The organism is Actinomadura keratinilytica (assembly GCF_039539665.1).
In the GTDB taxonomy this organism is placed as follows: Bacteria; Actinomycetota; Actinomycetes; order Streptosporangiales; family Streptosporangiaceae; genus Spirillospora; species Spirillospora keratinilytica.
In genome coordinates, this window is sequence record NZ_BAABDO010000027.1 from 1 (window position 1) to 56,483 (window position 56,483).

At 74.1% G+C, this 56,483-nt stretch carries 49 protein-coding genes; 22 read left to right on the plus strand and 27 right to left on the minus strand.

Annotation, left to right across the window (positions count from 1 at the left end; genetic code table 11):
* Together ABD879_RS11920 and ABD879_RS11925 are read right to left on the minus strand one after the other, a co-directional pair.
* On the minus strand, nt 1-1,966 hold a 1,966-nt coding region (locus ABD879_RS11920; RefSeq protein WP_345020525.1), incomplete at its 3' end, for an ABC transporter permease.
* A 32-nt stretch (nt 1,967-1,998) separates the two neighbouring features.
* Nucleotides 1,999-3,279, minus strand: coding sequence for an ABC transporter substrate-binding protein (locus ABD879_RS11925; RefSeq protein ID WP_345020526.1), 1,281 nt, complete (start codon nt 3,277-3,279; stop codon nt 1,999-2,001).
* A 259-nt stretch (nt 3,280-3,538) separates the two neighbouring features.
* On the opposite strand from ABD879_RS11925, the gene ABD879_RS11930 reads away from it, so the two are divergent.
* Entirely contained in the window at nt 3,539-4,636 is a 1,098-nt protein-coding gene (locus ABD879_RS11930) for an alcohol dehydrogenase catalytic domain-containing protein (RefSeq protein WP_345020653.1), read from the plus strand.
* Nucleotides 4,637-4,710: 74 nt separating this feature from the next.
* A complete protein-coding gene (locus ABD879_RS11935) occupies nt 4,711-5,265 on the plus strand; it encodes a DUF4870 domain-containing protein (RefSeq protein ID WP_345020528.1) in 555 nt (184 codons plus the stop codon).
* Between the two features lie 13 nt (nt 5,266-5,278).
* Here the strand turns inward: ABD879_RS11935 and ABD879_RS11940 are convergent, their stop codons facing one another.
* Nucleotides 5,279-6,109: an LLM class F420-dependent oxidoreductase gene (locus ABD879_RS11940; protein WP_345020530.1), complete on the minus strand. Its 831-nt coding sequence runs from the start codon at nt 6,107-6,109 to the stop codon at nt 5,279-5,281.
* A gap of 157 nt (nt 6,110-6,266) precedes the next feature.
* Here ABD879_RS11940 and ABD879_RS11945 point away from each other — a divergent pair, with 157 nt between their 5' ends.
* From ABD879_RS11945 to ABD879_RS11955, 3 genes are all read left to right on the plus strand, one after another.
* On the plus strand, nt 6,267-7,106 hold the full coding sequence (locus ABD879_RS11945; RefSeq protein WP_345020532.1) for an alpha/beta fold hydrolase: 840 nt from the start codon (nt 6,267-6,269) through the stop codon (nt 7,104-7,106).
* Nucleotides 7,103-8,353: an LLM class flavin-dependent oxidoreductase gene (locus ABD879_RS11950; RefSeq protein WP_345020534.1), complete on the plus strand. Its 1,251-nt coding sequence runs from the start codon at nt 7,103-7,105 to the stop codon at nt 8,351-8,353. Before ABD879_RS11945 ends, ABD879_RS11950 begins: the two co-directional genes overlap by 4 nt.
* A gap of 68 nt (nt 8,354-8,421) precedes the next feature.
* Nucleotides 8,422-9,303, plus strand: a complete 882-nt coding sequence (locus ABD879_RS11955) for a TIGR03619 family F420-dependent LLM class oxidoreductase (protein WP_345020537.1) — start codon at nt 8,422-8,424, stop codon at nt 9,301-9,303.
* Between the two features lie 14 nt (nt 9,304-9,317).
* On the opposite strand, the gene ABD879_RS11960 is transcribed toward ABD879_RS11955, so the two are convergent.
* Nucleotides 9,318-9,977 (minus strand): cyclase family protein, encoded by a 660-nt coding sequence (locus ABD879_RS11960; protein ID WP_345020539.1) that lies wholly within the window; start codon nt 9,975-9,977, stop codon nt 9,318-9,320.
* 60 nt (nt 9,978-10,037) lie between these two features.
* Here ABD879_RS11960 and ABD879_RS11965 point away from each other — a divergent pair, with 60 nt between their 5' ends.
* Together ABD879_RS11965 and ABD879_RS11970 are read left to right on the plus strand one after the other, a co-directional pair.
* Nucleotides 10,038-10,871 carry a HipA family kinase gene (locus tag ABD879_RS11965; RefSeq protein WP_345020541.1) on the plus strand — a complete coding sequence of 278 codons (834 nt, stop codon included), beginning with the start codon at nt 10,038-10,040 and terminating at the stop codon, nt 10,869-10,871.
* Nucleotides 10,868-11,245, plus strand: a complete 378-nt coding sequence (locus ABD879_RS11970) for a DUF3037 domain-containing protein (protein WP_345020543.1) — start codon at nt 10,868-10,870, stop codon at nt 11,243-11,245. Before ABD879_RS11965 ends, ABD879_RS11970 begins: the two co-directional genes overlap by 4 nt.
* Before the next feature lie 51 nt (nt 11,246-11,296).
* Here ABD879_RS11970 and ABD879_RS11975 read toward each other — a convergent pair whose 3' ends face one another.
* The 8 genes from ABD879_RS11975 to dxr all read right to left on the minus strand — a co-directional run bounded on the left by ABD879_RS11975 (nt 11,297) and on the right by dxr (nt 22,202).
* Entirely contained in the window at nt 11,297-12,220 is a 924-nt protein-coding gene (locus ABD879_RS11975) for a hypothetical protein (RefSeq protein ID WP_345020545.1), read from the minus strand.
* Nucleotides 12,221-12,463: 243 nt separating this feature from the next.
* The gene (locus tag ABD879_RS11980) at nt 12,464-13,624 is read right to left on the minus strand and encodes a S8 family peptidase (RefSeq protein WP_345020548.1); all 1,161 of its coding nucleotides are present in this window, start codon (nt 13,622-13,624) and stop codon (nt 12,464-12,466) included.
* 207 nt (nt 13,625-13,831) lie between these two features.
* Nucleotides 13,832-14,740, minus strand: a complete 909-nt coding sequence (locus ABD879_RS11985) for a hypothetical protein (protein WP_345020550.1) — start codon at nt 14,738-14,740, stop codon at nt 13,832-13,834.
* A 29-nt stretch (nt 14,741-14,769) separates the two neighbouring features.
* Nucleotides 14,770-15,612: a GNAT family N-acetyltransferase gene (locus ABD879_RS11990; RefSeq protein WP_345020552.1), complete on the minus strand. Its 843-nt coding sequence runs from the start codon at nt 15,610-15,612 to the stop codon at nt 14,770-14,772.
* A gap of 85 nt (nt 15,613-15,697) precedes the next feature.
* Nucleotides 15,698-17,329, minus strand: coding sequence for an alpha/beta hydrolase (locus tag ABD879_RS11995; protein ID WP_345020555.1), 1,632 nt, complete (start codon nt 17,327-17,329; stop codon nt 15,698-15,700).
* A gap of 148 nt (nt 17,330-17,477) precedes the next feature.
* The gene (locus ABD879_RS12000; protein ID WP_345020559.1) at nt 17,478-19,073 is read right to left on the minus strand and encodes an alpha/beta hydrolase; all 1,596 of its coding nucleotides are present in this window, start codon (nt 19,071-19,073) and stop codon (nt 17,478-17,480) included.
* A 488-nt stretch (nt 19,074-19,561) separates the two neighbouring features.
* Entirely contained in the window at nt 19,562-20,734 is a 1,173-nt protein-coding gene (gene ispG, locus ABD879_RS12005) for a flavodoxin-dependent (E)-4-hydroxy-3-methylbut-2-enyl-diphosphate synthase (protein WP_345020562.1), read from the minus strand.
* Nucleotides 20,735-20,924: 190 nt separating this feature from the next.
* The gene (gene dxr / locus ABD879_RS12010; RefSeq protein WP_378272127.1) at nt 20,925-22,202 is read right to left on the minus strand and encodes a 1-deoxy-D-xylulose-5-phosphate reductoisomerase; all 1,278 of its coding nucleotides are present in this window, start codon (nt 22,200-22,202) and stop codon (nt 20,925-20,927) included.
* 198 nt (nt 22,203-22,400) lie between these two features.
* Between dxr and ABD879_RS12015 the strand changes: the two genes are divergently transcribed.
* Nucleotides 22,401-23,384, plus strand: a complete 984-nt coding sequence (locus ABD879_RS12015) for a trypsin-like serine peptidase (protein ID WP_345020569.1) — start codon at nt 22,401-22,403, stop codon at nt 23,382-23,384.
* Between the two features lie 112 nt (nt 23,385-23,496).
* Here ABD879_RS12015 and ABD879_RS12020 read toward each other — a convergent pair whose 3' ends face one another.
* Nucleotides 23,497-24,963, minus strand: a complete 1,467-nt coding sequence (locus ABD879_RS12020; RefSeq protein ID WP_345020572.1) for a sensor histidine kinase — start codon at nt 24,961-24,963, stop codon at nt 23,497-23,499.
* Between the two features lie 327 nt (nt 24,964-25,290).
* Here ABD879_RS12020 and ABD879_RS12025 point away from each other — a divergent pair, with 327 nt between their 5' ends.
* Nucleotides 25,291-25,554 (plus strand): hypothetical protein, encoded by a 264-nt coding sequence (locus ABD879_RS12025; RefSeq protein WP_378272126.1) that lies wholly within the window; start codon nt 25,291-25,293, stop codon nt 25,552-25,554.
* Nucleotides 25,555-25,678: 124 nt separating this feature from the next.
* On the opposite strand, the gene ABD879_RS12030 is transcribed toward ABD879_RS12025, so the two are convergent.
* Together ABD879_RS12030 and ABD879_RS12035 are read right to left on the minus strand one after the other, a co-directional pair.
* A complete protein-coding gene (locus tag ABD879_RS12030; protein ID WP_345020577.1) occupies nt 25,679-26,893 on the minus strand; it encodes an ABC transporter substrate-binding protein in 1,215 nt (404 codons plus the stop codon).
* Nucleotides 26,894-27,401: 508 nt separating this feature from the next.
* Nucleotides 27,402-27,794: a hypothetical protein gene (locus ABD879_RS12035; protein ID WP_345020580.1), complete on the minus strand. Its 393-nt coding sequence runs from the start codon at nt 27,792-27,794 to the stop codon at nt 27,402-27,404.
* 632 nt (nt 27,795-28,426) lie between these two features.
* Between ABD879_RS12035 and ABD879_RS12040 the strand changes: the two genes are divergently transcribed.
* Nucleotides 28,427-29,278: a phospholipid carrier-dependent glycosyltransferase gene (locus ABD879_RS12040; RefSeq protein WP_345020584.1), complete on the plus strand. Its 852-nt coding sequence runs from the start codon at nt 28,427-28,429 to the stop codon at nt 29,276-29,278.
* Nucleotides 29,275-29,643 carry a hypothetical protein gene (locus ABD879_RS12045; RefSeq protein ID WP_345020586.1) on the plus strand — a complete coding sequence of 123 codons (369 nt, stop codon included), beginning with the start codon at nt 29,275-29,277 and terminating at the stop codon, nt 29,641-29,643. Before ABD879_RS12040 ends, ABD879_RS12045 begins: the two co-directional genes overlap by 4 nt.
* Here the strand turns inward: ABD879_RS12045 and ABD879_RS12050 are convergent.
* Complete coding sequence (locus ABD879_RS12050; protein WP_345020588.1) at nt 29,579-31,114, minus strand: CoA-acylating methylmalonate-semialdehyde dehydrogenase; 1,536 nt, start codon at nt 31,112-31,114, stop codon at nt 29,579-29,581. The two genes, ABD879_RS12045 and ABD879_RS12050, sit on opposite strands and share 65 nt — an antisense overlap.
* Nucleotides 31,111-32,418, minus strand: a complete 1,308-nt coding sequence (locus ABD879_RS12055; RefSeq protein WP_345020590.1) for an aspartate aminotransferase family protein — start codon at nt 32,416-32,418, stop codon at nt 31,111-31,113. The genes ABD879_RS12050 and ABD879_RS12055 overlap by 4 nt, the downstream gene beginning before the upstream one ends.
* Nucleotides 32,419-32,573: 155 nt before the next feature.
* On the opposite strand from ABD879_RS12055, the gene ABD879_RS12060 reads away from it, so the two are divergent.
* On the plus strand, nt 32,574-34,181 hold the full coding sequence (locus ABD879_RS12060; RefSeq protein WP_345020592.1) for a PucR family transcriptional regulator: 1,608 nt from the start codon (nt 32,574-32,576) through the stop codon (nt 34,179-34,181).
* A gap of 95 nt (nt 34,182-34,276) precedes the next feature.
* Nucleotides 34,277-35,431 (plus strand): glutamate--cysteine ligase, encoded by a 1,155-nt coding sequence (locus ABD879_RS12065; RefSeq protein ID WP_345020594.1) that lies wholly within the window; start codon nt 34,277-34,279, stop codon nt 35,429-35,431.
* Between the two features lie 66 nt (nt 35,432-35,497).
* On the opposite strand, the gene ABD879_RS12070 is transcribed toward ABD879_RS12065, so the two are convergent.
* A complete protein-coding gene (locus ABD879_RS12070; RefSeq protein ID WP_345020595.1) occupies nt 35,498-36,037 on the minus strand; it encodes a helix-turn-helix transcriptional regulator in 540 nt (179 codons plus the stop codon).
* A 121-nt stretch (nt 36,038-36,158) separates the two neighbouring features.
* On the opposite strand from ABD879_RS12070, the gene ABD879_RS12075 reads away from it, so the two are divergent.
* From ABD879_RS12075 to ABD879_RS12110, 8 genes are all read left to right on the plus strand, one after another.
* Entirely contained in the window at nt 36,159-37,388 is a 1,230-nt protein-coding gene (locus tag ABD879_RS12075; RefSeq protein ID WP_345020598.1) for a hypothetical protein, read from the plus strand.
* Nucleotides 37,385-39,835, plus strand: coding sequence for a serine/threonine-protein kinase (locus ABD879_RS12080; protein ID WP_345020600.1), 2,451 nt, complete (start codon nt 37,385-37,387; stop codon nt 39,833-39,835). Before ABD879_RS12075 ends, ABD879_RS12080 begins: the two co-directional genes overlap by 4 nt.
* On the plus strand, nt 39,832-40,902 hold the full coding sequence (locus tag ABD879_RS12085; RefSeq protein WP_345020603.1) for a PP2C family protein-serine/threonine phosphatase: 1,071 nt from the start codon (nt 39,832-39,834) through the stop codon (nt 40,900-40,902). The genes ABD879_RS12080 and ABD879_RS12085 overlap by 4 nt, the downstream gene beginning before the upstream one ends.
* Entirely contained in the window at nt 40,899-42,206 is a 1,308-nt protein-coding gene (locus ABD879_RS12090; protein ID WP_345020605.1) for a vWA domain-containing protein, read from the plus strand. The genes ABD879_RS12085 and ABD879_RS12090 overlap by 4 nt, the downstream gene beginning before the upstream one ends.
* Nucleotides 42,207-42,595: 389 nt before the next feature.
* On the plus strand, nt 42,596-43,000 hold the full coding sequence (locus tag ABD879_RS12095) for an FHA domain-containing protein (protein WP_345020607.1): 405 nt from the start codon (nt 42,596-42,598) through the stop codon (nt 42,998-43,000).
* 116 nt (nt 43,001-43,116) lie between these two features.
* Entirely contained in the window at nt 43,117-44,490 is a 1,374-nt protein-coding gene (locus tag ABD879_RS12100) for a hypothetical protein (protein WP_345020609.1), read from the plus strand.
* Nucleotides 44,491-44,501: 11 nt separating this feature from the next.
* A complete protein-coding gene (locus ABD879_RS12105) occupies nt 44,502-45,383 on the plus strand; it encodes a glutamate ABC transporter substrate-binding protein (RefSeq protein ID WP_345020611.1) in 882 nt (293 codons plus the stop codon).
* Between the two features lie 174 nt (nt 45,384-45,557).
* Nucleotides 45,558-46,763 (plus strand): hypothetical protein, encoded by a 1,206-nt coding sequence (locus ABD879_RS12110; RefSeq protein WP_345020657.1) that lies wholly within the window; start codon nt 45,558-45,560, stop codon nt 46,761-46,763.
* Here ABD879_RS12110 and ABD879_RS12115 read toward each other — a convergent pair.
* Nucleotides 46,738-47,370, minus strand: coding sequence for a hypothetical protein (locus ABD879_RS12115; RefSeq protein ID WP_345020612.1), 633 nt, complete (start codon nt 47,368-47,370; stop codon nt 46,738-46,740). The two genes, ABD879_RS12110 and ABD879_RS12115, sit on opposite strands and share 26 nt — an antisense overlap.
* Nucleotides 47,371-47,413: 43 nt before the next feature.
* Nucleotides 47,414-49,204, minus strand: a complete 1,791-nt coding sequence (locus tag ABD879_RS12120) for a thiamine pyrophosphate-requiring protein (protein WP_345020614.1) — start codon at nt 49,202-49,204, stop codon at nt 47,414-47,416.
* A gap of 229 nt (nt 49,205-49,433) precedes the next feature.
* Between ABD879_RS12120 and ABD879_RS12125 the strand changes: the two genes are divergently transcribed.
* The gene (locus ABD879_RS12125; protein WP_345020616.1) at nt 49,434-49,955 is read left to right on the plus strand and encodes a PH domain-containing protein; all 522 of its coding nucleotides are present in this window, start codon (nt 49,434-49,436) and stop codon (nt 49,953-49,955) included.
* A gap of 43 nt (nt 49,956-49,998) precedes the next feature.
* Here the strand turns inward: ABD879_RS12125 and ABD879_RS12130 are convergent, their stop codons facing one another.
* The 7 genes from ABD879_RS12130 to ABD879_RS12160 form a co-directional block, all read right to left on the minus strand.
* Nucleotides 49,999-50,805 carry an ABC transporter permease gene (locus ABD879_RS12130; RefSeq protein WP_345020620.1) on the minus strand — a complete coding sequence of 269 codons (807 nt, stop codon included), beginning with the start codon at nt 50,803-50,805 and terminating at the stop codon, nt 49,999-50,001.
* The gene (locus tag ABD879_RS12135) at nt 50,802-51,668 is read right to left on the minus strand and encodes an ABC transporter permease (RefSeq protein ID WP_345020622.1); all 867 of its coding nucleotides are present in this window, start codon (nt 51,666-51,668) and stop codon (nt 50,802-50,804) included. Before ABD879_RS12135 ends, ABD879_RS12130 begins: the two co-directional genes overlap by 4 nt.
* Nucleotides 51,668-52,900, minus strand: a complete 1,233-nt coding sequence (locus tag ABD879_RS12140) for a polyamine ABC transporter substrate-binding protein (RefSeq protein ID WP_345020625.1) — start codon at nt 52,898-52,900, stop codon at nt 51,668-51,670. The genes ABD879_RS12135 and ABD879_RS12140 overlap by 1 nt, the downstream gene beginning before the upstream one ends.
* Nucleotides 52,897-54,048 (minus strand): ABC transporter ATP-binding protein, encoded by a 1,152-nt coding sequence (locus ABD879_RS12145; RefSeq protein ID WP_345020626.1) that lies wholly within the window; start codon nt 54,046-54,048, stop codon nt 52,897-52,899. The genes ABD879_RS12140 and ABD879_RS12145 overlap by 4 nt, the downstream gene beginning before the upstream one ends.
* Nucleotides 54,049-54,558: 510 nt before the next feature.
* Nucleotides 54,559-54,987 carry an HIT family protein gene (locus ABD879_RS12150; protein WP_345020627.1) on the minus strand — a complete coding sequence of 143 codons (429 nt, stop codon included), beginning with the start codon at nt 54,985-54,987 and terminating at the stop codon, nt 54,559-54,561.
* A gap of 111 nt (nt 54,988-55,098) precedes the next feature.
* Nucleotides 55,099-55,902 carry a DUF1963 domain-containing protein gene (locus tag ABD879_RS12155; protein WP_345020629.1) on the minus strand — a complete coding sequence of 268 codons (804 nt, stop codon included), beginning with the start codon at nt 55,900-55,902 and terminating at the stop codon, nt 55,099-55,101.
* Nucleotides 55,903-55,965: 63 nt separating this feature from the next.
* Nucleotides 55,966-56,472 (minus strand): DivIVA domain-containing protein, encoded by a 507-nt coding sequence (locus ABD879_RS12160; RefSeq protein WP_345020631.1) that lies wholly within the window; start codon nt 56,470-56,472, stop codon nt 55,966-55,968.
* Nucleotides 56,473-56,483: the final 11 nt, after the last annotated feature.

Genomic DNA, 56,483 nt, shown 5'->3' on the forward strand with positions numbered 1-56,483 from the left:
CGGGCGGCGGCGCGGCGGGCACGGCCGCGGGCGGCGCGCCGGCGGGCGGCGGCGTGCGTTCGCGGCGGCGGTGGCGGAGTTCGGCGAACTGGGACAGGACGCCGTCGGGGTGCCAGGCCAGGACCACCCCGCCGAGCCCGAACAGGATCATCCCGACGTGCTGGGAGTCGGTGACGTCGTCCAGCACCTCGGGGAACAGGGCCATGACCAGCCCGCCGAGCACGGCGCCGCCGACGCGCCGCACGCCCTGCAGCACCACGACGGCCAGCCACACGAACCCGGTCAGCGCGGGCAGGTCGGTGGCGGTGATCTGGCCGTTGAACGTGGCGTACAGCACGCCGCCCAGCCCCGCGACGGCGGACGCCAGCGCGAACAGCGTGATCTTGGCGCGGGTGGCGGAGATGCCGACGGACAGCGCGGCGGCCGGCGCCGACCGCACCGCCAGGATGGCCCGGCCGGACGCCGAGCGCTCCAGGTTGCGCACCAGCAGCGCGACCGCGCCGATGAGCAGGAGCGGCACGACGACGCGGGTGCGGGGGTCGTTGGTGTCGGTGATCCCGAAGGAGACGGCGGGCAGCCTCCAGCCGACGGTGCCGTTGCTGAACGCGTCGATCTGGAACAGCACCTGGTCGGCGAGCAGCGCCAGCGCGAGGGTGGCCAGGGCGAGGACGCGGCCGCCCAGGCGCAGGGCGGGCAGGGCGACGAGCACGCCCGCGGCGACGGCGGCCAGCACGCCGAGCAGCACGGCCGCGGGGAACGGCAGCCCCTTGCCGAAGGCCAGTCCCGCCGTCAGGGCGGCCAGCGCCGCGAACGACGCCTGCGCCAGGTTGACCATGCCGCCGAGGCCGGTGACCACGACGAACGAGCAGAAGATCAACGCCAGCACCAGGCCCTGCGCGACGAGCCCCACCCAGTAGTCGCCGCCGATCGTGAACGTCCACAGCAGCAGCGCCGCGACCGCCGCGCCCCACGGCAGGACGCGCCGCCAGCGCGGCAGGCCGGCCAGGTGGTCGGGCGGCGGGGCGTCCTCGGCGATGGAGCCGGCCAGGCGCTCCCGGGAACGCCCCAGCACCAGCAGCCCGGCGAACAGCAGGATCGCGGGGACGGCCGTGCGGAAGCCGGTGACCTTCTCGGCGAAGTCGGCGTATCCGGCGACGAGGTTCTGCACCACGCCCAGCCCGAGCCCCGCGGCGAACGTGACGGGGATGGACTGCAGCCGTCCGAACACCGCGGCGGTGGCCGAGGCGAACAGCAGCACCGTGAAGGCGTTGGAGTCCAGGCCGAGCGCGGGCACCGCGAGCACCCCGGCGAGCCCGGCCAGCGCCGAGCCGAGCATCCACGCCTGGGCGGAGGCGGCGCCCGCGTCCACGCCGCGCAGCTCGGCCAGGCGGCGCCGGTCGACGGTGGCGCGCATCCGCAGGCCGAGCGGGGTGTGCCGCATGACCGCCCACAGCGCGGCGGCGGCCAGCGCCGACAGCGCGAACGTGGTGAGCTGGTCGGAGTCGACGGTCAGCCCGCCGAACGGGTGCCAGGTGCGCACCGGGCGCGGGCCGAGGCCGCGCGCGGCGGCGCCCTCGGTGACCCGGGGCAGGTCGGCGCCGAACGTGCCGACCAGCACGTCCACCGTCCACAGGCCCAGGGCGGGCAGCGCGATCGCCAGGCCGATGGTGGCGACGATCTGCGCGGTCTCCCCGGCCGACGCCAGGCCGCGGAACATCAGCCGGTGCAGCGCGTACCCGAGCAGGGGCGCCGCGACCAGCACGGTCGCCGGCCCGGCCGCCCACACCGGCCAGCCGAGCCCGGCGGTCAGCTCGAAGAACAGCAGCGCGGCCAGGAACCCGACGGCCCCGTGCGCGAAGTTGAACACGCCGGTGGCCGAGTAGGACAGGGTCAGCCCGGACGCCATGAGCGCGAACACCGCGCCGGTCACCAGGCCGCTGAGGACGTAGCCGACGAGTTCGCTCACCCGTCACCTCCGGGGTGCGCGGCGGGGAGTGGTCACAGGGCGGTGTTGGCGAAGCAGCGCAGGTGCTGGGCGACGGTGAACCTGCCGTCCCGCAGCCGGACCAGGGCGCCGCAGCCGTTGGGCTCGGTCTTGCCGGACGGGAACCGCACCCGGCCGAAGCCCCCGTTGTCGTAGGAGAAGTTCTCGGCGGCCTTGAAGAACGACTCGCGGGTGAGGTCGCGGCCCGCCTTCTCCAGCATCTTCAGGAACACCTCGGCGCTCCAGTAGCCGGTGGCGACGTGCTGGTCGAGCACCGCGTCCGCGCCGCCGGCCCGCCGCACGTCCTCCTTCAGCCGGGCGACTTCGGACGCGGTCGACTCGTAGGGCTCGAACTGCGGCGCCGCGTACACGCCGTCCAGGGCGCGGGCGGTCTGCGGGTCGCGCAGCACGTGCGGGTCGTAGGACGTGGCGTCGGTGATCAGGCCCCGGTAGCCGGCCTTCTTCAGCGCCGCGTACAGCCCGGAGTTGAACTTGCCGCCGGCCATCACCGACACCACCACGTCGGGCGCCTTCCCGCCGGCGCTCTTCATGATCTTGTTGACGTAGGGGGACCAGTCCTGCGGCGGGGACTGGGCGGGCAGCGCGGCCGACGTTCCGGCCAGCGTGAACCCGGCGGCGGTGAACGACTTGGAGATGGTCTGCACGCCGTACTTGCTGGCGGAGGAGTCGGTGGCCTGCACCCACACCGATCTGCCCCGGGCGCCGCCGAGCTGCGCGGCGACCTGGTTGCCCCACCAGGTCTGGGTGCCGTGGCCGGGGCCGGGCGCCAGGCAGCCGTTGAAGCCGAACGCGGTGCGCCTGCCGCACCAGAACGGCCCGGTGGCCCAGCCGAGCCACGGCACGCCCTGCTGCTCCAGGAACTCGGCGCCGCCGAACTGCGGGGCGCTGACCGGGACCAGCGCGAACACCTTCTCCTTCTGGACGAGCCTGCGGGCGGCCGCGGCGCCCTTGTCGGGGGTCATGCCGTCGTCCTCGACGCCGATGAACTCGATCTTGCGGCCGTGCACGCCGCCCTCGGCGTTGGCGCGGGCGAAGCGGGCCTTGGCGCCCAGCTCGGCGCCGCCGGTGGAGTAGCCGGTGGCGCTGGTGACGGTGAGCACGCCGCCGACCTTCACCGTGTCGCCGGTGACGCCGGGCGCGCCGCCGGACCCGGCCGAGGACGCCTCGTTGCTCGTCGCGCAGCCGGTCAGGCAGGTCAGCAGGGTGAGCGCGGCGGCGGGCAGGACGGCGGGCGGGGCCGCGGACGGGGAGCGGAGCGTGGGGCTGGTCTTCATCGCGCCTCCGGGCACGGGTCGGCGTGGACGAGCCGCGGCCGCCGCGCCCCCGCCGCCGGGACGCGGTCCCGGCGCGGCCCCCGACACCGCGAAACGACCTAGCGCTCGCTTGGGCGTGAGCGTAAGTTGGCCGGTCGGAACGTGTCAACGGCGGCTTCGCGCCGCCCGCCGCCGGACCGGGCGCGCCCGGGGCACTCGACCAAGCAAATGCTTGGTGCTAGCGTGCTGCGCGGAGGTGAGCGACGTGGCGAGCACGGTGATGCGCGCGGCGCTGCTGCGGGAGTTCGGCGCCCCGCTGCAGGTCGCCGAGGTCGAGGTGCAGGCCCCCGCGGCGGGCGAGGTGCGGGTCGCGGTGGCCGCGTCCGGCGTCTGCGGCTCCGACCTGAAGGCCCTGGACGGCACGAGCCCGGTGGTGTCGCACCTGCCGTGCGTGCTCGGCCACGAGAGCGCGGGCGTGGTGGAGGAGGTCGGCCCCGGCGTCACCGCGGTCCGGCCCGGCGACCATGTGATCGTCGCGATGAACGGGCCGTGCGGGCGCTGCCGCGAGTGCGCCCGCGGCCGCGCGCACCTGTGCTCGGGGCCCGCCCGGCTGGCCGCGATCACGGGCACGATGCCGGACGGGAGCACCCGCCTGTCGGTGGACGGCCGGCCCGTGCGGCCCTATATCGGCATCGGCGCGTTCGCCGAAAAGGTCGTGGTGGCCGAGGCGATGTGCGTCAAGGTCGCCGAGGACGCGCCGCTCGACCTGCTCGCGCTGACCGCCTGCGGCGTGGTCACCGGCGTGGGCGCGGTGCTCAACACCGCGCGGGTCGAGCCCGGCGCCAGCGTGCTGGTGGCGGGCTGCGGCGGCGTCGGCCTGAACGTGGTGCAGGGCGCCGTGCTGGCCGGGGCCACCACGATCATCGCCGCGGACGTGGTGGACGCCAAGCTCAAGCTGGCCGAGGAGTTCGGCGCCACGCACACGCTGCCCGCCGGGGACCTGCCGCGCCGGGTCGGCGGGATCGTCCGCGGCGGCGTCGACTACGCCTTCGACGTCACCGGCGCGCCGCAGGTGCTGACCGAGGCGTTCGCCGCCACCCGGCCCGGCGGCACCACCGTCATGGTCGGCAGCCCCGCCGCGGACGCCGAGCTGCGCCTGCCCGCCGGGCGGCTGTTCGCGTCCCGGCGGCTGATGGGCACCCAGGGCGGCGACGCCGTGCCCGCCCGCGACCTGCCCCTGCTGGTCGACCTCTACCGGCGCGGCCGCCTGAACCTGGCGGGCCTGGTCAGCGAGCGCGTCCCGCTGGAGGAGATCAACGAGGCGGTCGCGCACGTCCGGTCGGGCGCCGTGGCCCGCTCCGTCGTCGTCTTCGAGTGACTCGAGCGACTCGCCTGCGGTGTCGGCGGGCTCGTATAGATTCCTGCTGACCTCCCGCCGGCGAGAGGAACGACGTGAACGACCAGCCGCCTCCGTACCACTCCCCCTATGGGCAGGCGCCCGGAGCGCCGCCGCCTCCCGGATACACGCCTCCCCCGGGCTACGGCTCGGGTCCCGGGGGCGGATACCCCTACGGCGGGGGGCCGCAGCCGCCGTGGGGGTACGGGTACGGGCCGCCCGGGGTCCCCCCGAACCCGCAGGGCCCGGTCAGGCCGGACGACACCACCTGGGCGCTGATGTGCTACGTGCTCACGATCGCGGTGGGCTTCCTCGCGCCGCTGGTGCTGTATTTCGTCAAGAAGAACGAGTCGCCGTTCGTGCGGCACCACGCCGCGCAGTCGCTCAACGTGCAGCTCACCTACCTGCTGCACATCATCATCGCCCTGGCGGTCGGCGGGGTTTTGGCGGTGGTCTTCCAGCATCCGGCGCCGCTGGTCATCTGCCTCGTGCCGGTGCTGCTGTTCCACATGGTCGCGCAGTGGGTGCTGCTGATCCTGGGCGCCGTGCGCGCCCACCAGGGGGTCGCCAACCGCTTCCCGACGTGGCTGTGCTTCCGGATGGTGCGCTAGCCCGAGCCGGGCGCTAGCGGTCCAGGTAGGCCGCGGCGTAGTCGTCCAGGACGGCCAGCGCGGCGTCGCGGCCCCCGGCGGGGACGCGCAGCACCACCTCGTCGATCCCGAGCGAGGCGTAGTAGTCGAGCTTCTCCGGGGTCGGCAGCGTCCCGAACGGCACGACCCGCGCCATCGCGCGCCCGGCGGCCTCGCACGCGGCGCGCAGGGCGGGCAGCGCCTCGCGCACGCCCGCCCCGCCGATCGGCATCCATCCGTCGCCGTACTCGGCGACGTGCGCGAACAGCGTGGGGCCGGGCGCCCCGCCCAGCAGCACCGGCACGCGGCCGGCGGGCTTGGGCCACGACCAGCAGGGCTCGAACGACACGAACTCGCCGGCGAAGGACGCCTCGTCGCGCGTCCACAGCTCGCGCATGGCCAGCACGTGCTCGCGCACGACGGCCCGGCGGCGCGTCCAGGGCACGCCGTGGTCGGCGGCCTCCTCGGCGTTCCAGCCGTAGCCGACGCCGAGCACGACCCGTCCGCCCGAGATCCGGTCCAGCGTGGCGACGGCCTTGGCGGTGACGATCGGGTCGCGCTGGGCGGGCAGGCACACCCCGGTGCCGAGGGCGATCCGCTCGGTGACGGCAGCGGCGGCGGCCAGCGCGACGAACGGGTCGGGCGTGCGGGCGTACTCCTCGGGCAGCACCTCGTCCCCGGTCGGCGGGGGCGTGCGCCGCGACACCGGGATGTGGGTGTGCTCGGGCAGGTAGAGCGAGGCGAAGCCGCGCTCCTCGGCGGCGCGGGCCAGCTCGTGCGGCGGCACCGTCAGGTCGGTGGCGAACATCGTGATCCCCAGCCGCATCCGCGCGCTCCCCTCCGCATCCCGGTCCCGTCCGCTTCTCCCGGGACCGCGCCACCATCCTAACCAAGCGATTGCTCGGGTAACCGCGATTGATGTAGCGTGCGCTTGTTCGGGAATGTCGGCGACCGCGGTCCGGACGGACCGTTTCGGAGGGGCCATGCCTTTCGCGGAGCTCGGCGAGGTCCGCCTGTTCTACACCGACGACGGGCCGCCCGCCGCCGCAGGCGTCCCGCTGCTGCTGGTGCACGGCCTCGGCGCCGACTCCCACGACTGGGTGCCGCACCTGCCGCGGCTGACCGCCGGGCACCGCGTCATCGCCCCCGACCTGCGCGGCCACGGCTACTCCTCGGCGCCGGAGGCCGGGTACCGGCCGCGCGAGCTGGCCGCCGACCTGGTGCGCCTGCTGGACCGCCTGGAGGTGCCGCGCGTCACCGCGTTCGGGCACTCCCTGGGCGCCCTGGTGGTCAGCGCGCTCGCCGTCGAGCACCCCGGCCGGGTGCGCGCCCTGGTCTGCGTCGACCCCGGCTACGGGCAGCCGCCGGACGTCGCCGCCGCGTTCCCCGCGATGATCGAGGGGCTGCGCGCCGACCCGTACGGCACCGCGCTGGCCAACGACGCCTGGTGCTACACCGCCGCCTCGCCGCCGTGGCTGCGCGAGTGGCACCGCCGCAAGATCCTCGGGACGGCGCCGCACGCCCTGGCCGAGGGGTTCGCCGGGATGTTCTCCGGCGACGACCAGTTCGGCGTGCGCCCCGCCGCCGACGCCTACCTGGCCCGCCGCGCCTGCCCGGTGCTGTCGTGCTGGTCGCACGCCCGGGCCGAGTCCGCCGACTGGGAGCGCGGCCTGTTCAAGCACCCCGCCTCCCGCGCCCTGGTCTGGCCGGGCGGCGGGCACCGGCTGCACGCCGAGCGCCCGGCGGAGTTCCTGCACGTCGCCACCGCCTGGCTGGCCGAACTCGACCGGCTCGACACGCTCGACAAGGAGATGCCCGCGTGAAGTTTGCGATCATGATGAACCCCCAGATCCCCGGATCCGGGTACGCCGCCGAGGAGAACGCCAAGGCCCGGCGGCCAATCGGCCGCGACGTCGAGTCCTACCAGAAGCTGCTGGACGAGGTGCGCGACATCGCCGTGCACGCCGACCAGATCGGGTTCGACGCGCTGATGATGACCGAGCACCACTTCCACTCCGAGGGGTTCGAGTTCTCGGTCAACCCGCTGATGTTCCTGACCGACCTGGCCGCCCGCACCGAGCGGATCCTGCTGGCCCCGCTCGGGCTGGTGCTGCCCGCCTGGGACCCGATCCGCGCCGCCGAGGACGTGGCGCTGCTGGACCACTTCTCCAAGGGCCGGCTGCGCCTGGGCGTGGCGCGCGGCTACCAGAACCGGTGGATGAACGTGCTCGGCCAGCGCTGGCACACCGCCGCGGCCCGCTCCGACGGCTCGGCGTCCGACAACCGCAACTTCGACGTCTTCGGCGAGATCCTGAAGATCATGAAGCTGGCGTGGACGCAGGACTCGCTGCGCTACAAGAGCGACGTGCTGGACTACGAGATCCCGGCGCCCTACAGCGGCATCGAGGGCTGGCCCGCCGCCGAGTGGACCCGCACGTTCGGCGCCCCCGGCGAGATCGACGACGACGGCGTGATCCGGTCGGTGTCGGTGTGCCCGCGCCCCTACCAGAACCCCCACCCGGAGCTGTGGCAGCCGTTCACCATCTCCGACCGGTCGGTCATCCGCTGCGCGCAGGAGGACATCCTGCCGTGGATGTTCACCCCCAACCCCGACGAGCACGCCAAGAAGGCCAGGCTCTACCAGGAGGAGTGCGCCAAGGCCGGACGCGACTACAAGCTCGGCGAGCACACCGGCATCCTCAAGGTCGTCGGCATGGCCGACACCAAGGAGGAGGCCATCGAGATCTACGGCAAGGGCATGCAGAAGGACTTCGCCGCGTTCTTCGGCCCCTTCGGCTACCTGGAGGTGCTGCGCAAGAAGGAGGACGACCGGCACCGGCCCATCTCGCCGGAGAAGGGCGACTTCAAGCGCATGAGCGAGGTGGAGCTGGCGCTGCTGGGCACCCCGGACGACGTCAAGCGCGGCATCCAGCGCATGCTCGACCGCATGCCCGACCTGGAGTGGTTCGGCCTGTTCATGCAGGGCCAGCAGGGCGTGCTGCCGACCGACACGGTCAAGCGCAACCTGGAGATGTTCGCGACCAAGGTCATCCCCGAGTTCCAGGACTGACCTCCCCCCTGCCCGGGCCCCGGCCTCCCGGGGCCCGGGCGGGGAGGCCGCCGTGGAAGGAGACGCGCATGGAGTTCTGGCTCGGCGCCGCGTTCGTCGACGCCCGCGAGTACGTCCCGCTGGCGCAGGCGGCCGACCGGCTCGGGTACGCCGCGGTCGCGGTGTCGGACCACATCTTCTACGCCGACTACCGGTCCCCCTACCCCTACAGCGACACCGGCGCGCCCCCGTACGGGCCCGGCACGCACTGGCCGGACGTGTGGGTGACGATCGGCGCGATGGCCGCCGTCACCGAACGGGTCCGCTTCGCCACCAACGTCTACATCGCCCCCGCCCGCGACCTGTTCACCGTCGCCAAGGCGGTGTCCACGGCCGCGGTCCTGTCGGGCGACCGCGCGATCCTCGGGGTGGGCGTCGGCTGGTGCAAGGACGAGTTCCTGCAGACCGGGCAGGACTTCCACACGCGCGGCAGGCGCCTGGACGAGATGATCCCCGCCCTGCGCACGCTCTGGCGGGGCGGGACGGTCGAGCACCACGGCGCCCACTACGACTTCGGGCCGCTGAGCATCGCGCCCGTCCCCGGCCGCCCCGTCCCGGTCTACATCGGCGGCGACAGCGACGCCGCCCTGCGCCGCGCCGCCCGCCTCGGGGACGGCTGGATCGGCAACCGCGTCTACACCGAGGACCAGCTCGCCGACGTGCTCGCCCGCCTCGCCCGGCACCTGTCCGACCACGGCCGCGCGCTCGACGACCTGGAGGTGATCGCGCCGATCGGCGCCCCGCCGAGCGCCGACCTCTACCGCAGGTGGGCCGACCGCGGCGTCACCGGCACCATGGCCGCGCCATGGTGGCCGGCCACCCCGGAGGAGAAGGCCCGCCACGGCCGCGGCCTCGCGCTCAAGCTCGCCGCCATGGAGCGCTTCGCCGAGGAGGTCATCGCCAAGATGTGATCGCCGAGACGTGCTCAGTCCAGCCGGGCGACCGCGCGGACCGGCGCGCCGTCCCCGTCCAGCCGGATGGGGAACAGCGACACCTCGACGCGCCGCCCCGCCGCCTGCGCCTCCAGCAGCGCGTCGAGGCCGGTGAGGTTCTCGGCGATCACGGCCCCGGCGCCGCACAGCACCCGGTGCACGGCGAGCGAGAACGACTCCTCGCCCGGCGGCGGGGTGCGGTCGACGCTCAGCGCGTCGATGCCGACCGTGCGCACCCCCGCCGCCGCGATCGCCTCGGCCGTCTCCACCGCCGGGTACGGGTGCGCCAGGTACTCCTCGCTCCCCCACCGCGCCGACCACCCGGTCGCGACGAGCAGCACCACGCCCGGCGCCAGGCCGTCCGGCAGCGCCTCGGGCCCGATCGCGGTGCGGGGCGGCAGCCCGCGCGCGTCCATGACCACCGCCGGGCCGGTGAACCGGTCGAGCGGCAGCTCGTCCAGGCGCGGCCAGGCGTCGTCGACGTGGTACGGCGCGTCCACGTGCGTGCCGGACTGCGAGCCCAGGTGCACCCGCTGCACGTTCACCCCGTCCCGCGCCGCCGTCAGCGCCGGGCCGATCTCCACCCGGGGGTCGCCCGGGTACACCGGCATCCCGGTCACGAGGGGCACCGACAGGTCCACCAGCGTCGCCATGCGCCCATCCTCCCAGCGGCCCGGCCCCCGGACGGCGCCCGCACCGGATAGCGTGATCGCGTGTTGCCGCTCGTTACCGCCATCCGATACGTGACGCCCCTGCGCGAGGGCGGATCGCTGCCCGGCGTCGTGGAGGCCGACGACCTCGGGACCTACGTGATGAAGTTCACCGGTGCCGGGCAGGGCCGCAAGGCCCTGGTCGCCGAGGTGATCGCCGGGGAGCTGGGCCGCCGCCTGGGCCTGCGCGTGCCCGACCAGGTGATCATCGATCTGGATCCGGCGATCGGCCGGCACGAACCCGACCCCGACGTGCAGGACCTGCTCAAGGCGTCCACCGGCTGGAACCTCGGCGTCGACTTCCTGCCCGGCTCGCTCGGCTTCGACCCGCTCGGCTGGACGCCCGACGCCGGGTTCGCCTCCCGGGTGCTGTGGTTCGACGCGTTCATCGGCAACGTGGACCGCAGCTGGCGCAACCCCAACATGCTGGTCTGGCACGGCGACGTGTGGCTGATCGACCACGGCGCCAGCCTGTACTTCCACCACGCCTGGGCCAACGCCTCCCGCGTGTTCTCCGGCCCGTACGACGTGGACGACCACGTCCTCACCCCCTACGCGACCGCGCTGGCCGACGCCGAGGCCGAGCTGGCGCCCCGCATCACCGAAGCCCTCCTGCGGGAGGTCCTCGGCCTGGTGCCCGACCGCTGGCTGGACGGCGACCCCCACTTCGACGGCGCGGACGCGGCCCGCGACGCCTACGTCGAGCTGCTGCTCGCCCGCGCCGCCGAGCCCCGCGACTGGCTGCCGGAGCTGGACGTCGCGCACCGCCGGCCCGACACCGGCACGCGCCGCGGCGAGAAGCGCCCGAGCTGGCTGGGCGGGGGTGGCTCCCGGTGAGCACCGTCTTCGAGTACGCCACGCTGCGCGTCGTCCCCCGGGTGGAACGCGGCGAGGCCATGAACGTGGGCGTCGTCGTCTACTGCCGCGCCAAGGACTTCCTGGGCTGCCGCACGCACCTGGACGAACGCCGCCTGCTCGCCCTCGACCCGTCCCTGGACCTGGACGGGGTCCGCAAGGCCCTGCACGCCGTGGACGCCCTGTGCTGCGGCGGCGAACGCGCCGGACAGGCCGCCGGGGAGCCCCCGGGCGGCCGCTTCCGCTGGCTCACCGCCCCGCGCAGCACCATCGTCCAGCCGGGGCCCGTCCACGCCGGCCTCACCGACGACCCGGCCGCCGAGCTGACCCGCCTCCTCGACCTGCTCGTCAGATAGCTCCAGGTCCGGCGCCGGGTCCGCACGCCGCGTCCGGCGCGGGGTCCGCGGCTAGGTCCACTCCCAGCGGATGCCGTGGTAGCCGGCGGCCATGCCGAACTCGATGAAGTGGACGCTGTGGTAGGCGGACAGGCGCAGGTCGGCCGAGTCCTTCAGCGCCGTGCGGGCGTCGGGGCGCCAGGTGCGGTAGCAGCGGGCGGGCAGGGCGGCCGGGTGGAAGCGCACCTCGATGAGGTACTCGTGCTGCGGGGTGCGGAAGCCGCGGCCCTCCTCGGTGACGGGCGGGCCGCCGGCCCCCTCGAAGCCGAACCCGTACTCCAGCAGGTAGGTCTCGCCGCGGCCGAGGGCCCGGTCGAACAGCAGCTCGGCGGCGATCAGGCCGCTGGCGCCGTCCATGCGGACCCGGCCGAAGCGGCAGCCGTGCGCGGTGCGGGAGGTCGGCAGCACGCCGTGCGGGTGGTGGTAGACGGCGATCCACCGGTCGGCGCCGCGCTGCTGGGCCTGGAACACCGCGCGGGTGCGCACCTCGCGCAGCTCCCGGTCGGGGCCGAGGACGTACTGGTCGTGCAAACTGAGCCCGGTGAGCAGGCGTTCGCCGCGCTCGCCGATCTCGTCCACCAGGTCGCGCACGCCCGGCTCGGGGCACAGCGCCTCCACCGGCAGCCAGGGGCCGGCCGACCGTTCGGCGGTCGGCTTCAGCAGGGTGAGCAGGGAGTGGCGGGGCAGGCCGAGGATGACCTCCAGCGCCCGCACCGCGCGCAGCGAGTCGGCGCGTTCGGGGCGGGTGCGGCCGCGCTGCCAGTAGCTGAGGGTGGACAGGCTGACCGCGATGCCCTGCTCCTCCAGCCGCCGCCGCAGGGCCTCCAGGCTGAGCCCGCGGGCCTGGATCGCCGCGTGCAGGGCCACGTTGAACGGGCCGTACCGCAGTACCTGGGCGAGGTCGTCCTCCGTCGTGACGCTCTGCACCGTCATCATCGGCCTCCGGTAGACAGGGCAACGGCCGCGCCCCCTGTGATCGGCCTTGACAACAGCAGTGAAATCCCGCGGGGTAACTGTAAGGCGGGGGCCGGGCTTTTCCAACGGGCAACTTTCCACAAAACAGGGGCCCCGCGAGCCGCCGGAGCGGCTTCGCGGGGCCCGTGTCGGGGTCGGCGCGGCGGGGGCCCGCCGCACGGTGTCCTGCGCCGGACGCGCGGACGCCCGGCGCCGGTGCGCCCCTTACAGGGAGCGCTTGTTCAGCAGCAGGTTCGGGGTGCCCGACACGTTGCCGGTGATGACGCCGGAGGTGGCGTTGCTGACCAGCCAGCTGCGGATGGTGCTGAACGAGGCGTCGCCGTAGGTCGCCTTGTAGAGGGCGGCGGTCCCGGCCACGTGCGGCGTGGCCATCGACGTGCCGCTGATGGTGTTGGTGCCGCCGTTCAGCCAGGCGGAGGTGATGGACGAGCCGGGCGCGTACAGGTGGACGCACGAGCCGTAGTTGCTGTAGGAGGCCCGGGCGTCGGTGCTGGTGCTCGCGGCGACCGTGGTGGCGTTGGCGGCGCTGGCCGGCGAGCGGTTGCAGGCGTTGGTGGTCTCGTTGCCCGCGGCGACGGCCAGGAACACGCCGGAGCTGGCCAGGTTGTTGGCGGCCGTGTTCAGGGAGGAGGAGTAGCCGCCGCCCAGCGACATGTTCGCCACGGCGGGCTTGACGTGGTTGCTGGCCACCCAGTTCATGCCGGCGATGACACCGGAGGTGGTGCCGCTGCCGCTGCAGTTGAGCACGCGCACGCCGCGCAGGTTGACCGCCTTGGCCACGCCGTAGGCGGCGCCGCCGACGGTGCCCGCGACGTGGGTGCCGTGGCCGTTGCAGTCCTGGCCGTTGCCGCCGAGGGCGTCGTAGACGTTGGTGGCGCGGCCGCCGAAGTCGGAGTGCGCGGTGTAGATGCCGGTGTCGATGATGTAGGCGTTCACGCCCGCGCCGGTGGAATTGTAGGTGTAGCTGCGCGACAGCGGCAGGTTCGTCTGGTCGATGCGGTCCAGGCCCCACGACGGCGGGTTGTTCTGCGTGGCGTCCACCGTGATGACGGCGTCCTGCTCGATGGACGCGACACCGGGCGTGGTGCGCAGCTTGGACAGTTGGTCATCGGTGAGCTTGGCGGAGAAGCCGTTCAGCACCTTGCCGAAACGGTGCTGGGTGCGGATTCCGCGCTTGGCGACGGTCGAGTCGACCGAGACGCCCTTCTTCAGCGTCACGATGTACTGTCCGGCGACGCCCTGTCCGGCGGCCGCCATGGCGACCGGGACGGCGGGGGCGGCGGGGGCGGCTCCGGCGGGCAGGGCGCCCGCCACGGCCAGGGGAACGGCGGCGAGGACGGCGATGGGCAGGGTACGTCGTCTCATCGTTTCTCCGTGGGCGGAAGGACAGGGGGACCGATGCGATCCTCGGTTCGCGGCGGGACGTCCGTCAATGTCTTCAACGGCACCCCGAATTTCACATCGGGGCCACTGGATAACGATTGCATCGCGTTCCCGTCAGCGGCGTTTGCCGGGATCTGCGTTTTCGGACGGCACCTTTCGGGTGCGGCGCCGTTTCACGGACCGGTTCGGTCAGTCCCATTCCCATTCGACGCCGAGGACGCCGCGCCGCACCGCCCCCGCGGCGATATGCGCGCTGCCGGACGCGCCGATCCACAGCTCACCGAGCCGTTCCCGGGGCGCGTCGCGGCTCTCCTGAAAGAAACCGTAGCAGCGCGCGGGGATCATTTCCTGGTGAAATTGGACCACCGAAAGATAATCACGCACCGGGCGGGCGAAACGGCGCCGGTAGTCCGCCGCGGGCGGCCCGTCGGCGGGCAGGACGAGCTCGTATTCCACGACGGCGGTGTCCCCCGCCGAAAGGACGCGGTCCAGCACGAGCTCGAACGCCATCAGCCCGCCCTCGGCGCGGATCCGCCCGGCGCGGCAGTAGCGCAGCCCGGTCAGGGTTGCGCGCGGCGCCCCGTCCGCGTCCGCCGCGGGGGCGACGGCGTGCACGCACACGACGCGGTCGGCGTCGTCGCCTCCCGCGCGCAGCACCTCGCGCACCGACAGCGAGCGGGGGCGGCGCGCCGCGTCCAGCCGGTACACGTCGTGGGCGCTGAGGCGTTCGAGCCGGTGGTCGGCCGACCGGTCGAGCTGCCCGACGACGCGCGCGTACAGCTCGGGGTCGGGCCACAGGTCGGCGGCGGCACGCGCGCGGTCCGCGCGGTCGCCCCAGCCCGCCGCACCGCGCCCGGCGGCCGAGCCCGGGCCCGGCGGGTCGTCCAGCAGGCCGGTGAGCGTCCCGGCCGGCACCTGCAGGATCTCCTCCAGCGCCGCCACGACGGGACGGGACCGGGGTCGGCTGCGCCCGCGCTGCCAGTAGCTCAGCGTCGCCACGCTGACCGACACCCCGCGGCAGGCGAGGCGGTGGCGGATGCGCTCCAGGGTCAGGCCGCTGCCCCGGATGGCCTGCCGCAACGCGCCGGCGAACTCCACGGCCGGATGCTAGCGGCCGGTGCGTCCGGTCAGAAAAGAATCGACATGAACGTGTCGACCTCCACAAAACCGACACGCCGGTACGCGGCGCGCGCCCGCGCATTGTAGTCGTTGACGTACAGCGACACGGTCGGCGCGACGGTGCGCAGGCACTCCTCCACCAGCGCCGCCATGCCGCCCACCGACAGGCCGCGCCCGCGCAGGTCGGGCGGCACCCACACGCCCTGCACCTGGCACACGTGCGGGGTGACGGCGCCCACCTCGGCCTTGAACATGACCCGGCCGTCCTCGATGCGGGCGAACGCGCGGCCCGCCCGGATCAGCTCGGCGACCCGCGCGCGGTAGAGCACCCCGCCGTCCCCGGCGTGCGGGGAGACGCCCACCTCCTCGGTGAACATCGCCACGCAGGCGGGGTAGACGATGTCGAAGTCCTCCATGCGCACCCGCCGCACGTGCGGGTCGGCGGGCACGGGCGGCATCGTGGAGGTGGACATCACCGGCTGGACGGAGCGGATCGCCCGGGGCGGCCCCCAGTACGGTTCGAGGATCTCCCACATCTCGCCGACCGCGTCGATCGGGCCGACGATGGACGAGCAGCGGCGGCCCTGGGCGCGGGCGCGTTCGGCGAACGCCCGCACCGCGGCGGAGTCGGCGTTGACGGGGATGAGGTTGGCGCCCGAGTAGCACAGCGCGGTCGGGCGTCCGTCCCTCAGGTAGCCCCACATCTGCGCGCCGAGCCGGGCGGGGTCGAGCCCGGAGGCGTGCACGCGGGAACTGACGAAGACGTTGGCGACCGGGTCGGCGTCGAGAATGGCCAGCACCTCGTCGCGGTGGCGGTCGTCGAGGACCCGCACCGGCAGCGACCCCAGCATGCGCATGGCGTTACCGGCCCCCTGAGGGCAGTGGCCACCACGGATGGGCCACGTTCGTCAGCACCACGTGACAAGCCTATGACGTTCACCGCGCCGCCGCCGCAACAGGCTCCCCCTCCGCGGCCTCCGCCGCGGGGCCGGTGCGGCGGTCCCGCCGCCCGGTGCCGGCCTTGGGCGGCGGCGGAGCCGAGCACGCCAGGTCCGTGCCCTTGCGCTGCGGCGGCAGGGCGCCGGTGGCGAGGTAGGCGGCCACGGCCCGGTCCACGCAGCGGTCCCCGCCGAAGGTGACGCCGTGGTTCCCTCCGCGGACCTGCGTGATCAGCCGGGAGCGCGGGAACAGCCGGTGCGTCTCCACCGCGCCGGGGTACGGGGTGGCGGCGTCCCGGGTGCCGGCGACCAGCAGGATCGGGGGCAGACCGCGCCGGTTTCGGACGGCGGGTTTCGGTCCCCCCGGCACCCGCCAGAAGGCGCACGGAGCGTTGTACCAGGTGTTACTCCAAGTCTCGAAACGGTAACCCTTGCGGTACAGCCGCCAGGCGTCGTCGTGCCAGCGGGCCCAGTCGCGGGGCCACGCCGCGTCGCGGCACTCCACCGCGTTGTAGACGGTGTAGTTGTTCTGGTCCAGCCAGGTCGGCCTGTGGTAGAGCCTGCCCAGCGGCTTGGGGTCGCGCCGCACGAGGTAGGCCGACAGAGCGCGCGCGTGCGACGGCCAGGTGCGGTCGTTGTAGCCGTCGTTGAGGAACACGTCGTCCAGTTCGGACGGTCCGAGGCGGCCGTTGACGGGTTTGCGGGTGACCGCCCTGTGCACCTTGGCGTAGGAGCGGGCCACGGCCTGGCGGGTGCGCCCGAGCCGGTACGTCCGGTGGTTGCGGGCGATCCACGCGAAGTAGGACCGGATGCGGTGCTCGAACACGACGTTCTGGTACAGGTTGCTGGGGTACCACACGGCGCTCGGCCGGATCACGCTGTCGAGCACCATGCGCCGCACCCGGTGCGGATACATCGTCGCGTACACCGAGCCCAGGTACGTGCCGTACGAGTAGGCGAAGTAGGTGACCTTCTTCTGGCGCAGGGCGGCGCGGACGTAGTCGATGTCGCGGGCCGAGTCCACCGTGCGCATGTACGGCAGCATCCAGCCGTACCGGCGGGCGCAGTCGTCGGCGAAGCGGCGGGCCCGGTTCTTCCAGGCGCGCTCCTCGGCGGCGCTGCGCGGCACGTAGGGGGCGCGGGGCCGTCCCGGGTCCTGGTAGGAGCGGTCGCAGACGAGCGCGGGCTTGCTGCCGCCCACGCCGCGCGGGTCCAGGCCGATCCAGTCGTACTGCGCGGCGACCTTCTTGTCGAGGTTGCCGGTGACGAAGCGCGGCAGGTCGCGGGCGTGCGCACCGGGCCCGCCCCGGTTGAGCAGCACCACGCCCCGGTAGGTGCGGGCGGTGTGCCGGATCCGGGACAGCGCGAGCCTGATCTTCCTGCCGCGGGGCCGGGAGTGGTCGAGCGGGACGGCCAGCGTGGCGCACTCCATGCCGCGCAGCGCGGCCTTCTCGACCGGGTCGTTGGCCGGGCAGGGGCGCCAGGACAGGCGCGGCGGCCGGACGGTGGAGGCGGCCGCGGGAAGCGGCGCGAGCATGGTGAGGGCGAGGGCCGCGGCCGTCGCCGCGGCGGCGGCGCCCTTGCCGCTCCCGCCGACCGGCGCCCCGCCAGCAGAGAAGACAGTGAGCACCCTTCGTTGTCTACCGCGCGGACGCGCCCCTGTCCGGGAGCGCCGGATCAGCGCGATTCCGCGCGATACTCCGGCAAAGCCGACGCCCGCGGACCGGCGGTGCGGTCCGCGGGCGTCGCCGCGAGGTCCGGCCGGGACCGGTCCGGGGTCAGGGACGGCCGATCAGCACGTCCTTGCCCTTGGCCGCCGTCGCGGCCTTGAGCTGGTACGGGTTCGGGTCGTTCAGCCTGGGGTCGGCCTGGCAGGTGACGTCCGCGCCCCGGCCCGGCTTGCGGGCGGGCAGCGTCCCCGCGTTCAGGTACGCCGCGACCCGGTCGTCCAGGCAGGCGTTGCCGTTGAGGGTGTTGGAGTGCGTCTTGCCGCCCTCCTCGGCGATGAGCCGCGCGGTGGGGAACAGCTTGCGCATCTGCTCGCCGCCCGGGTACGGGGTGGCCGCGTCCAGCGTGGACTGCACCAGCAGGAACGGGGGCACCTTCGCGCTCTTGTCGCCGACCTTGAACGCGCGTCCGCTCTCGGCGGGCCAGAAGTGGATCGGCGCGTTGAACCAGGTGTTGGACCAGGAGTTGAAGCGGATGCCCTTGCGGTACTGGCGGACGGCGTCGTTGTGCCAGGTCTTCCACTTGGGCGGCCAGGGGGCGTCCACGGCCTGCACGGCGTTGTAGACGGCGAACCCGTTGTCGCCGCCGCCTTCGCTGACCCAGTCCAGCAGCGGCCCGGCGTCCTTGTTCACCGCCCACGCCGACAGCGCCTCGGCGAAGTAGGTGTAGTACACCGTGTTGTACCCCGCGCTGAGCACGATGTCGTCAAGCTCGGACGGGCCGACCTTGCCGCCGATCGGGGACTTCTTGGCCTCGGCCCGGATCCGGTAGTACGTCGCCTCGACCTCCTCGGCGGTCGCGCCGAGGTGGTAGAGCGAGTCGTACTTGGCCGTCCAGGCCCACCAGAGCTTCATGTTGCGCTCGAAGGCCTCGTTCTGCTTGAGCTGGGACTCGTACCAGACGTTGCGGACGTCGACGTTGCCGTCCCACACCATCCGCTTGACGTTGCGGGGGAACAGCGTCGCGTACGTCGCGCCCAGGTAGGTGCCGTAGGAGAAGCCGTAGTAGCTGATCTTCTCCACGCCCAGCGCCCTGCGGATCGCGTCGATGTCGCGGGCCGAGTCGGTGGTGCGCATGTGCGGCAGCATCCAGCCGTACTTCTCACCGCACGCCTCGGCGTACTTCTTCGACCGCGCCAGCCAGGCCCGCTCCTGCTCGGCGTCGGCCGGCACGTAGTCGGGCCGCACCGGGTCGGAGTAGTCCGGCACGCAGCTCAGCGCCGGCTTGCTGGACTCCACGCCGCGCGGGTCGAACCCGATGATGTCGTACTTGGCGGCGACCTCCGGGGGCAGCCACGCGGCCATCCCGCCCGCCAGGTACAGCCCGGCGCCGCCGGGACCGCCCGGGTTGGCCAGCAGGACGCCCTGGTAGTTCGCCGTGTCGGTGGCCTTCACCCGGGACACCGCGATTGAGATCTTGCGGCCGTTCGGCCTGGCGTGGTCGAGCGGCACCTGCAGCTGGGCGCACTCGGCGTCGCGCAGGTACGCGCCGCCGGTCACGTCGGTGGGGCACGGGCCCCACGTCAGGCTGCCGGCGGGGCGCGCGGCCGCCGGAGAGGCCGGGGACGCCGTTGCGGCGCCGGCGGCGGCCGCGGTGCCGCCGATGCCGAGCGCCGCGGCGGACATGATCACTACGAGCCTTCTCAACGAACCCCCTCGGGACGGGCCGGTCGGCAGAGCAGGGCCCCGTTCCGGCGCGGGGAACGGGGCCCTGAGGCTTTCAGCGGATCAGCGCATGGTCGTCGGCGGCGGGGGCATGCGCCGCCGTGAGCGGTACGAGTCTCCGCACGGATCCTCCCTCGGTCCGCGCGGGCTCCCGGCGGAGCCCGCCGAGCGGAACAACGGAGAAATCTTGACGATGCAGACACCTGCGGCGGGAGAGCCGACGGCGAGTGATGCACAATCGTGACAAAGCCCGAAAACTCCGCAAACCGCCGTCTGCTGCGGGGCACGCGCGTCCGCGGCCGAGGCGCGGGAGTGCGTCGGGCGCGAAAACCGCACCGGGTGCGAGGTCTGCGTCGGGCGCGCGGAGCCGGGCAGGCGGCCCGGGGCGGAGTGGGGCGGCGGCCCGGCGGCGAGGTGCCCGGGCCGCCCGGAGGGGGTGGGCGCGGGCGCGTGGGGCGCCCGCGCGGGCGTCAGTGGACGGTCACCTGCGGAGCGGCGACGGAGCCGTCCTCGTCGATGTCCACGCCCATCTTCTCGGCGAGCCGCACGGCCTCCTCGAGCAGGGTCTCGACGATCTGCGACTCGGGGACGGTCTTGATGACCTCGCCCTTGACGAAGATCTGGCCCTTGCCGTTGCCGGAGGCCACGCCGAGGTCGGCCTCGCGGGCCTCGCCGGGGCCGTTCACCACGCAGCCCATGACGGCCACGCGCAGCGGGACGGGGAAGTCCTTCAGACCGGCGGTGACCTCTTCGGCGAGCTTGTAGACGTCCACCTGGGCGCGGCCGCAGGACGGGCAGGAGACGATCTCCAGGCCGCGCTCGCGCAGGCCGAGCGCCTCCAGGATGGCGGTGCCGACCTTGACCTCCTCGACCGGAGGCGCCGACAGCGACACGCGGATGGTGTCGCCGATGCCCTGCGACAGCAGGGCGCCGAAGGCGACCGCGGACTTGACGGTGCCCTGGAAGGCGGGCCCGGCCTCGGTGACGCCCAGGTGCAGGGGGTAGTCGCAGCGCTCGGCCAGCAGGCGGTACGCCTCGACCATCACCACGGGGTCGTTGTGCTTGACCGAGATCTTGATGTCGCGGAAGTCGTGCTCCTCGAACAGCGAGCACTCCCACAGCGCCGACTCCACCAGGGCCTCGGGCGTGGCCTTGCCGTACTTGGCCAGCAGCCGCTTGTCGAGGGAGCCGGCGTTGACGCCGATGCGGATCGGCACCCCGGCGTCCTTGGCCGCCCGGGCGATCTCGCCGACCCTGTCGTCGAACTTCTTGATGTTGCCGGGGTTGACGCGGACCGCGGCGCAGCCCGCCTCGATGGCGGCGAACACGTACTTGGGCTGGAAGTGGATGTCGGCGATGACCGGGATGGCGGACTTGCGGGCGATGGCGGGCAGCGCGTCGGCGTCGTCCTGCGACGGCACCGCGACCCGCACGATCTGGCAGCCGGCCGCGGTCAGCTCGGCGATCTGCTGCAGCGTGGCGTTGACGTCGGCGGTCACGGTCGTGGTCATCGACTGGACCGACACCGGCGCGTCGCCGCCGACCGGCACGTTCCCCACCATGATCTGCCGCGATCTGCGGCGCGGAGCCAGCCGGCGCGGTTCGTCGCCGCGGACCGTCGGAATACCGAGTGAAACGCTCATCCCTCTCCTTTACCTCGCCCTCCTACCCTAGGCGGCACGGGCGGATGGATAAGGCTCGACCGGGTGACGAATGCCCGGTGCGCGGTGATGTCATGACCGATCCGATACTTTGGGTGACCGTTTGCGGACGTTCCGCGTCACCGCAGGGGCGGCAGGGGCCCGGGCCGACGCCGGCGGCGAGGAGCGGCCGTCAGCCCTCGCGTGCGGTCAGCTCGCGCGCCCTCGCCCGCGCCCAGGCGTCGGCGGCCAGCACGTCGTCCAGCGTGAGCCGGCCCTGCGCTCCGCCCGCGTCGTGCTCCTCCACCACCCGCGCGACGGTGTCGACGATGCCGAGGAACGGCAGGCGGCCCGCGCGGAACGCCTCCACGCACTCCTCGTTGGCCGCGTTGTAGACGGCCGGGGCGGTGCCGCCGCGCTCCCCCACGTGGCGGGCCAGCGCCACGGCGGGGAACGCCTCGTCGTCGAGGGGGAACAGCTCCCAGGTGTGGGCGCGACTCCAGTCGAGGGCGGGGGCGGCGTCCGGGACGCGGTCGGGCCAGTTCAGGCCGAGCGCGATGGGCAGGCGCATGTCGGGCGGGCCGGCCTGGGCCAGCGTCGAGCCGTCGGTGAACTCCACCATCGAGTGGATCACCGACTGCGGGTGCACCATGACCTCGATGCGGTCCATCGGGACGTCGAACAGCAGGTGCGCCTCGATGACCTCCAGGCCCTTGTTGACCAGGGTGGCGGAGTTGATCGTGACGACCGGGCCCATGTCCCAGGTGGGGTGGTTCAGCGCCTGCTCGGGGGTGACGTCGGTCAGCTCGGCGCGGGAGCGGCCGCGGAACGGCCCGCCGCTGGCGGTCAGCACCAGCCGGCGGACCTCGGCGGCGCGGCCGCCGCGCAGGCACTGGGCGAGCGCGGAGTGCTCGGAGTCGACCGGGACGATCTGCCCGGGCCGGGCGCGCTCGGCGACCAGCGGGCCGCCGACGATCAGCGACTCCTTGTTGGCCAGCGCGAGGGTGCGGCCGGCGTCCAGCGCGGCCAGGGTGGAGGACAGGCCGAGCGCGCCGGTCACCCCGTTGAGCACCACGTCGCACGGCCACGCGGCCACCTCGGCGACGGCCTCCGGGCCCGCCACGATCTTGGGGATGGCGTAGTCGCCGGCGGCGTAGCCGTGCCGCTTGGCCTCGGCGTAGAACGCCAGCTGCAGGTCCTGGGCGGCGGAGGCGCGGGCCACCGCGACGACCTCGGGCCGGAACTCCAGGGCCTGCCGGGCCAGCAGGTCGACGCGGCCGCCGCCGGCGGCCAGCCCGGTCACCCGGAAGCGGCCGGGGTTGCGTCGGATCACGTCCAGGGCCTGCGTGCCGATGGAGCCGGTGGAGCCGAGCACGACGACGTCGCGCGCGCCGGAGGCGCCCCGGGCGGGCCCGTCGGCCGGGGCGGGGGCGGCGTTCGAGTCTGCGGTCACCCGTCCATTGTCGGCCATCGGCGGACGGCCCCGTGCGCGGCCGCCGGCATCCCCGGCCTGAAATGCGGTGACGCCCAAAAGTACCGAACCACCTCCCGGCATTTGTGAAGTTATGCCACTAGTCGGACATTGAGGGCGAAACTACCGTCCGCTCACAGGCGTACACCTCTCTCCCGATCCTTTTATCCCCGTCTCCCCCCGATCTCCGGAGACCACATGAAACGCCTTCTGCGCAACGCGGCCGTGGCCGCGGTGGGCGGCGCCGCACTGGTCCCTCTGCTGACCGTCCCTGCGAACGCGTCCGCCCCCGATGCTCCCCTGCGGCCGGCCTCCCCCGGCCCGGTGACCCGGATGCAGGCGCCCGACGACTCTGAACAGCAGCGCGTGCTGCGGTTCTGGACGACCGAGCGCATGCGGTCGGCCGTCCCCATGGAGAAGCTGTTCAAGCCCAAGTACAAGAGAACCTGGGATCAGGTGCGACGGGGGCTGGCCAGGGTGCTGCCGCCCTCCGCCTTCTCCATCCCCAACACCGGCAGCCCCTGGAGCGGGGGCGGCAAGGTGACGCACACGGCGGGACGGGTGTTCTTCACCTATCAGGGCCGGACCGCCTCGTGCTCCGGGGACGCGGTGACCAGCGACAACAAGAGCACCGTCATCACCGCCGGGCACTGCGTCAAGCTGGACGGGGCCTGGCACGCCAACTGGGTGTTCGTGCCGGGCTACGACAACGGCGCCCGCCCCTACGGCACGTGGACCGCCGGCAAGACGCTCGCCACCCCCCAGTGGACGGCCAGCGAGGACCTCAACTACGACGTCGGCGCGGCCGTGGTGAACGAGCTGGACGGCCGCAAGCTCGTCGACGTCGTGGGCGGCCAGGGCATCGCGTTCAACCAGCCGCGCAGGCAGGACATGTACGCCTTCGGCTACCCGGCGGCCGACCCCTACGACGGGTCGGAGCTGATCTACTGCAGCGGCCGGTCGATCGACGACTTCCTGCTGACCGACGACCACGGTCTGGCCTGCGACATGACCGGCGGGTCCAGCGGCGGGCCGTGGTTCATCAGCTTCGACGAGTCCACCGGAACCGGCATCCAGAACTCGGTCAACAGCTTCAAGTACAACTTCCTACCGACCCACATGTTCGGCCCGTACTTCGGCACGGACGTGGAGAACCTCTACGAGGCGGCGCAGTCCTCCTAGGGCTCCCGCCGGGATCCGTCGTCCTCCCACAGCCCGGCGGCCGGTGTTCTCCCCCCGCGCACCGGCCGCCGGGTCTTTCCGCGCCCGGGGCCGTCCGGCGTGCGGGGCCGGCCTAGGGGTGCTCGCCGGGCCCGTGCGGCCGGCCGGCCCCCGACCTCGACGGCTGCGGGCCCTGCGCGGCGACCGGCCGGGGCGTTCCGGACGGCGCCTGCGGGTCGGATCCGTCCGACGCCGCCGCCGGCGCGACGAAGCGGTCCGCGTCGCGCAGCAGGGGCAGGCGCAGCATCAGCCGGGCGCCCTGCATGCTGTCGGCGACGTGCAGGCTCCCGCCGTGCGCGATGGCGATGTCCCGCGCGATCGTCAGGCCCAGCCCGGTGCCGCCGGCCGCACGGCTGCGCGCGGTGTCCAACCGCGTGAAGCGCTGGAACACCCGCTCCCGGTCGGCGGACGGGATGCCGGGGCCGTCGTCGCAGACCTCCACCACCGCCTCGTCGCCCTCGGCCCGCACCAGCACCTCGACGCGGCCGGTGGCGTACCGGTCGGCGTTGGACAGCAGGTTGACCAGCAGCCGGGCGAGCTGCAGCCGGTTGCCCGCCACCGCCACGCCCGGGTCGACGCGGGCGGAGACCGGCAGCCGCGGCGACCACTGGGCCAGCTCGCTCTCCACCAGCCGGCCCAGGTCCAGCGGGACGCGGGCGGGCTCCACGCCGGCGTCCAGCCGGGCCAGCGCCAGCATGTCCTCGACGATGTGGTGCAGCCGCTCGGCGTCGTCCAGGCACTCGCGCAGCGTCTGCATCGGGTCGGTCTCCTCGGGGGCGCTCAGGGCCAGCTCGACGCGCGTGCGCAGGGCGGTCAGCGGGGTGCGCAGCTCGTGCGAGGCGTCGGCGACGAACCGGCGCTGCTGCTCGGCCGACCGCTGCAGCCGGTCCAGCGTGGCGTTGAGCGTGGCGGCCAGCCGCGCCACCTCGTCGGCGCTGTCGGGCACCGGCATGCGGCGGCTCAGGTCGGTGCTGGTGATCTCGGACATGGCGGTCTCCATCTGCGCCACCGGACGCAGCGTGCGGCCCACGGCGCGCCAGGTCACCCCGGCGGCCACGATGACCACGACGATGCACAGTCCGGCCACGGTTATCGCCGGAACGGGGCTGCCCAGCGCCCACGGCTCGGGCAGGGCCCCGTACACCGTGACGGTGCCGTGCCCCGGCACCGTCGTCTGATATCCGACGATGTTCAGGCAGTCCGACTCCCACGCCGGATCGCCGCAGCTGCGGGTGTCGACGCGGTCCTCGCCTGGCGCGGGCAGGGCGTGGCTGAGGGGCGGCTTGCCCTGCAGCGACGCGCTGGCCGCCAGCACCCGCGAGTCGCGGCCGGCGGACACCACCTGGAGCAGGACCACGCCGTCGCGTGCGGGCAGCACCCCGGGCGCGGCCCCGTGCCGGTACGCCGCCGCGGTGTGCTCGGCGGCGCGGGCGGCGCGGGCGGTCAGATGCGAGGTGATCAGGTACTGCGCCACCACGACGGCGGCGGTGCCCACGATCAGCAGCACCGCGCCGATCAGCCCCACCGCCGCAAGAGTCACCCGGGCACGAAGCGAACGGGGCCAGTGCCGCCCGTTCCGTGCACGCCTGGGCGGGGCGGTGACGCGCATATCTCCTTTGTATGTCCGACCCGTGCAACGATCGGCAAAGCGGGCATCCCGATTGAAAGGTGATATTTCTCCTGATTCCCGCTTTTGGTTGGGAAAGCCCCCGCCGATCGCATCACGTCACCGCCTCCGGCGCGGCCCCTTGCGCCCAGGGCCGAACTTTGCCCGGCTTTTCACCGACGGTAACTGATACATCACACTGGCCCGCCTATAAAGGTAAGCGTGCATCGGCACCCGTCACGGGAGACAGGGATGGGCCGTATGGGCGAGCTGACGTTCGACCCCGGCGCGCTGACCGCCGCGCAACGCGACGGGGACGCGTGCGTCGTCTGCCACAAGAAGTGGCCGCGACCGCGCGTTCGGGTCGGCCGGCTGCCCGAGGGCCAGGGCGTGTTCGCGTGCGACGAGTGCGCGCCCGCCATCCGCCCTGTCCCCCGCCCTCGCCGGGGGGACCGGGAGCCGGGCACGAACGCCGGGATTCCGGTCCGTGAACCGGAGTCGGCGCGGACGGCGGTCACCACGTAGACCGCCGTCACGGAGGTCTCTCATGGAGGAGGGTGACCCGGGCTTTCGGGGGGACGCCCGGGACCACCCGTAAGGCGCGCCCGACTGGGGGCGGTCGGGCGCGCCGGAGACCCCTTCCTCAGGCTCACGGGACGCGTTTGCCGCCCTTGGTGGCCTCGAACCACGCCTCGGTCCACTCGGCGTAGTCGGTGCAGTCGCGCCGCCCCTTGGCGCCGCCGGACGTGCCGCACTGCCGGGACGGCGTGTGCGCGAAGACGACCTTGTCGAGGTAGTCGCGGTCGCCCACGTGGTAGGCGTTGCAGAACGCGGCCCTCAGCCGGTCGCCGTCGCACGCCTGCGGGTTGGCGGGCGCGACCCCGGACCATTCGGCGATCTGCTGCTGCACGTCGGGGGAGGCCGTCCACTGCAGCCACTGGTACATGCAGTTGGGGTGCTCGGCGCGCGCGCCGATCATCCAGGCGTTCATCCACCCCGTCACCCCTTCGGAGGGGGCGACGCCCTGCACGGACTTGCCCGCCCGGCTCAGCACGTCCACCTGGTACGGCCACACCTGCCCCACGGCCGCCTCGCCCCCGGCGAACGCGCTGACCGAGTCGGCGGGCAGCTCCCAGTACATCTTCACGTGGGGGCGCTGCTGGGCCAGCACGCGTTCGGCGGCCTCCAGCTGCTCGCGGGTGAGCGAGTACGGGTCGCCGATGCCCAGGTCGCGGTCCTTGCCGCGCAGGTAGAGCGCGGCCTCGGCGATGGCCAGCGGGCTGTCGCGCATGACCAGGCGCCCGGAGTACCGGCGGGCCTGGGCGGGGTCGAACAGCGCCGCCCAGCTCGACGGGGCGGGCTGGGCCGACCGCGTGTCGTACATCAGCAGGTTGGAGCCCCACACGTACGGCACCCCGTAGACGGTCTTGCCGCGCTTGAGCAGGTTGCGCAGCCGCGGCTCCAGCTTGCGGTAGTTGTCGACGAGGCCGGTGTTGACCGGTGCGACGTCCTGGCTGTCGATGAGCCGCCCGGCCACCTCGGGCGGCGCGGCCACGCCGTCGTACCGGCGGGACTTCATCTGCATCACCTCGGCCATGTCCTCGGCCGAGGCGACCACCTTCAGGCTGACCTTGCAGCCGGTGCGCTCCTGGAACGGCGTCACCCAGTCGACGCGCGGGTCGCTGCCGCCGTTCTCGATGTAGCCGGGCAGGGTCACCAGGTTGAGGGCGCCCTCCCCCGGCCCGAGGGTGCTCGCCACCCCGACCGTGCCGACCGGCTTGTCCTCGCCGCCGCTGCAGGCGGCCAGCGCCGCGACCAGAACCGCGGCCATCCCCGAGGCCAGCACCTTGGCCCTCAGCCTCATGTCGCTCCCGAGTCGCGTGTCGTGTCCGCCGCGGTCGGCGGGCCCCCGGCTCCCCGCGGGCCGCCCGTCCCCGGCGCGGGCCCGCCCCATCGGCGCAGCGTAGCGTCTCCGGCCCGAGGATCACGCCCGTCCCCGTGCTCCGCCGGGGCGGCGTGCGGAACGCGCCGGGCGCGCGCACGAGGACTTGCCGCGCCGTCCGAACGGAACCCGATGCCGCCGGGCGCCGCCGTTGTCCGGGCCGGCGAGAATGGACGCCGAGCAATTCAGCGAAGGAGACGGTCCGTTTCGCATACTCCGTCCCGCCGATTCCGGTCGCACCGGCACGGTATTTTCCGGCGGTGCGGGAAATGGCCTCGCGGAAGGGGAGCCCGCCGCGGCCGGGGAGGGCAGCGGGTGCCGGTGACCGCGCCGCACACGGAGGATGCAGGAGAGGGATACGGCGCGGGCCACCGCCCTTCCCGGGGCCGCGGCGGCGCCGGCGGACGCGGCGGGGCGGGGGAACGGCGGATCACCGCGCGGCGCCGCCCGGCCACGCCATCGCCGGAACCCGGCGGAGCGGCGACGGGATGCCGCCCTCGAGACGCAGGAGGTTCGAGGGGCGCCGCGGTTCCGGCCGGGGGCTCTCGGACGGCCGGGGACCGTGCCAGGTCGCCGGCCCTGCCGCCGGCACGGGCGGCCGCTGCGCCGACTGGGGCGCCGGCCGCGCGGACTCGGCGTGGCAGATCACCTCGATGCGCGCGATGAGCCGCTGCGGCGTCTCGGCCTCGACGAAGGCGCCGACGTCCCGCTCGCGCGGGGGCAGCGCCCACCACCGTCCGGTGCGCGGACCGAACCAGATGGTCCACCCGGGATAGCGTCTGCTGAGCGCGTCGGCTTCGGCGGCATGCACATCAGCAGTCATCACGTGGCTCCTTGCGCCCCGGCGTTCCCGGGCGGCGGCACTTCGACCGAGGACACTTTTCGGAATTGACCCAATTAATTGGGCTGATCAGATTGTGTCGCCCCGCCACAGACCCAGTCAATACATGTGGCTATTGTTTGTCGGAGCCCCGGCGGCGGAAGTTCACGTCGGAAATTTGCACCCGGCGGAAAGCTGCAGCGCCGCCGACCGGCGGGTTCTCACCGGCCGCCATCCGCCGTTCACCCCCGCGTCACCGGCGGCCCGTACGGTGTGGCCCCTGGTGATCAACGAGACGACCGGCCGCCCGGCGCCGCCCCGGCGGCCCTTTGCGATGGCTACCCCTGCAAGGGCGATTCGTCTGGATTTGCAGTCCCAGCGTCGCGCCGCCCCCGGCACGGCCCGGGCCCGCGCGCTGCGGTGGCTCGGCGCCCACGCGTTCTGCCTGGCGGCGCTCGCGGGCGGCGCGTTCCTGCGCTGGACGGCGGTGCGCGGCTACCCGGGCGTGCTGTGGTTCACCGGGGACTCCTACTTCTACCTGGGGCGCGCGCTGCGCCCGCATCCGTCCCCCAGCAAGACCATCGGGTACTCGTTCCTGCTGAACCTGATGGAGCCCGCTGCACAGCCTCACCGCCGTGGCGGCCGTCCAGCACCTCATGGGGCTCGCCGTCGCGGTGATGATCTACCTGCTGCTGCGGCGGGCGGGGCTGCCCGGCTGGGCCGCCCCCCTGGTCGCGCTGCCGGTGCTGTACGACGCCTACCAGATCGAGCTCGAACACCTGCTGATGTCGGAGGCGCTGTTCACGTTCCTGATCGCCGCCGGCGTCACGCTGCTGCTGTGGCGGATCCGCACCGGGCCCCCGTGGTGGCTGGCGCTGCCCGCCGGGCTGCTGCTCGGGTACGCGGTGCTGGTCCGCTCCGCGGGGGCGCCGCTGATCCCCGTCATCCTGGTGTGCCTGCTGCTGCGGCGGCGCGGCCTGCGGGCGGCGGCCGCGTTCGGCGCGGCGGCCGCCGTCCCGATCGTGTCGTACATGGCGTGGTTCCACTCGGTGCACGGCGGCTACGGGCTGACCTGCAGCGACGGCCTGTACCTGTGGGGGCGCACGGCGGTGTTCGCCGACTGCGCGAAGATCCGCCCGCCCATGCACGAGGACGGGCTGTGCCTCACCCCCGAGCTCAAGCGGCAGGGCCACGCCCCCGGGCACCTGATCTGGCGCAGCGAGGCGCCCCCGCGCGTGATCTACGAGAGCACCGTCGGCCCGCAGGCCGACAAGGCGCTGCGGGACTTCGCGATCCGGGCCATGCTGGCGCAGCCCGGCGACTACCTGCGCACCGTCGCCGACGGGGTGGGCAAGGCGTTCAGCCCCGAGCGTTTCCCCTATCCGACCGCGGCCACCGAGGCGCTGTACCACTTCCCCTCCGACCCGCAGGTCTTCCCGGGGGCAAGAGCTGGGGCGGCGGCCACTCGGCCCTGCTGGACGCCATGACCTACGGGCGGACGGCGACGCCCAGCCAGGTCGTCCGGCCGCACGCCGACACGATGGTCGCCTGCCAGCGACACGTGTACCTGCCCGGCCCGGCGCTCGGCGTGACCTTCGCGGTGGGCGCGGCCGGGACGCTCCTGGCGCCCCGGCTGCGCCGCACCGTGCTGCCCGCCTGGGCCGCGGCGGCGACGCTGCTGGTGTTCCCGATCGCCTCGGCGGACTTCGACTACCGCTACGTGCTGCCCGCCACGCCGTTCGCCTGCCTGGCCGCCGGCCTGCTCCTGGCGGCGCTCGCCGGGGCGGTCAGCCGCCGGCGGGGAAGCCGAGCCGAACGCCGCGGTGGCTCGGATCCGGCCACCGCGCCGTGACGGCCTTGGTGCGCGTGTAGAAGTGGACGCCCTCCATGCCGTGGGCGTGGCTGTCGCCGAACAGCGAGTCCTTCCACCCGCCGAACGAGTAGTAGGCCATCGGCACCGGGATCGGCACGTTGATGCCGACCATGCCGACCTCCACCTCGTTCTGGAAGCGCCGCGCCGCCCCGCCGTCGTTGGTGAAGATCGCGGTGCCGTTGCCGTACGGGTTGGCCGCCAGCAGCTCCATGGCGGCCTCGTACGACGGGACGCGCACGACCGACAGCACCGGGCCGAAGATCTCGTCCCGGTAGGCGTCCATCTCGGGCGTGACGTGGTCGAGGAGGGTCGGGCCCAGCCAGAAGCCCTCGCCGCGTCCGCCCCGCACGGGGGTCTGCCGCCCGTCCACGACGAGGGTGGCGCCCTGGGCGACGCCGCTGTCGAGGTAGGAGGCGACGCGGTCGCGGTGCTCGCGGGTGACCAGCGGGCCCATGTCGGACGCGGGGTCGTCGCCGGGCCCGACCGTCAGCTCGGCCACCCGTTCGCGGATCCTGGCGACCAGCTCGTCGCCGACCGGGTCCACCGCGACCACCACCGAGATCGCCATGCACCGCTCCCCCGCCGAGCCGAACCCGGCCGACACCGCCGCGTCGGCGGCCAGGTCCAGGTCGGCGTCCGGCAGCACGACCATGTGGTTCTTGGCGCCGCCGAGGGCCTGCACGCGCTTTCCGGCGCGGGCGGCGGTCTCGTACACGTACCGGGCGACCGGGGTGGAGCCCACGAAGCTGACGGCCTTGACGTCGGGGTGGCGGAGCAGGCCGTCCACCGCGACCCGGTCGCCGTGCAGCACGTTGAACACCCCGTCCGGCAGCCCCGCCTCGGCCCACAGCTCGGCCAGCCGCACCGGCGCCGACGGGTCCTTCTCCGACGGCTTGAGCACGAACGTGTTGCCGCAGGCGATCGCGATGGGGAACATCCACATCGGCACCATGGCCGGGAAGTTGAACGGTGTGACGCCCGCGACGACGCCGAGCGGCTGCAGGATCGAGTAGGCGTCCACCCGCGTCGACACGTTCTCCGAGAACCCGCCCTTGAGCAGGTGCGGGATGCCGCAGGCGAACTCCACCACCTCCAGGCCGCGCGCCACCTCCCCGGCCGCGTCCGAGACCACCTTGCCGTGCTCGGACGAGATCAGCCGGGCCAGTTCGTCGCGGTGGGCGTCGACCAGCTCGCGGAACCGGAACAGCACCCGGGTGCGGGCGCCCAGCGAGGCGTCCCGCCAGGCCGGGAAGGCGGCCTTGGCGGCGGCGACGGCCGCGTCGACCTCCGCCCGGGAGGCGAAGTCGACGGTGCCGGCCACGCGGCCGGTGGACGGCTCGTGGACGGCGCCGCGCCGTTCGGCCCGGCCGGCGAAGGGCCTGCCGCCGATCCAGTGCGTGACGTGCTTCGACTCGGTGTGCTCGGGGCTCGGGGACGTCTGCGTGGTCATGCTGTCGCGGCCTCGTTCACAGCTCGGAGGGAGTCGATCAGGATGCCGAGGCCCTCGTAGGACTCGGCGTCGGTGAGGGTCAGCGGCGGCGCCATGCGGATGACGTTGCCGTACAGGCCCCCCTTGCCCACCAGGAGACCACGCCGCCGCGTCTCCTCCAACATCTCGTCGGCGAGCGGGGGGCTGGGCTCGCCGGTGCCGGGGTCGGCCAGCTCGACGGCGAACATCAGGCCCTTGCCGCGCACGTCCCGCACCACCGGCAGGCCGGCGGCGGCCTCGCGCAGGCCGCCGATGATCACCGCGCCCTGGCGGGCGGCGTTGGCCTGCAGGTCGTGGTCGAGGACGTAGTCGAGGGTGGCGTTGGCGGCGGCCATGGCGATCGGGTTGCCGCCGAAGGTGGAGATGCCGTTGGCGTCCAGGCCGTCCATCAGCTCGCGCCGCGCCACCACGCCGCCGACCGCGAAGCCGTTGGCCAGCCCCTTGGCGAAGGTCATCATGTCCGGCGTCACGCCGTGGGCGGCGATGCCGAAGAAGGTCTCGCCGGTGCGGCCCCAGCCGGTCTGCACCTCGTCGGAGATGAAGTAGGCCCCGTGCTCGCCCAGCACCTCCCGGTAGGCGGCGAACAGCCCGTCGGGCGCCATGGTGAACCCGCCGACGCCCTGGATCGGCTCGGCGATCAGCGCGGCGACGTCGCCGCCGGTCGCCGTGGCCAGCACATGCCGCAGGTCCTCCACGCACACCCGGACGTAGTCGGCGTCCGACAGCCCGGCGAACTGGGGCAGGTGCCGGTCGGCGCCGTGCAGGAAGTGCACGTTGAGCGGCGAGTACGGCAGGTTCTTCCAGGTGCGCAGGCCGGTCACGCCGACGGCGCCGAACGAGCGGCCGTGGTAGGACTGCCGCATCGCCAGCACCTGGTCGCTGCGCCGCGCGGCCGCCGCCAGCAGCAGGGCGGTCTCGTTGGCCTCGGTGCCGGAGTTGGTGAAGAACACCTTGGCGTCCGGGATGCCCGACAACCGGGCGATCTTCTCCGCCAGCTCCACCTGGCCGCGCAGCAGGTACAGGGTGGAGGTGTGCACGACGCCCGTGGCCAGCTGCCGCTCCACCGCCTCCCGGACCTCGGGCACGTCGTACCCGATCATGTTGGTGAGGATGCCCGTGAAGAAGTCGAGGTAGCCGTTGCCCTCGGCGTCGGTCACGCGGTTGCCCTTGCCGCCGACGATCTCGATGGGAGTGCCGTAGTAGAGCGCCAGCCAGTCCGGCATGACCGCCCGGTGGCGGCACAGCAGGTTCGCGTGTTCCGACATGTCCTCAGTCTCGTCCGCCGCCCCTCCCGGGACCAGCGGCAGACTGTCAGGAGGACACCCCCCGGGGTTGACGGTCTGCCGGGGCGACGAATGTCCCAAATGTCTTTTACATTCTGTAATGTCCGTGTGACACGGCGCCGGGTATCATCCGGCAAATGCTCCCGACAGTGGCGGATGTCCTCCAGCTCGACGCGGTCCGCCGCGGGCAGCCGCGGGTGGTCGCGGGCGCGGACCGGCTCGGCAACCGGGTCCGCTGGGTGCACGTGGCCGAGGTCACCGACATCGCCCACCTGCTGCACGGCGGGGAGCTGGTGCTCACCACCGGGATCGCGCTGCCCGACGAGCCCGCCCGCCTGTGCGCCTACATCGGGGAGCTGGCCGAGGTCGGGGCCAGCGGTCTGATGATCGAGCTGGGCCGCCGCTACGCCCGGTCGCTGCCGCCGGCGCTGCTGGCCGCCGCCGAGGAGCACGGCCTGCCGGTGGTGATGCTGGCGCACGAGCCCGCGTTCGTCGACATCACCGAGTCGGTGCACGCGCGCATCCTGCAGGAGCAGATGGCCGAGCTGCGCGCCTCCGAGCAGCTGCACGAGATCTTCACCCGGCTGTCGGTGGAGGGCGCCTCCACCGACGAGGTCGTCCGGCAGACCGCCGCGCTGGGCGGGCACCCGGTCGTCCTGGAGAACCTGTCGCACCAGGTGCTGGCCGCCGACGCGGGGCCGGGCGACCCGGCCGAGCTGCTGTCGGCCTGGGAGACGCGCTCGCGGGCGGTGCGGCCCGAGCGGCGCACCGGCTACGACGAGGCGTCCGGCTGGCTGGTCACCATGGTCGGCGCCCGCGGCGAGGACTGGGGCCGCCTGATCCTCACCTGCGGGCGGCCGCCCACGCCGCGCGAGACCGTCCTGATCGAACGCGCCGCCACCACCCTGGCGCTCGGCCGCCTGCTGGACCGGCACGCCGAGAGCGTCGAGCGGCAGGCGCACGGCACGATCATCGCGCGGATCCTCGCCCACTCCTACGCCGACCCGCAGGAGGCCGCCGCCCGCGCCCGCGCGCTCGGCGTGCCGCTGTCGGGCCGCCGCCTGCTGGGCGTGGTGCTGCGCCCCCGCGCCGGACCGGCCCCCGGCGCCCTGTCCGGGCTGGCCGAGACGGCGGCGGCGGCCTGCAAGGAGGCCCGCCTGGCCGCCCTGGTCGGCGTGCTGGACGAGGACGGCCCGCACGCCCGCGTCGGCGTCCTGGCCTCGCTGCCCGCCCGCGCCGACGTCGAGACGGTGCTCAACGAGGTCGCCGGGCGCGTCCGCAAGCAGTCCGACGGCGAGGTGGTCATGGCCGCGGGCTCGGTGGTGGAGTCGGTCCGCGACGTGCGCCGCTCCTTCCTGGAGGCCGAGCAGGTCGCCGACGTGGCCGCGCGCGGCTCCGGCACCCGCCTGGTCTACCGCCTGCCCGACCTGCGCCTGCGCGGCCTGCTGCACCTGCTGCGCGACGACGCGCGCGTGCAGACCTTCGTCGAACGCGAGCTGGGCCCCCTGCTGGAGTACGACGCCCAGCGCGGCAGCGACCTCACCCGCATCCTGGAGCTTTACCTCGACTCGGGCCGCAACAAGGCCGTCGCCGCCCAGCGCGCCCACCTGTCCCGGCCCGCCTTCTACGAGCGCCTGCGCCGCATCGAGCGCGTCCTCGGCGCCGACCTCGACGACGTGGAGTCCTGCGTCTCCCTCCACGTCGCCCTGCTGGCGCTCGCCTCCCTGCGGTGGGAACGTTCCTGAGCGGCGCGTTCCCATCGTGAGCGCCAGGGGGCCGGAGCCGGGGCCCCTCCCCGCCCCCGGCCGTGTATCGGCCGTCCCCCGGGCAGAACGACAGCGTGGACCAACGCAAGGCGGCGCAGCCCCGGACCATCGGCGTGGAAGAGGAGCTTCTGCTGGTCGATCCGGTCGACGGGGCGCCGCGGGCCGTCTCGGTCGACGCGATCCGCTACTGCTGCGAGCACGGCGAGGTGCCGCGCGGCCACCACGACCGGCCGGCCGAGTCGTCGGGCGGCGAGTGCCTGGAGACCGAGCTGCAGCGCGAGCAGCTGGAGGTGTGCACCCGGCCGTGCGCCTCGCTCGCCGAGCTGGCGGACCAGATCAGGTGGGCCCGGCGCGCCGCGGCGCAGGCCGCGCGCGGCGTCGGCGCCGCGGTGGCGGCGCTGGCGACCTCGCCGGTGGCGGTGCGGCCGTCGCTCACCCCGTCCCGGCGGTACCGGCGGATGGCCGACGCCTACGCGCTGACCGCGGCGGAGCAGCTGACGTGCGGCTGCCATGTGCACGTGAACGTGGCCTCGCCGGAGGAGGGCGCGGCGGTGCTCGACCGGATCCGGCCGTGGCTGCCGCCCCTGCTGGCGCTGAGCGCCAACTCCCCGTTCTGGCAGGGCCGCGACACCGGATACGAGAGCTGGCGGCACCAGGTGTGGGGGCGCTGGCCGTCCAGCGGGCCGACCGAGCCGTTCGGGTCGTTCGCCGAGTACCGGGCGACCGTCGAGGCGATGCTCGGCACGGGCACGATGCTCGACCAGGGCATGATCTACTTCGACGCCCGGATCTCCCACCGCTATCCCACCGTGGAGGTCCGCGTCGCGGACGTCTGCCTGCACGCCGGCGACACCGTCCTGCTCGCCGCGCTGGTCCGCGCGCTGGTGGAGACGGCGGCGCGGGCGTGGCGGGCGGGCGAGCCCCCGGACCCCGTGCGCACCCACCTGCTGCGGCTGGCGATGTGGCGGGCCAGCCGCTCCGGGCTGCGGGACGACCTGGTGCACCCGGTCACCCACCGCGCCGCCCCCGCGCACGCGGTGGTGGCCGCGCTGCTGGACCACGTCGGCCCCGCCCTGGACCGCATCGGCGACCTGGAGGCCGTGCAGGGGCTGCTGCGAGAGCTGCTCGACCGCGGCAACGGCGCCCGGACGCAGCGCGCCGCCTACACCCGCACCCGCGACGTCGCCGCGGTCGTCTCCGACGCCGTGGAGCGCACCACGGCGTCCTGACCCGGGGGTAGCGGCAGGGGGGCGGGCCGCGCAGGGGCACGCGCGGACCGCCGCACGGGGCCTTGATCAGGCGGCGGCGCGGCCCTGGAAGGGCAGGTAGCGCTCGGCGCGGTGGGGCCGGGCGGGCATGCCGGTGGACTCGACGGCCAGGATCCGGTCGAAGCGGAAGGCGCGCACGCCGCGCCGCATCCGGCACCAGCCGACCAGGTACCAGTGGTCGCGGTGGACCAGGCAGGTGACGGGTTCGACCTCGCGGATGGTGACGTTGGCGCGGGCGTCGCCGTAGACGAGCCGGATGACGCGGTGCTCGGTGATCGCGGCCGCGATCACCCGGGCGCGGTCGGCGGTGGCGGGGCTGAGCGGCGTGGTGAGGGTCTGCAGGGTGGACAGAACGGCGTCGGCCGACCGGGCGGGCCGGGGGGCGGCCGGGACGGGCAGGGAACGCGCGGCGACGGTCTCGGTGTCGGTGGCGTCGTCGAGCAGGGTGCGCAGGGCCCGGCGGGCGGTGGCCGCCTGCGGCCCGGCGCCGAGGTGCGCCAGCGAGAGCGCCAGCGCGGCGATCTCCGCGGCGGTGAGGGCGGTGCGGTGCGTCGCTACGTTCGCCATGATTCGATAATACGTTCGAACACCGACGGTTTGGAGGTCTTGAGCGGCGCCGTCCGCATGGTGAACACTGATCCCCCAAAAGCGCGATACCGGGGGCGAACATGGGTGAGATGGGGCCGCGGTGAGCGGTGCCGCACGCCCGCCGCTGACCCGCGACGAGGTGGACGGCGCGCTGCGGCGGCTGCGGGACGACAGGGAGCGCATCGGCGCCGCGCTGGCCGAACTGGAGGCGCACCCCGGCCACGCGCTGCTCGAGGGGGCGGGGCTGACCGGCGAGACCGCCCGCCGCCAGGGCGAGCTGCGGTCGCGGACGGCCGCGCTGTGGTCGCTGTTCGACCTGTACGGGCGGGTGCTCGGGGACGCCGAGCGGCTGCGCGCCCGGCATCCGCGTCCGGGCCAGGCCCAGCTGGCGGAGCTGACCCGGCTGCTGACCGGCCCGTCGGTGGAGCTGCCGGCGCCGCAGGTACCGCTGGAGCGGCGCACGCTGCTGTCGGCGCCCGCCGGTGAGCGGCTGACGCTGGACGGCGCGGTCGCCCGCATGAACCCGCTGTTCGAGGAGGCCGCGCGGATCGTCGCGGGGGTCGACGCGGTGTGGTCGGCGCTGCTGTCCAGGTTCGACGAGGTCGAGCGGGCGTGCGCGGCGGCGCGGGCGGCGGCGCGGGCGGCGGGCGGCGGGCCCGGCCCCGACCGCGTCGAACGCGAACTGGCCGCGGTGCGCGAGACGATCCGCGCCGACCCGCTGTCGCGCGCCCGCGCCGACGGCACCGCCGCGGTCACCCGCTTGGACGCCCTCGACGCCGACCTGCGCGAACTGCGCCGGCGGCTGGAGGAGGCGGCCCGGCTGCGGGCCGGGCACGCCGAACGCCTCGCGCGGCTGCGGGACGCGGTGGGCCGCGTCCGCCGGACCGAGGAGCAGGCCCGGCGCGCCCGCGCGGACGCCCTCGCCAAGATCAGCTTTGCGGCGGTCCCGGCGGCGCCCGACACCGCGCCCGCGCTGGCCGACCGGCTCGCCGAGCTGGACGCCCTGCGCGCCGGCGGCCGCTGGGAGGAGCCGGCGGCGCGGCTGGCCGACCTGGACGCCGCCGTGCAGACCGCGCTGGCGCGGGCGCGGGAGGCCGTCGACATCTTCACCGGCCTGCTGGACCGCCGCGAGGAGCTGCGCGGACGGCTGGACGCCTACCGGGCCAAGGCCGCGCGCCTGGGCCACCTGGAGGACGACGAGCTGACCGCGCTGTACGAGCGCGCACGCGCGCTGCTGTGGACGTCCCCGTGCGACCTGCGCGGGGCGACGGCGGCGCTGTCGGCATACCAGCAGGCCGTCTCCGCACGGGCGAAGGGATCGCGCCGATGATTCAGTGCACCGCGCCGGGCTGCGGCGGGTCGGTCGAGGACGGCTACTGCGTCGAGTGCGGCCTGCCCCCCGCCCCCGTGTCGCCCCCGCCGGCCCCTGCCGGCGCGGCCGGTGACGCGTGCACGCGGCAGGGGTGCACCGGAACGATCGAAGACGGCTACTGCGACACCTGCGGCCTGCCCCCCGCCCCGGCGTCACAGGTGGCGGCCCCCGGCACGCCCCCGAGCGACGCCTGCGCACGGCAGGGCTGCACTGGCACGATCCAGGACGGCTACTGCGACACCTGCGGCCTGCCCCCCGCGGCCCCGGCCGGCCCCGCGGCGTCTGGGCGGACGGCCGCGCCCAGCACGCCGACGCGCGGCGGTTCCGGCGCGGGCACGGGGCGGACGGGGTCGACGCGCGGGTCGGGGCGGCGCGGGCAGCTCGGCGCGGGCCTGGTCGAGGTGCCGCGCGTGCCGTACCGGGACCCGGCCAGCGCCGTCCTGCCCGACCCGGAGGTCGCCGAGCACAAGCGGTTCTGCGGCGGCTGCGGCGAACCGGTGGGGCGCAGCCGGGGCGACCGGCCGGGCCGCACGGAGGGGTTCTGCGCCAAGTGCGGGGCGGGCTTCTCGTTCACCCCCAAGCTGCGCCCGGGCGACCTGGTGGGCGGCCAGTACGAGGTGCTGGGCTGCCTGGCGCACGGCGGCCTCGGCTGGATCTACCTGGCCAAGGACCGCAACGTCAGCGACCGCTGGGTGGTGCTCAAGGGCCTGCTGGACACCGGGGACGCCGACGCGCTGGCCGCCGCGGCCGCCGAGCGGGCGTTCCTCGCCGAGGTCGAGCATCCCAACATCGTCAAGATCTACAACTTCGTCCAGCATCCGGACCCGGCCACCGGCGCCCCCGCCGGCTACATCGTCATGGAGTACGTCGGGGGTCGCTCGCTCAAGGACATCCTGCTGGAGCGGCGGCGGCACGGCGAGGACGCGCTGCCGCTCGGCCAGGCCATCGCCTACGCCCTTGAGGTGCTGCAGGCGTTCGGCTACCTGCACGCGCAGGGGCTGCTGTACTGCGACTTCAAGCCGGACAACGTCATCCAGTCCGAGGAGCAGCTGCGGCTGATCGACCTGGGCGCGGTGCGGCGGATCGACGACCAGGACGGCGCCATCTACGGCACGGTCGGCTACCAGGCCCCCGAGATCGCCGACGACGGCCCGTCCGTCAGCTCCGACCTGTACACCGTCGGCCGGGCGCTGGCGGTGCTGAGCTTCCCGTTCGCAGAGTTCACCACCACCTACGCCACCAGCCTGCCGCCGCGCGAGCAGGTGCCGGTGCTGGCCCGGCACGAGTCGTTCGACCGGTTCCTGCGCCGCGCCACGCACCGCGACCCGGCGCGCCGCTTCCAGGACGCTGCCGAGATGGCCGAGCAGCTCACCGGGGTGCTGCGGGAGGTGCTGGCCGCCGAGGACGGCCGGCCGCGGCCCGCCCCGTCGGCGCTGTTCGGCCCCGAGCGGTTCGCCGCGGGAGCCCAGCCGGACGTGTACGGCGCCGGCTCCCCGCTGCCGGTGCCGGCGCCCCGGGACGCCGCGTCCGCGCTGCCGGTGCCGCTGGTGGACGGCGCCGACCCGGCCGCCGGATTCCTGGCCGGGCTGACGGCGCTGGAGCCGCGGCAGCTCATGGCGGCCCTGGGCGGCGCGCCCCAGCGCACGCCCGAGGTCGCGCTGACAGGCGTGCGGGTGCGCATCGAGCTGGGCCGCCCCGACGAGGCGCTGCGCCTGCTGGACGACCTGGCGGGCGAGCTGGACGGCGACTGGCGGCTCACCTGGTACCGGGCGGTCGCCACGCTGGCCCGGGAGCGCGTGGACGAGGCCGCGGCGATGTTCGACGACCTCTACGGCCTGCTGCCCGGCGAGGCGGCGCCCAAGCTGGCGCTGGCGTTCTGCCGGGAGCGCACCGCCCCCGCCGACGCGGCGCGCCTGTACGAGAGGGTGTGGCGCACCGACGACTCCTACATCAACGCGGCGTTCGGCCTGGCCCGGGTGCATCTGGCCGGGGGCGACCGGGCGGCGGCCGTCGCGGTCCTGGACTCGGTGCCGCAGACCTCGATCCGGCACGTGGCCGCGCAGCTGGCGGCGGTGACGACCATCGTGCGGGGTCGTCTCGCGTCCGAGCTGACCGCGGCCGACCTCGTCGGCGCGGGCGACCGCCTGGCCGCGCTCGACGTCGAGGGCGAGCGGCGGCAGCGTCTGGAGGCGGAGGTGCTGGAGGCGGCCCTGGCCTGGGTGCGCCACGCGCCGAAGCACTCCCCGCAAGGAGGCAGTGTGTTGGGGGCGAAGCTGACGGAGGGACACGTGCGGAGCGCGCTGGAACGGACGTACCGGTCGCTGGCGCGGCACAGCACGGACAGGGAGGAACGGCGGCTGCTCATCGACCGCGCCAACATCGTCCGCCCCAGGACGCTGCTGTGACCGGGGAGCGGGGGACGGCCGAGACGGTGGACCTGGGGTGCCCCTCGTGCCGGGAGGTGGTGTACCCGGGCGAGGAGTTCTGCGAGGCGTGCGGGCAGCGGCTCGACCCCCGGTCCGGCGCCGCGCCGGTACGGCTGCGGCGCTGCACGGGCTGCGGCGCGACCGCCATCGACGCCGACGGCTACTGCGAGCACTGCGGGCTGCGCCAGCCCGCCGACCGCGACCACGTCGAGGTGGAACTGCCCGACGGCGCCGCCGCCGGGATCAGCGACCGCGGGCTGCGCTACAGCCGCAACGAGGACGCTCTGGCCATCGCCCCGTGGCGCGGGGGCGTGGCGGTGGTGGTGTGCGACGGGGTCGGATCGTCGCCGCGCCCCGAGGACGCCTCCGGGGCCGCGGCCGAAACCGCCGTCGCGTCGCTGGTCGCCGCGCTGGACGGCGGGACGGACGCCGAGACCGCCATGCGCACGGCCATCGCCGACGCGGCCGACGCCGTCGCGGCCCTGGCCGGCTCCCCGGACGAGGCGCCCTCCTGCACCCTGGTGGCGGCCGCGGTCGCCCCCGGCGCGGTGACCGTCGGGTGGGTCGGCGACAGCCGCGCCTACTGGCTCGCCGCGTCCGCCGGCGGTTCGCAGCGGCTGACCGACGACGACTCCTGGGCCGCCGCCATGGTGGCCGAGGGCGCCCTCACCGAGGCCGAGGCCGAGGCCCACCCCAACGCGCACGTCATCACCGCGTGGCTGGGCGCGGACGCCGTGGACCTCGCCCCGCACGTGCGCACCCGCCCCGTGGAGGGCCCCGGCGCGGTGGTGGTGTGCAGCGACGGCCTGTGGAACTACCTGCCCGCGCCCGAGCAGCTCACCGCCGTGCTCACGGCCGCGTCCGGCGCCCCGCCGGAGGCCGTCCCCCCGCTGGAGGCGGCCGGCGTGCTCGTGCGGCACGCCCTGGACGCCGGCGGCCGCGACAACGTCACCGTCGCCGTCGTCCCCGTCCCGCAGACCCCCGCCAGGAAGGACGCGTCCCCCGCGAACCCATCCGTCCCGCCGACTACGGAGCAACCCCGATGAGCGACCAGCCGCAGTTCACCGTCAAGGTCGACCAGAACAAGTACCTGCCCGTGGGCGGCCGCGAGGTCCACGCGATCGTGTCGGTCGAGTCGTCCGGCGCAGCCCCCGCGGGCGGCGCGGCGACCGAGGCCGCCGAGGTCATCATCATCGACACCTCGGGCTCGATGTCCTATCCCGACAGCAAGCTGCACGCCGCCATCGAGGCCGCCCAGGTGGCGGTCGACACGCTGCGCGACGGCGTCCACTTCGCCGTGATCGCCGGGTCCAACGACGCCAAGCTGGTCTATCCGGGCGCACCGCCGCTGGTGCGGGCCGACGCGACCACCCGCAGCGAGGCCAGGGCCGCGCTGGCGCGGCTCACGGCGCACGGCGGCACCGCGATCGGCTCGTGGCTGCGGCTGGCCGACCAGCTGTTCGACGCCCACCAGGACGGCATCCGGCACGCCATCCTGCTCACCGACGGCAAGAACCAGCACGAGACGCCCGCCCAGCTCGACGCGGTACTGCAGCGCTGCTCGGGGCGGTTCGTGTGCGACTGCCGGGGCGTGGGCACCGACTGGGAGGTCGCCGAGCTGCGCAAGATCGCCTCGGCGCTGCTCGGCGGCGTGGACATCGTCGCCGACCCCGCCGACCTGGTGGCCGACTTCCAGGCCATGACCGAGGCGGCGATGGGCAAGGCCGTCGCCGACGTGATGCTGCGCGTGTGGACGCCGCGGACCGCCGCGGTGAAGTTCGTCAAGCAGGTGATGCCGTCGGTGGAGGACCTGACCGGGCGGCGCGTCGAGGCGGCGCCGCAGGCCGGGGACTACCCGATCGGGGCGTGGGGCGCCGAGAGCCGCGACTACCACGTGTGCGTGGAGGTGCCGCCCGCGGCGGTGGGCACCGAGCTGCGCGCCGCCTGGATCAAGCTGGTGCTGCCGGGCACGGCCGACCGCGCCGAGCAGGTGCTGGCGACCGGCAACGTGCTGGCGCAGTGGACCGACGACGAGGCGCAGTCCACCAAGATCAACCCGCGGGTGGCGCACTACACCGGGCAGGCCGAGCTGGCCCAGGCCATCCAGGAGGGGCTGGCGGCGCGCGAGAGCGGCGACCTGGACACCGCCACCGCGCGGCTGGGCCGCGCGGTGCGGCTGGCCGACGAGGCGGGCAACGACGCGATCACGTCCATGCTGCGCAAGGTGGTGGACGTGGTGGACCCGGCCACCGGGACGGTCCGGCTGCGCAAGAACGTCGACAAGGCCGACGTGATGTCGCTGGACACCCGGTCGACCAAGACCGTCCGTACGCGCAGAGGCGAGGGCTGAGCATGGCGATCTGTCCGTCCGGGCACAGTTCCGGTACCGACGACTACTGCGACGTGTGCGGTCAGCGCATCGGCGGTGAAGCCTCCCCCGCGCCCGCGCCCGCGTCCGCGCCTTCCGGGGCCGCCCCCGCGGCGGGGCAGCCCACGGGGGGTGAGGGCGTGCCCTGCCCGGACTGCGGGACGCCGTCCACCGACCGCTTCTGCGAGGAGTGCGGCTACGACTTCGCGACGGGAGGCGGCAGGCCGACCCCCTCGGGTCCGCCGCAGCCGCTCCCCCCGCCGCAGCCGGCGCCGGTCCCGGCTCCGCCTGCCGCGCCCTCCCCGGGCCCGCCCTCCCCGGCCCCGGGCGCGGCCGCGGCGGCCGAGGGCGCGCCCCAGGAGGCGGAGTGGGTGGCCATCGTGAACGCCGACCGCGAGTACTACGACACCGTCATCGCCGAAGGCGGACCCGACGCCAAGGACATCCCGTTCCCGCCCTACTGCCCCGAACGGCGGATTCCCTTGACCGGAAAGCAGATCCGCATCGGCAGGCGCAGCGTGTCCCGGGGGACGAACCCCGAGATCGACCTGCAGGAGCCCCCGGCCGACCCCGGCGTCTCCCACGTGCATGCGGTGCTGCTGGCCAAGCCGGACGGCACCTGGACCCTGGTCGATCCCGGCTCCACCAACCGCACGTGCCTGAACGGCGCGACCGAACCGATCCCCCTGAACGTCGAGGTGCCCGTCGGCGACGGCGACCGCATCCACGTGGGCGCGTGGACGACCATCACGCTCAGCAAGGGCGGCGCGGCGTGACGGCCGTGGCGCGTCCCCCCGGCGGGGGGCCGGCCCCGGGCGGGCCGCAGCCCCCGAGCGCGCGCGTGCCCGCCCCACCGGGACGGCACGCGCCGCCTTCCCGGTCGCTGCCGCTGGTGCCCCGCACGGTCGCGGGCAGGGTACGGACACTCACGGCCCTGATCATCCTGGCGCTCGTCGCGCTGCTGGCGTCCACGTGGTGGGCCGTCGGGGCGGCCCGCGACGGCGTCCGCGTCATCGGCCACGACGCGGGCCCCCAGGTCGTCGCCACCGGCGACCTGTACTTCCACCTCACCGACATGGACGCGCACCTGGCCAACGCGCTGCTCATCGGCACCTCGCGCGACCTGGGGATGCGCCGCGACCAGCTGCTCGCCCGGTACGAGCAGAGCCGCGCCAAGGCGGGCGCCGCGCTGCTGCAGGCGTCCCGGCTCGCCGACGACCCCACCGAGCGGGAGACGGCCCGCGACCTGCTCGACGCCCTCGGCCGCTACGAACGCCACGCCGGCCAGGCGCTGCTGCTGGACGAGCAGGCCCACCACGCCGCCGGGCCCCCGCCGCAGCGCGTCCTGGACGCCTACCGGCAGGCCACCGACCTGATGAAGCTGGACCTGCTGCCCAAGGCCTACAACCTGACCCTCGACAACGGCACCCTGGTCCGGCACACCTACGAGTCCGAGCGGTCGGCGGTGCTGACCGGCCGCACGCTGGTGGTCGTCACCGGCGTGCTGCTCCTGGCGCTGCTGCTCGCCCTCAACCACTACCTGTACGTGCGGTTCCGGCGCGTGCTCAACCCGGGCGTCGCGCCGGCGACCCTGGCGGCGCTCGTGCTCGTGGTGATGAGCACGTCCATGCTGTCGTCCCAGGCCGGGCACCTGCGCGACGCCAAACGCGACGGGTTCGACCCCGTCCTCGCGCTGTCGCGCACCCGCGCCATCAGCAACAGCGCCAACGCCGACCAGACCCGCTTCCTCCTGGACCCCGACCGCGCCGACGCCTACACGCAGACCTACCTCAGCAAGTCGCAGTCGATCCTGTACCTGCAGGCCGACAGCCTCCCCGAGTACACCGAGGCCGTGGAGTCCCAGGGCCGCTCCTGGGGGCGGGCGCGGTTCCTGGGCTTCCTCGGGGACGAGTCAGAACGCGCCCTGACCGGCGCGCAGGCCAAGGCGTTCGAGAAGGTGCTGGACGACTTCCGCGCCTTCCAGCTCGCCGACCGCCGCATCCGCGACCTGGCCGCCGCCGGCCGCACCGACGAGGCGGTCCGCGCGCGGCTGGGCACCGGCCCGGACACCGGCGTCCGGCTGTTCGCCCGGTACGACGCGTCGCTCAACGCGCTCGCCGGGCTGCACCGCCGCGACTTCGACGCCGCGGTGCGGGCGGGCGACGAGGGCACCGACGGCTGGGACGTGGTGCTCCCGGTGTCGGGGCTGGTCATCCTCGTCCTGGTGGCGGCCGGCGTGCGCCCCCGCCTGGCGGAGTACCGGTGAAGGGACCCGGCATGCAGATCGGCTTGCAGACACGTTCCACAGCCGCCCGGCGCGCCGCCGCGGCCGCCGTCTCGGCGGCGCTGGCGGCGTCGGCGGCGGCCTGCGGCAGCGCCGACGCCGACACCCCGTCCGTCGTCGGCAGGGACAGCCTGGTCATCGCGGTGAACGAGGACCGGCCGGGACTCGGCTTCCGCGACCCCGACCTGCAGGGCTTCGACATCGACGTCGCCCGCGAGATCGCCCGCCGCCTCGGCGTGCCCCGCGACCGCGTCGACCTGCGGCCGGTGCCGAGGGACGTCAACCGCGAGGACCTGCTCGTCACCGGCCAGGTCGACATGGTCGTGGCCAGCTACTCCATCACCCCCGAGCGCAAGACCAAGGTGCTGTTCGCCGGGCCCTACTACGTCGCCCACCAGGACATCCTCGTCCGCCGCTCCGACACCGCCGTGCGGAACGTGCGGGACCTGGCGGGCCGCACGCTGTGCAGCGTCGCGGGTTCGCTGTCGCACCGCCGCGTCATCGACGAGAAGGGCGTCAAGGCGACCCCGCGCGAATCCGGCGGCTACGACCAGTGCCTGGTCGGCCTGCAGGACGGCGACGTGGACGCGGTGTCCACCGACGACCTGATCCTGGCCGGGCTGGCCGCGCGGGCGCGGGACGGCGGCGCGCCGGTGCGGCTGGTCAACGCCCCGTTCTCCGACGAACCGTACGGGGTCGGCCTGCACCGCGACGACGTGGCGGGCTGCGAGGCCGTCAACAAGGCCATCACGCGCATGTACCAGGACGGGACGGTCCCCCGGCTGCTGCACCGCTGGTTCGGGGCGTCCGGGCTGCGGCTCACCACCACGGTGCCGCAGTTCGAGGGCTGCGACGAACCCGTCGCCGGGAGCTGAGCGGGCCGGTGGAGCGGCGCCGCCGCGAGCCGGCCCGGGGGCGCCCCGCCTTTCGGTCAGGAAGATAAGTCGCTTACGTAAGTGCTCCTCCTGGTACGTCCCCGTAGGTTATGGTCGCGATCACAACACGATGAGAGAACCGCCGCCGCGTCCGGAGGAGTCCCATTGACGACGGTGATCCTGGTGGTGCTGTGCGTCGTCGTGGGGGCGCTGGAGCTGTACGCGGGCCGGCAGAGCAAGCACCAGGCCGCCGCGTTCGTGCGTCGCGTCGACGAGCTCAACGAGCAGGTCACCAAGCAGAACAGCGTGCTGGTGACGGTGGGCGAGCAGCTTTCCGCCGAGCTGTCGCGGGTCAAGCGGGACGTGCTGCCCGCGCTCGACTCGCGGCTGCGCGACAACACCAGCCAGGTCGAGGAGCTGGCCGCGCTGGTGCACCGGGCCGACGAGTACCTGCGCACGCAGGCGGGCCGGCTGCACGAGCTGGAGCAGCAGCGGGTCACGCTCGCCGCGCTGCGCCGCAAGCTGGCGGAGGTGGAGACGTCGGTGCGCGCGGTCGCCGAGGCCGGCGCCCGCACCGGCGAGCGCGGCGCGGGCGGCGCCGACGTGGAGGCGGCCCTGGCGCGGCTGGCCGAGCTGGAGCGCGACGGCGCGGGGATGCTGGAGCTGCAGCGCACCCTCACCCGCACGCTGGAGGACGTGGAGGACATCGTCGCCGAACTGCTGGCGTTCACCGAAAGCGAGCTGGACGAGGCCGTGACGGCCACGCTGGAGGCCCGCCCCCGCGGCGGGCGCGACGGGACGTCGGTCAACGTGGTCGGGCGGCTGTGGACGCGCGACGGCCGGCTGGAGGACATCCTCGCCGAGGTGTACGAGCGGTGCCTGGAGGCCAACCGCCTGCGGATCCGGTTCCGCACCACCGACAAGCCCAATGGCCTGCCGGCCGACGACGCGCCGGAGCGCCGCCGCTACTTTCTGGCCGGGCAGCGCCCCGAGGACCTCGGCGGCGTCTTCACCGCCCTGCTCATCTCCACGGGCGCGGACCTGCCGCCGGGCGGCGGCCCGGCCTCCCTGGCGCGCGGACGCCCCGGCGAACGCGTCCTGCCGCCCGGCGTCACCCCCGAGCCTCCCCCCGAGGACGAGGCCGCGCTCAAGGCGCTGCTGCGCGCGCTCTACGAGAGCAGCGGCGCCGTGGCGCAGATCGGCCCGCTGCTGGCGGTGCGCAGCCGGGACGAGTTCCTGTGCGCCGTGCTCACCCCGCCGCAGTCGCTGGAGCTGGAGAGCGACGGGGTGTTCTGGGACCCGGCCGCCGCCGCCGTGCGGCTGCGGCGCCTGCCGTCCCACCAGCTGTGGGACCTCAGCCTGTGGGCCGCGGGGTCGTGACGGCCGGGCCGAGGCCGTAGGCGCGCACGGCGCGGTCGGACGCGCGCAGCCGCACGAACAGCGGGCACGCGGCCTGCCCCGTCACCGGGTCCGCCTCCGCGCACAGCCCCACGCCCGCCGCGCGGTCCAGGAAGACCACGTTGTGCACGGCCCGCGCGGCGCGCATCGCGTAGGGCACCGAGCCCGCGTCGGCGGCGTCGCACAGCTCCTCGAAGGTGAGGCGGCGCGCGTACCGCACCAGCCCGGCCGCGTCCACGACCCGGGTGCCGATCGCCGCCGACGGCCCCGCGATCACGATGCCGAAGCTGGGGTCCTGCCGCCCGCGCACGTAGATCTCGCGGTCGGGTTCCAGGCCGCGCGCCCGGTCCGCCAGGTGCAGGCCGAAGCCGGTGGCGCGGTCGACGTACCCCGGCGGCCCGAACCCGGGCGCCGCACCCGGCCCGGACGCGCCGTCGCGGACGCCCGTCACCCCCTGCGGCGCCCGCCAGCCCGGCAGGAACACGCCCAGGCCGCGCAGCAGCAGCCGCCACACCGGCCGCCCCGTCACGTCCGCACCGGCGCCGGGCCCCCGGGACGGACCGGGAGGGGGCTCCTCAGGGGTGACCATGCCCCCATCTTCCGGACGCGTCCGCCGATGGGCAAGAAGGCCGCTACCTCCCCCGGCGCGGCAGGGCCTCCCGCAGCTTGGCCCGCACCCCTTCGCCGACGATCCCCCAGGCGTCCCTGTCGCCCTTCAGCAGCGCCTCCATCGTGTTCTTCACCTGGTCGAACTCGACGTGCGGCGGGATCGGCGGCAGGTCGGCGCTGCACCGCACGTCCAGCACCACCGGGCGGTCGGAGCCGAGCGCCTGGTCCCACGCCGGGCCGAGCAGGCCGGGCTTGTCGACTTCGATGCCCTCCAGGTCCAGCGAACGCGCGAAGCCCGCGTACGACACGTCCGGCAGGTCCTGGGTCTGCGGGACGCGCGGCGAGCCGCCCATCGCGCGCAGCTCCCAGGTGACCTGGTTGAGGTCGTTGTTGTGCAGCACCGCCACGATCAGCCGCGGGTCCGGCCAGCTCCGCCAGTACCGGCACGCGGTGATCAGCTCGGCCATCCCGTTCATCTGCATCGCCCCGTCGCCGGTCAGCGCGATCACGGGCCGGTCCGGATGGGCGAACTTGGCGCCGATCGCGTACGGAACGGCCGCCCCCATGCTGGCCAGCGTCCCCGACAGCGACCCGCGCATCCGGCCGCGGAACCGCAGCAGCCGCGCGTACCAGTTGGCGACCGACCCCGAGTCGCAGGTGACGATCGCGTCGTCGGGCAGCCGGGGCGACAGCTCGTGGCACACCAGCATCGGGTTGACCGGATCGGCGGGCATCTGCGCCTGCGACTCCATCGTCTGCCGCCAGCGCTGCACGTTGCGCTCGATCGTGCGGCGCCAGTCGCCGTGCCGCTTGCGGCGCAGCCGCGGCAGCAGCGCCCGCAGCGTGGCCCCGGCGTCCCCGACCAGGTTGACCTCGGTGGGGTAGCGCATCCCGATCATGTGCCCGGCGATGTCGATCTGCACGGCGCGGACGCCGCCGTACTCGGGCAGGAACTGACTGTAGGGGAAGCTGGACCCGACGATCACCAGGGTGTCGCAGTCGCGCATCAGCTCGTAGCTGGGCCGGGTGCCCAGCAGCCCGATCGCACCGGTGACGAAGGCCGGCTCGTCGGAGACGACGTCCTTGCCGAGCAGCGCCTTGGCGATGCCGCCTCCGGTCGCCTCGGCCAGCTCCAGCACCTCGGCGGCGGCCGACCGGGCGCCCTGCCCGACCAGGATCGCCACCTTCTCCCCCGCGTTGATCACCTCGGCGGCGCGGGCGAGCTCGGCCTCGGGCGGGCGGGTCTCGGGCGCCGCGTACCCCGGCGCGCTGGAGGGCACCTGCCGGAAGGCGTGCGCCGGCGCCTCGTACTCGGCCTCCTGCAGGTCGGCCGGGATGATCACGCAGGTGGGGGCGCGCCGGTCCAGGGCGGTGCGCAGGGCCCGGTCCAGCACGTTGGGCAGCTGCTCGGGGACGGCGACCGTGTGCACGTAGTCGGACGCCACGTCCTTGAACAGGACCTGCAGATCGACCTCCTGCATGTAGCTGCCGCCCATGGCGCTGCGCGCCACCTGCCCGACGATCGCCACCACCGGAACGTGGTCGAGCTTGGCGTCGTACAGCCCGTTCAGCAGGTGGATCGCGCCCGGCCCGCTGGTGGCCATGCACACGCCGACGCCGCCGCCGAACTTGGCGTAGCCGACCGCCTCGAACGCGCCCATCTCCTCGTGCCGCGGCTGCACCACCTTGGGCGTCCCCGCCCGGCCGAGCGCCGCGACCAGGCCGTTGATGCCGTCGCCCGGATAGCAGAAGACGTGTTCGACGCCCCAGTCGCGCAGCCTTGTGAGCACGTAGTCGGCCACCGTCTCGGCCATGGCACTCCCCCCCCCGTAACCAGGTCACCTCGGTCACGGGGGGCGTTTCCGGTTTCGCGGGGCCATATCGACGGCGCACCAGACGTTGGCGGTATCCGGACCCGTCCATGACGTGCGGCGACGGCGAGACGGCGGCCGGCCCGGCGAGGAAAACCCGACGGACGCGGCACTGCGGCGCGCGCGCCGCTTCGGCTACCTTTGAAGCCCCTGATCATGACAAGGGTGGCGCATGAACATCCAGGACATGATGGTCTTCCGCCACGAGGCCGGGTCGCGGACCGTGGGCCGGTACCTGATGTCCCACGAGGAGCGGGTGATCGCGGTGCGGGGGCACCCGGCCGTGCTGCTGCCCGCCCTGCTGGCGGTGGTGGGCGGGCTGATCGCCTGCGCGCTGGTCGCCGCCGTGACCGGGATCTGGTGGGTCTGGTGGCTGTGGCTGCCGACCCTGGGCTACCTGGTGTGGAAGGTCCTCGCGTGGTCGCTGCGGTACTTCCTGGTGACCGAGCACCGGCTCATGGTCATCCGCGGGGTGATCAACCGCGAGGTGGCGATGATGCCCCTGGCCAAGGTCGAGGACATCGCGCTGGAGCGGTCGGTGCTCGGCCGCATGCTGGGGTACGGGGAGTTCGTCATCGAGTCGGCGGGGGACAAGCAGGCGCTGCGCAACGTCCGCTTCATGCCCTACCCCGAGCAGCTGTACCTGGAGGTCTCCACGGAGGTGTTCGGCGCCGAGGACCCCTCCCCGGACTGACCCGCGCGTCCCGCCGGGCCGTCGGCCGCGGGAGGCGCGCCGGTCACCGGCGCGGGACGCTCCGCCGCGCGGAGACGACCGCCACCAGCACGCCGACCGCGAAGATCAGCGTCCCCATCACGTTGACCTGCGGCGGCATGCCGGTCCGGGTGGAGCCGTAGACCCACAGCGGGAAGGTGACGGTGGCGCCGCCGGTGAACCCGGTGATGACGAAGTCGTCGATGGACAGCACGAACGCCAGCAGCGCCCCCGACACCACCCCCGGCATGATCATCGGCAGGGTGACCAGCCGGAACCTCGTCCACGGCCCGGCCCCCAGGTCCTCGGCGGCCTCCTCGACGGCCGGGTCGAGGCCCGCCACGCGGGCGCGCACCGTCACCGCCACGAACGCGATCGAGAACATCACGTGCGCCGCCAGGATCGTCGGATAGCCGCGCGGCAGGTTGAAGGTGACGCACATGGACAGCAGCGCGGCGCCCATCACGATCTCCGGGCAGCAGATCGCCATGAGCAGCACCAGGTTCGCCGCGCCCCTGCCGCGGAACCGGTGGCGTCCCAGCGCCAGGCCCGCCGCGGTGCCGAGCACCGTGGTGACCGCCGTGCTGAGCAGCGCGATCGTCACCGAGTTGACCAGCGCGGCGGTCAGGTCCGGCTTGTCGAACAGGTGCCGGTACCAGCGGAGGGTGAACCCCTCCCAGCGGTAGTTCTGCCGGCTGTGGGTGTCGTTGAACCCGAACAGGATCATCACCGCGATCGGCAGCAGCAGCCAGGCGATCAGCAGCACGGTGTAGACGTGCAGGAGGCGTCCCGAGGACGCGGCGCGGCGGCGCGGGGCGGGCGGCGCGGTCATCGGCGGGCCGCCTCCAGGACGTCCCGCGTGCCCAGGGCCCGCGCGTAGACGAAGACCACCACCAGCAGGATCGCCATCAGCGTGAACGACAGCGCCGAGGCCAGCGGGTAGGCGCTGTTGTGGAAGTACTCCGACTGGATCACGTTGCCGATCATGGTGTTGTGCGGGCCGCCCAGCACCTCGGCGTTGACGTAGTCGGAGCAGATCGGCACGAACGTCATGACGACCCCGGCGAACACGCCCGGCAGCGACAGCGGCAGGACCACCCGGCGGAACACCTGGAACCGCGAGGCGTACAGGTCGCGCGCGGCCTCCACCAGCCGCCGGTCGATCCGCTCCAGCGCCACGTAGATCGGCAGCACCATGAACGGCAGGTAGTTGTAGGTCAGCCCGGACACCACCGCGAACCCGGTGTCCAGCACGTGCGCGTCGGCGGGCAGCAGGCCGCGGTCGCGCAGCGGGCCGAGGACCGGCCCGTTGTCGGTCAGCACCAGCTTCCACGCGACCGTCCGCAGCACGAACGACACGAAGTACGGCACCAGGAGCAGGAACAGGTACGTCGACTTGCGCCGCCCGCCGCGCGTGGCGATCCAGTACGCGGCCGGGTAGGCCAGCGCCACGCACGCCAGCGTGGCCAGCAGCCCGTACCACAGCGACCGCGCGAACTTGTCGCCGTAGGCGGCCAGGCCGTCGGTGTAGTTCTGCCAGTGGAACGTCTGCCGGAACCCGTCCACGAGGTTCCCGGTCTGCAGCGACAGCGACACCATCAGCACGAGCGGGACGGCGAAGAACACCAGCATCCACAGCCCGGCCGGAAGGACCAGCAGATACGGTGCCGCCCCGCGCCGTGTGGGACCGGCCATCACGACCCCTTGCTGATCGGCTCGAAGATCTTCTGGTAGCGGGTCTCCTCGTCCTGGGTGAGCCGCCGGTAGTGCCGCAGCCGGGCCATGTCGTCGGCCGCGGGGAACACCAGCGGGCTCGAGCCGAGCCGCTCCAGCTCCTTCTTCTCCTCGCCGCCGGCCTTGCGGGCGTGCTCGGCGATCACCGTCCGGACGGCGGGGACGGGCGTGATGTAGTTGATGAACTCGGTCAGCGGCGCGTTGTTCTCCGGGTCGTACAGCCAGTCCATCATCGTGATCGCGTCGACCGGGTTGGCGGCGGTCTTCGGGATGCACAGGTTGTCGGTCCAGATCGTGCCGCCCTCCTCGGGCACCGCGAACCTCACGTCCGGCCCGGCCAGGCTGTAGACGTCGCCCGACCACGCCATGGTCAGCCACACGTCGCCCTTGCTGACGGCGTCGATGTAGTCCTGCTCGTAGTACTTGCGGACGATCCCCGCGTCGCGCTGCCGCCGGAGCCGCTCGGCGGCCCGCTCCCAGTCGGCGGGGGTCGACTTCTCCGGGTCCACGCCGATCAGGAACATGCCGAAGTTGCCGAGCTCCTGGGAGTCGGCCAGCATGCCGACCCGCCCCTTGTACCTGGCGTCGAACAGCTGGGCGATGCTGGTGATCTCCTCGTCGACGTACCTGGTGTTGTAGGCGATCCCGGTGATCCCCGACACGTAGGGGACGGTGAAGGTGTTGCCCGGGTCGTACGACGGGTTTGTGAATCCGGGCCCGGCGTTGGCGGCGAACGTCTTCAGCCGGGAGTGGTCGAGGGGCGCCAGGTAGCCCAGCTGGCGGGCCTTCTCCAGCTGGATGCCGTTGGTCATGACCATCAGGTCGAAGCCGATCGACTGCCCGGCCGCCAGCGGCGCCTGGATCCGGCCGAACCACGACGCGGTCTCCTGGATGACCTCCTTGTACTCGACCTCGATCCCGGTGGCCTTCTCGAACGCCTTGAGCGTCGCCCGGTCGTCCTCCATGTACCCGGGCCAGTTCGCCCAGCTCAGCCTGCCGTTCCTGGTCTTGCCCGCCCAGTACCGCTCGACCTGCGACCGGGTGACGTCCTGCTTGCCGCCCTGCCCCTGCACGCCGCACGCCGCCAGCGCCAGCCCGGCCCCGGCGGCGCCCAGCACCCGCAGCACGTCGCGGCGGGGCCGGGTCAGCCCGCGCAGCAGCGAGGGATCGAGGTGGTCGCGGACGGAGGTCATTGCGCTGCTCCCATGGCGTACGAGTGTCGCGGCTCCCACGTCAGCCAGACGGTGTCCCCGCGCCCCGCGACCTCCTCGGCCGACGCGGCGTTCTGCGCGAACACCACCATCTCCGCGCCGGTCGCGGTGCTGACGTTGTAGTTGGTGGACGTGCCGAGGTAGGCGATCTCGGTGACGGTGCCGCGGACCGCGCACAGCCCGCCGCCGGGCCGCCGCGTCCCGATCCCGATCTTCTCGGGCCGCACGGTCAGCTCCAGCCGCCGCCCCGGCGCCGCCGCCAGTCCCGGACGCAGCGGCACCTCGATCCGCCCGTCCGGGCCGTAGGAGATCACCGCGCGGCCGTCCTCGATCGCCGTGACCTCGCCCTCCAGCAGGTTGGACGTGCCGATGAACCCGGCCACGAACCGGGTCCGCGGCCGCTCGTAGATCTCCCGCGGGGTGCCGAGCTGCTCGATCCGCCCGGCGTTCATCACCGCGATCCGGTCGGACATGGTCAGCGCCTCGCCCTGGTCGTGCGTGACGTACACGAACGTGACGCCGACCTCGCGCTGGACGCGCTTCAGCTCCACCTGCATGGCCTGGCGCAGCTTCAGGTCCAGCGCGCCGAGCGGCTCGTCCAGCAGCAGCGCGCGCGGCCGGTTGACCAGCGCCCGGGCCAGCGCCACCCGCTGCTGCTGCCCGCCCGACAGCTCACCGGGGCGCCGCCGCTCCAGCCCCGTCAGGTCGACGATCTCCAGCATCTCGCCGACCCTGGCCCTGATCTCCGGCTTGGGGACGCGGCGGCGGCGCAGCCCGAACGCCACGTTGTCGAACACGCTCATGTGCGGGAACAGCGCGTACGACTGGAACACCATGTTGACGTCGCGCCGGTCGGGCGGGACACCGGTGACGTCGGCGCCGTGCAGGTACACCGCGCCCGCCGTCGGCTGCTCGAACCCGGCGACCATCCGCAGCGTGGTCGTCTTGCCGCAGCCCGACGGCCCCAGCAGGGAGAAGAACTCGCCCTGCGCGATCGCCAGGTCCAGCCCCCGGACCGCGGCCACCGTCTGGCCGTGCGCGCGGTACTCCTTGGCCACCCCCGCCAGCTCGATGGCGGGCAGCGCGGCGCCGACGTCCGCGGGCGCCGCGGCATGCTTGGTCTCGGTCATCGGGGTCCTCCGGTCCGGGGGCGCCGGCCGCCGATGTGCTCGACGCGGGCGTTCTCCTCGACGCCGTACCGTAGCCGGAATACAACGACATCCCGTCACCAAGGGCAGCGTATCGGCTCATAACCCCCATCCCAGAAGCCACACCGCCCCAAGTCCCCCAAACCCCGAACTGCGCCTCTCCCACCACCAGCCCCTCCGACCACACGCGGCCCAGGGTGCGTCCGGTGGATCACGGTGGGTCCGTGGCAATGCGGTGGCCGGAGTGCTCCGGTGCGGTGGTGACAGGCCGGGCCTGGCGTGACGCGGCGATGTCGCGCATCACCTCGGGTCGGTTGGTTCGGGAAGACGCCGGCGCAGATGCCGTAGGCGTCCCGTACCAGACCGGTAGGCGCGCAAGAGCCTCGGCGCACCTGCCATAGCGCGCCGTCGACGGTGGGGGCAGCACCGCGGTCGACACCTCAGAACGCAGCCACAGGGGCCACCTGACGCCCCCACACGGTCTCTGGGCGGTCACAGGGCGGCGCGGAGGCGGGCGGCGTAGTCGGCGGCCTCGGAGTCGGAGGCGTAGGTGTGGCGGGGCCAGAAGAAGCCGCGCAGGCCGTCCTTGCGGTTGCGCGGCACCACATGGACATGAAGGTGGGGGACGCTCTGGCTCACCCTGTTGTTCATGGCCACGAAGGACCCCGCGGCGCCCAGCGCCGCCTCCATGGCCGACGCCAGCCGCCTGGCGTGCGCGAAGAACTCGCCGAGCATGTGCTCCGGCAGATCCGGCAGCGTCTCGATGTGCTCGCGCGGGACCAGCAACGTGTGTCCCTTGAACAAGGGCCGGGCGTCCAGGAACGCGACCGCGTCCGCGCTGTCCAGCACAAGGTGGGCTGGACGCTCGCCCTTCACGATCTCGCAGAACAGGCACGGCTTGGCGGACGCGGAGTCTCCCATGCGGGCATTGTGCCGCGCGCCGGAGGCCAACGGCGCGCTTACCCGGCCGAGCGTGTCTGAGCCCCTTCGGGCCCGGCTCGCTCACGGGTTCCCCCGTGGTGATCGGCGTGCTCATGTCGCCTGGAGGGTCAGCCATGCGTGGTACAGGGGCTGGCCCTGGTGGGTGCAGAAGTAGACGCGGCCGGGGTCGCCCCAGTACCAGTCGAGGCGCGGGTCCGAGTCGAGCTGGAGCAGCAGGTTGCAGCCGTGGGCGCCGTCCTCCGACCCCGGGGGGTCGAGGTCTTGGCCGAAGGCTCGGCGGCAGCCGGAGCCGAGGGGGCGCTGGACGAGGGCGGGCCAACCGCCGATCTGGTGGACGGGCGTGTCGTCCGGCCAGATGTGCTGCATCCAGGCCGCATACAGCTGCTCGTACACCGGGAGCGTGCCGCTGTAGGTGTTCTCCAGCTGCCGCAGCACGGGCTCCTGGGGCGCCGGCAGGGACAGGAGGGGAGCCGCGTGCAGGGTGCAGGGCGGGTAGGTCACCGCTCCCTCCGGCGGCTCGGTCTCCTTCAGGTCGCCGGAGAAGAGTCTCCAGCCGTCGCGTTGGTCGGGCTCGTCGCCCCAGGGGCGTGGGGTGGCGCTGGCGTAGTAGAAGGCGACCCGCCCCTCGGTGGGAAGGCCGGGGAGCGTCACCATCGCGGCGAGCCGGGTGAAGTCGACGGTGCAGAGGTAGTCGAGGGGGCGGCCGTTCCAGGTCGGCCACGGCGCGCCGGCGGGGAGCAGGGGCGTGCCGCCGAACCGCACCGCGGTCTCGCCGTCCGGGCCGAGCCGCACCGCGGGCCGGACCAGCGCCAGGAGCGCCGCGATGACCTCGGGGGCGAAGAAGACGCCGAACATGGAGCGCAGCCGCTGACGCTGCGCGGTGAAGTGATCCATGTCACGAGCGTCGCGCGTCCGGCGGTCGTTGACCAGAGCTACCGGAAACTGTGGATAACTCTGTCAGCGGGGTTCGAGCGCGCCGGCGAGCTGGACCAGGAACTCGTCGACCTCGTGCTCGTCGTAGCCGGGTCCGAAGCGGACGACGCGGAACGCGCTCTCCCGGACGTCGCGGGCGGTCACCGGCGGGGCGGTGCCGCGCAGCCCGTCGATGACGCGGTCCAGGAAGGCGTCCACGTCGCGCACGTCGTACCCCGCGCGCACGCCCGAGCCGGAGAACCGGGCGCTCTGGATCCAGGTGATCAGCCAGCCGGGGTGCACCCGGGGCCGCCGGGGGCGTCGGCCGAGGGGCGCCGCGGCCTGCAGTTCCAGGACGCATTCGCGCAGCAGTTCGTCCACCGCGCGCGGCTCGTAACCGCGCAGGACGATGTCGAACCGGGTCCGGCGCACCTCGTCGGCGGTCACCGCGGCGCCGCCCCGCAGCGTGTCGCCGATCCTGCGCAGCAACCCGTCCACCTGGGCGCGGTCGTAACCGCGAAGCGCCAGCGGCAGGCGCCTCCCCGTTCTCACGGCACCGGACT

What these genes read in the sequence shown, in the direction of transcription:
- ABD879_RS11925 (WP_345020526.1), bottom strand. Translation starts at nt 3,279, where the DNA reads ATGAAGACCAGCCCCACGCTCCGCTCCCCGTCCGCGGCCCCGCCCGCC.
- ABD879_RS11930 (WP_345020653.1), top strand. Translation starts at nt 3,539, where the DNA reads ATGCGCGCGGCGCTGCTGCGGGAGTTCGGCGCCCCGCTGCAGGTCGCC.
- ABD879_RS11940 (WP_345020530.1), bottom strand. Translation starts at nt 6,109, where the DNA reads ATGCGGCTGGGGATCACGATGTTCGCCACCGACCTGACGGTGCCGCCG.
- ABD879_RS11945 (WP_345020532.1), top strand. Translation starts at nt 6,267, where the DNA reads ATGCCTTTCGCGGAGCTCGGCGAGGTCCGCCTGTTCTACACCGACGAC.
- ABD879_RS11955 (WP_345020537.1), top strand. Translation starts at nt 8,422, where the DNA reads ATGGAGTTCTGGCTCGGCGCCGCGTTCGTCGACGCCCGCGAGTACGTC.
- ABD879_RS11960 (WP_345020539.1), bottom strand. Translation starts at nt 9,977, where the DNA reads ATGGCGACGCTGGTGGACCTGTCGGTGCCCCTCGTGACCGGGATGCCG.
- ABD879_RS11975 (WP_345020545.1), bottom strand. Translation starts at nt 12,220, where the DNA reads ATGATGACGGTGCAGAGCGTCACGACGGAGGACGACCTCGCCCAGGTA.
- ABD879_RS11980 (WP_345020548.1), bottom strand. Translation starts at nt 13,624, where the DNA reads ATGAGACGACGTACCCTGCCCATCGCCGTCCTCGCCGCCGTTCCCCTG.
- ABD879_RS11990 (WP_345020552.1), bottom strand. Translation starts at nt 15,612, where the DNA reads ATGCTGGGGTCGCTGCCGGTGCGGGTCCTCGACGACCGCCACCGCGAC.
- ispG (WP_345020562.1), bottom strand. Translation starts at nt 20,734, where the DNA reads ATGAGCGTTTCACTCGGTATTCCGACGGTCCGCGGCGACGAACCGCGC.
- dxr (WP_378272127.1), bottom strand. Translation starts at nt 22,202, where the DNA reads ATGGCCGACAATGGACGGGTGACCGCAGACTCGAACGCCGCCCCCGCC.
- ABD879_RS12015 (WP_345020569.1), top strand. Translation starts at nt 22,401, where the DNA reads ATGAAACGCCTTCTGCGCAACGCGGCCGTGGCCGCGGTGGGCGGCGCC.
- ABD879_RS12025 (WP_378272126.1), top strand. Translation starts at nt 25,291, where the DNA reads ATGGGCGAGCTGACGTTCGACCCCGGCGCGCTGACCGCCGCGCAACGC.
- ABD879_RS12030 (WP_345020577.1), bottom strand. Translation starts at nt 26,893, where the DNA reads ATGAGGCTGAGGGCCAAGGTGCTGGCCTCGGGGATGGCCGCGGTTCTG.
- ABD879_RS12035 (WP_345020580.1), bottom strand. Translation starts at nt 27,794, where the DNA reads ATGACTGCTGATGTGCATGCCGCCGAAGCCGACGCGCTCAGCAGACGC.
- ABD879_RS12045 (WP_345020586.1), top strand. Translation starts at nt 29,275, where the DNA reads ATGACCTACGGGCGGACGGCGACGCCCAGCCAGGTCGTCCGGCCGCAC.
- ABD879_RS12050 (WP_345020588.1), bottom strand. Translation starts at nt 31,114, where the DNA reads ATGACCACGCAGACGTCCCCGAGCCCCGAGCACACCGAGTCGAAGCAC.
- ABD879_RS12055 (WP_345020590.1), bottom strand. Translation starts at nt 32,418, where the DNA reads ATGTCGGAACACGCGAACCTGCTGTGCCGCCACCGGGCGGTCATGCCG.
- ABD879_RS12060 (WP_345020592.1), top strand. Translation starts at nt 32,574, where the DNA reads ATGCTCCCGACAGTGGCGGATGTCCTCCAGCTCGACGCGGTCCGCCGC.
- ABD879_RS12070 (WP_345020595.1), bottom strand. Translation starts at nt 36,037, where the DNA reads ATGGCGAACGTAGCGACGCACCGCACCGCCCTCACCGCCGCGGAGATC.
- ABD879_RS12080 (WP_345020600.1), top strand. Translation starts at nt 37,385, where the DNA reads ATGATTCAGTGCACCGCGCCGGGCTGCGGCGGGTCGGTCGAGGACGGC.
- ABD879_RS12090 (WP_345020605.1), top strand. Translation starts at nt 40,899, where the DNA reads ATGAGCGACCAGCCGCAGTTCACCGTCAAGGTCGACCAGAACAAGTAC.
- ABD879_RS12105 (WP_345020611.1), top strand. Translation starts at nt 44,502, where the DNA reads ATGCAGATCGGCTTGCAGACACGTTCCACAGCCGCCCGGCGCGCCGCC.
- ABD879_RS12115 (WP_345020612.1), bottom strand. Translation starts at nt 47,370, where the DNA reads ATGGTCACCCCTGAGGAGCCCCCTCCCGGTCCGTCCCGGGGGCCCGGC.
- ABD879_RS12120 (WP_345020614.1), bottom strand. Translation starts at nt 49,204, where the DNA reads ATGGCCGAGACGGTGGCCGACTACGTGCTCACAAGGCTGCGCGACTGG.
- ABD879_RS12125 (WP_345020616.1), top strand. Translation starts at nt 49,434, where the DNA reads ATGAACATCCAGGACATGATGGTCTTCCGCCACGAGGCCGGGTCGCGG.
- ABD879_RS12130 (WP_345020620.1), bottom strand. Translation starts at nt 50,805, where the DNA reads ATGACCGCGCCGCCCGCCCCGCGCCGCCGCGCCGCGTCCTCGGGACGC.
- ABD879_RS12135 (WP_345020622.1), bottom strand. Translation starts at nt 51,668, where the DNA reads ATGGCCGGTCCCACACGGCGCGGGGCGGCACCGTATCTGCTGGTCCTT.
- ABD879_RS12140 (WP_345020625.1), bottom strand. Translation starts at nt 52,900, where the DNA reads ATGACCTCCGTCCGCGACCACCTCGATCCCTCGCTGCTGCGCGGGCTG.
- ABD879_RS12145 (WP_345020626.1), bottom strand. Translation starts at nt 54,048, where the DNA reads ATGACCGAGACCAAGCATGCCGCGGCGCCCGCGGACGTCGGCGCCGCG.
- ABD879_RS12150 (WP_345020627.1), bottom strand. Translation starts at nt 54,987, where the DNA reads ATGGGAGACTCCGCGTCCGCCAAGCCGTGCCTGTTCTGCGAGATCGTG.
- ABD879_RS12155 (WP_345020629.1), bottom strand. Translation starts at nt 55,902, where the DNA reads ATGGATCACTTCACCGCGCAGCGTCAGCGGCTGCGCTCCATGTTCGGC.